This is a genomic window from Streptomyces sp. DSM 40868 (genome assembly GCF_011820545.1).
Classification (GTDB): Bacteria; Actinomycetota; Actinomycetes; order Streptomycetales; family Streptomycetaceae; genus Streptomyces; species Streptomyces eurythermus.
Map to the genome: position 1 here is coordinate 2217233 of NZ_CP050504.1, position 47768 is coordinate 2265000.

Here is a 47768-nt window from a genome sequence, read left to right on the forward strand (position 1 = left end):
TCTCCACCACCGACCACAAGAAGATCGGTCATCTGTATCTGATCACGGCGTTCGGCTTCTTCCTGGCCGGCGGGGTCATGGCGCTGCTGATGCGCGCCGAACTCGCCCGGCCGGGGCTCCAGCTGATGGACAACAACCAGTTCAACCAGCTGTTCACGCTGCACGGCACGATCATGCTGCTGCTGTTCGCGACCCCGAGCTTCGCGGGCTTCGCCAACGAGCTGATGCCGTTGCAGATCGGCGCCCCGGACGTGGCCTTCCCCCGGCTGAACATGCTGTCGTACTGGCTGTTCGCCTTCGGCGGGCTGATCGTGCTGGGCTCGCTGGTGGTGCCGGACGGGCCGGCCGCGTTCGGCTGGTTCGCCTACGCGCCGCTCAACGACGCCCACCACTCCCCCGGCGTCGGCCCGGACCTGTGGATCATGGGCCTGGCGCTGTCCGGTTTCGGGACGATCCTGGGCGCGGTCAACTTCGTCGCCACGATCATCGGGATGCGGGCGCCGGGCATGACGATGTTCCGGATGCCGATCTTCACGTGGAACACGCTGTTCACGTCGATCCTGATCCTGATGGCGTTCCCGGTGCTGGCGGCGGCGCTGCTGGTGCTGGAGTCGGACCGGCGGTTCGGCTCGCAGGTGTTCCAGGCGGCGAACGGCGGGTCGCTGCTGTGGCAGCACCTGTTCTGGTTCTTCGGGCATCCCGAGGTCTACATCATCGCGCTGCCGTTCTTCGGGATCATCACGGAGATCATCCCGGTGTTCAGCCGCAAGCCGGTCTTCGGCTATCTGACGCTGGTCGGTGCCACGATGGCGATCACCGGGCTGTCGATGGTGGTGTGGGCGCACCACATGTTCGCCACCGGGGCGGTGCTGCTGCCGTACTTCTCGCTGATGTCGTTCCTGATCGCGGTGCCGACGGGGGTGAAGTTCTTCAACTGGACCGGCACGATGATCAAGGGGTCGCTGTCCTTCGAGACGCCGATGCTGTGGGCGATGGGCTTTCTGGTGACGTTCCTGTTCGGCGGTCTGACGGGGGTGATCCTGGCCTCGCCGCCGCTGGACTTCCACGTCACGGACTCGTACTTCGTCGTCGCCCACTTCCACTACGTCGTCTTCGGCACGGTCGTCTTCGCGGTCTTCGGCGGCTTCTTCTTCTGGTGGCCGAAGTTCACCGGCAGGATGCTGGACGAGCGGCTGGGGAAGATCCAGTTCTGGACGCTCTTCACCGGCTTCCACACCACCTTCCTGGTGCAGCACTGGCTGGGTGCCGAGGGCATGCCCCGCCGCTACGCCGACTATCTGGCGTCCGACGGCTTCACCGCGCTGAACACGGTCTCGTCGATCGGCTCCTTCCTGCTCGGCCTGTCCACGCTGCCGTTCCTGTACAACGTCTGGAAGACCGCCACGCACGGCGAGAAGGTCGACACCGACGACCCCTGGGGCTACGGCCGCTCGCTGGAGTGGGCGACCTCCTGCCCGCCGCCCCGGCACAACTTCGTCACCCTGCCCCGCGTCCGCAGCGAGTCCCCCGCCTTCGATCTGCACCACCCGGAGTACGCGGGCCAGGCCCCGCAGCCCGAGCCGAAGGGGCATCAGGCGCGGTCCTCGTGAGGCCGGGCACCGGACACGGACGGCCGCCTGCCCCGGGCCGGGGCGGCGGCCGTACGTCTCACCGTGACCGGTGCTCAGAGCACGAGGCGCTGACCGGGCACGATCATGTCGGGGTCGTCGCCGATGACGGCCCGGTTGGCGGCGTGGATCCGCTGCCAGGTGGTCCCGTGCCGGGCGGCGATGGTGCTCAGGGTGTCGCCCTCGCGGACCGTGTAGTCACCGCGGGAGGCGCTGCGGCCGGTGCCGGCCGCCGAACGCTCCGGCGCCTTCGCCGGGGCGGACCGGGTGGGGGCGGACTCGGCGGGGGCGGACTTGGTCGCCGCGCCGCCGCTGTGCGCCGCCGTGCCCGTGGAGCCGCTGCGGGCGGCCGCCGGGGCGGTGCCGGAGGCTCCGGCCCGGGCGGAGCAGACCGGCCAGGCGCCCCAGCCCTGGGCCTGCTGGACCCGGGTGGCGACGGCGATCTGCGCGCTTCTGGAGGCCTGGTCGGCCGTCGGGGCGTAGGCGGTGCCGCCGTACGCGCGCCAGGTGCCGGCGGAGAACTGGAGCCCGCCGTAGTAGCCGTTGCCGGTGTTGATGTGCCAGTTGCCGCCGCTCTCGCACCGGGCGATGCGGTCCCACACACCGTTGTCCGCCGCGGCGGCGTTGCCGGTCGCGGCCAGCAGGCCCAGGGGGGCCAGCAGGGCGGCTCCCGCGAGAGTGGCCGCGGTGCGGCCCTTGCGGGTGCCCTCGGAACGGGCGGGGTGGCGGGTGGTATCGGCACACTCGGACATATGGTTCCCTCTCCACGAACCCGGGCTCCCCCGGGCGGAACGCGCCGGCACCCCGCACGACCGGGGTCCCTCGCGCCCGCCCCGTCCGCCGTGGCCGGTGTCGGCGATCGTGCTCTGCCTGACGCCGGCCGGCGGACGTACCCGAGCGGTGCTCGTTGCACACGGCGGAGGAATCTAGGGAGGACCGGCGGCCGGAATCAACCAACTCGCCGTCGTGCCAGGCCAGTTGCCGGTTACCGAAGGTAGCGGCGATTTCAGGCCACCCACTACATACGGAGATTTCCTGATATTCCCACCACCCTCCCTTACCGGCCTGTGAGCCACCTCACCCTTTCAAGTGCCTGTCGCATACAAGAAGTTGACGATGCGTACCGCATTCCGTACCCAAGGTGACCCCGTGCGGGGCAAGGCGCGAACCAGTCCTTCCCGGGGCGTGACTCCCACCACAGGACGCCCGTTGTCTTCTTCATGAGCCCGCAACCCCGGGGCTCATCGGCCGGGAGCCAACCGGCCGACACCAGCACCGCATCCCGAGGGAGCCACCCGTGCCGCGCATGCTCGACGTCAGTGACGCCGTACGCGCCGAGATCGGCGACGAAGAAGCCGAACGGCTGCTCGCCGGAGAGAACGCCCCGGGCAGTTACGACTGCACGTCCTGTCGCACCCCGGGCGACTCCGAGCAGGAGCGCACCAGCACCGTACTGTTCGTCGGCGACGAGACCGCCGTCCTCGCCTTCGCCCACGCCGGCTGTCTGCCCTCGCAGGTCGTGCAGGTCACGGAGGAACAGCTGCGGGGCGCCGTCCGGTCCATCGGCGTCGTCGACGACGCGCCGGCCGACGGCGAGCCGCAGCGGTCCGTGCCCGAGCAGGCGGTGCTCGGCGTGACCAGCGGACTGGTCCTGGTCGACGGCGAGTTGCACCCCGCGCTCGTGGTCGAACCGACCTCCGCGATCGTCCGGCCGGGCACGGACGGGCCCGACGACGAATTCCTCCAGCTGCTCATCGAGCAGGGCTTCGCGCCGGTGCCCGAACTGACCGGTGTACCCGAGGTGCTGCACGGCTGGTCCGTGCTGCTGGCCATGGGCCGGCTGCACGCGGTGCTCCAGCCGGGCGGCGACGGCGGCCGGCCGGTGGCCTGGTGGCAGGCGCATCAGCCGCTCCAGGTGACCGACGGCTGGCGGGCCGCCGCCAACAAGCACCAGCAGGTGCTGATGTTCGCCGCCCCGGTGGGGTCCATCGGGCGGCAGCCCCGGGAGGACCTGCTGCGGGAGGCCCTCGACAGGGCCGCCGCGCAAGGCAGGTTGGTCGCCGCGGCGCTGCCCCTCGCCGGTACCTGAGGTCCGCCCGCCGGACGGCCCGCGCCCCCTGGGGAGTTGTACGACCGCATCCCTTCGGGGCTCCGGTCGTTTGGACATACGTGCACGCATACGACACACCGCCCCGTCGGTCCTTCTCCTCCGTGCCGCCCGCCCGGGCGGCGCAGGAGCCTTCCGGTGGACCGTCGGCCACGCCGATCTACGACACGCTCTACGCGGAGTGGGTCAAGACCTTCCGCACGCTGCCCGGGGACCGCAGCGGTGAGGAGGAGCTGAGGTTCAGCGCCTTCGGGGACTTCCCGGACGGCAGGAGCAGATACGGCGGCCACCGGGCGGGGACGTTCAGCAGCTCCTACAGCGCCTACAGCGCGGGGGCCTACAGCGCCCGGCAGCAGTCGCAGTGGCAGCGGGTCGGCACGCTCGGCCGGCAGCAGGACTCCGGGGCGCCTTACGTCCCGGCCGCCGCCCTGCCACCGGGGCAGCGCCGCGGCGCGTGACCTCCTCCGCACACGACGGGCGGCCCCTGGAGAACCAGGGGCCGCCCGTCGTGTCGTACCGCTGTTACTTCTTCTTCGCGCCGCGCTTCTCGCGCACCCGCACCGAGATGTGGATCGGGGTGCCCTCGAAGCCGAACTCCTCGCGCAGCCGGCGCTCGATGAAGCGCCGGTAGCCCGCCTCGATGAAGCCGGAGGCGAACAGCACGAACCGCGGCGGCTTGGTGCCGGCCTGGGTGCCGAACAGGATGCGCGGCTGCTTGCCGCCCCGGATCGGGTGCGGGTGGGCCGAGACCAGCTCGCCGAGGAAGGCGTTCAGGCGGCCGGTGGGGACACGCGTCTCCCAGCCCGCGAGGGCCGTCTCGATCGCCGGGACCAGCTTCTCCATGTGCCGGCCGGTGCGCGCCGAGACGTTCACCCGGGGCGCCCAGGCGACCTGGCCCAGCTCGGTCTCGATCTCCCGCTCCAGGTAGTAGCGGCGCTCCTCGTCGAGGGTGTCCCACTTGTTGAAGGCCAGGACGATCGCGCGGCCCGCCTCGACGGCCATGGTGACGATCCGCTGGTCCTGGACCGAGATGTTCTCGGAGGCGTCGAGCAGGATGACCGCGACCTCCGCCTTCTCCACCGCGGCCGCCGTGCGCAGGGAGGCGTAGTAGTCGGCGCCCTGCTGGAGGTGGACCCGCTTGCGGATGCCGGCGGTGTCCACGAACTTCCAGGTCTTGCCGCCGAGTTCGATGATCTCGTCCACCGGGTCGCGGGTGGTGCCCGCCAGCTCGTTGACGACGACGCGCTCCTCGCCGGCGACCTTGTTCAGCAGCGAGGACTTGCCGACGTTCGGGCGGCCGATCAGGGCGATCCGGCGGGGGCCGCCGATCGCGGTGCCGAAGGACTGCTCGGGCGCGTCCGGCAGCACCTCCAGGACGGCGTCGAGCATGTCGCCGGTGCCGCGGCCGTGCAGCGCCGAGACCGGGTGCGGCTCGCCGAGGCCGAGGTTCCACAGATAGGCGGCGTCGGCCTCGCCGCTCGGGCCGTCGACCTTGTTGGCGCACAGCACGACCGGCTTGCCGGCCTTGCGCAGCAGCCGGACGACCGCCTCGTCGGTGTCGGTCGCGCCGACCTTGGCGTCCACGACGAAGACGACCGCGTCGGCCGCCTCGATCGCGTACTCGGCCTGGGCCGCCACGGAGGCGTCGATGCCGAGGACGTCCTGCTCCCAGCCGCCGGTGTCGACGACCTTGAAGCGGCGTCCGGCCCACTCGGCCTCGTAGGTGACGCGGTCGCGGGTGACGCCCGGCCGGTCCTCCACGACCGCCTCACGGCGGCCGATCATCCGGTTCACCAGAGTCGACTTGCCGACATTGGGGCGGCCGACGACGGCGAGCACGGGCAGCGGACCGTGGCCCGCCGCCTCGATGGCGCCCTCGACGTCCTCGATGTCGAAGCCCTCTTCCGCGGCGAGCTCCATGAACTCCGCGTACTCGGCGTCGCCGAGAGCCCCGTGCTCGTACTCGTGCTCGGCCGAGCCGTCGGGCTGGATGTCGTCGTTCATGAAGTCCGTACCTCGTCGTTCATTGGTGGTGATCGGTGGACCGGCCCGGTGGGGGCTGATCCACTACTCAAGTGTCGCCTAGCGCCCGGTCAGGCGCCTGGCGTTTTCCAGGTGGCTGGTGAGCTGTTTCCGGATCCGCCCGGTCGCCGCGTCCAGCGCCGCGCGCGTCCGCCGGCCGCTGCCGTCACCCGCGTCGAAGGGGTCTCCGAAGACCACGTCGACGCGGGAGCGCAGCGGGGGCAGTGCCTTTATCAACCGGCCGGGACGCTCGGCGCTTCCCAGGACGGCCACGGGGACGATCGGCGCCCCGCTGCGGACCGCGAAGTAGGCGAGCCCGGCGCGCAGCGCGGCGAAGTCGCCCTCGCCCCGGGTGCCCTCCGGGAAGATGCCGAGCACTCCCCCGTCCGCCAGCACGCCGAGCGCCTGGGAGATCGCGCCCCGGTCGGCCGTGGCGCGGTCCACCTTCAGCTGGCCGATGCCGGTCAGGAAGGGGTCCAGCGGGCCGACGAAGGCCTCCTTCTTGATCAGGAAGTGCGTGGGGCGGGGTGCCACGCCCATCACCATCGGTCCGTCGATGTTGTGGGAGTGGTTCACGGCGAGGATGACCGGGCCGGTGGCCGGCACCTTCCAGGCGCCGAGCACCCGTGGCCGCCACAGGCCGTACATCAGCCCGACGCCGATGCGGCGGCCGACCTCCGCGCCCCGCTCCGAGGGCACCGGCGCGAGCGTCACTTCCCGGCCCGCTTCTCCTCGACCAGGGTGACGACGCACTCGATGACCTGGGCGAGGGACAGCTCGGTGGTGTCCACCTCGACGGCGTCCTCGGCCTTGGCGAGCGGCGAGGTCTTGCGGCTGGAGTCGGCCGCGTCCCGCTTGATCAGGGCCTCGCGGGTGGCGTGGACGTCGGCGCCCTTCAGCTCGCCGCTGCGGCGGGCCGCGCGGGCCTCCGGGGAGGCGGTGAGGAAGATCTTCAGGTCGGCGTCCGGCAGGACGGTCGTCCCGATGTCGCGGCCCTCCACGACGATGCCGTGCTCCGCGGCGGCGGCCAGCGAGCGCTGGAGCTCGGTGATCCGGGTGCGCACCTCGGGCACCGCGCTGACCGCGCTGACCTTGGAGGTGACCTCCTGGGTGCGGATCGGGCCGGACACGTCGACGCCGTCGACCGTGATGGTCGGGGCGGCCGGGTCGGTGCCGGAGACGATCTCCGGCTTGCCGGCGACGGCGGCGATGGCGGTCGGGTCCTCCAGGTCGATGCCGTTGGTCACCATCCACCAGGTGATCGCCCGGTACTGGGCGCCGGTGTCCAGGTAGCTGAGGCCGAGCTGCGCGGCGACGGCCTTCGACGTGCTCGACTTGCCCGTGCCGGAGGGACCGTCGATCGCGACGATCACGGGCCTGGCGGTCGGGGCGGCGCCGTTTTCCACGGGGGGACACCTTCCTGGTGCGGTGCGGGCGGGGTGCGGGGAGCGAGAGCGCCCCGCACAAGGTTACTGGGTGCGGGTCACTCGTCCGGACGTACGCGGGCGGCGGACGGGCGTACCGACGGCGGGACCCTCGTACGGCGGACGGGCGTCCGGCCCGCGCGGCCCGCGTACGGCGGGCGGGCCGCGCCGCGCGGGCGCTACTGGCGCAGCGCCCAGCCCCGCTCCCGCAGTGCCTCCTTCAGCGCCTCCTGGGCCTGCGGCTCGACCAGGAGCTGCACCAGACCGGCCTGCTGTCCGGTGGCGTGCTCGATGCGCACGTCCTCGATGTTGACCCCGGCCCGGCCGGCGTCGGCGAAGATCCGGGCGAGCTGGCCGGGCTGGTCGTCGATGAGGACGACCACGGTCTCGTAGGCCCGCGGCGCGGACCCGTGCTTGCCGGGTACCCGCACCTGGCCGGCGTTCCCGCGGCGCAGCAGGTTCTCGATGCCCGCGCTGCCCTCGTCGCGCCGGGTCTCGTCGGCGGACTCCAGGTCGCGCAGCGCCCGGACCGTCTCCGTCAGGTCGGCGGCGACCTCGGAGAGCAGGTCGGCGACCGGGCCCGGGTTGGCGGACAGGATGTCGATCCACATGCGCGGGTCGGAGGCGGCGATCCGGGTCACGTCCCGGATGCCCTGCCCGCACAGCCGTACGGCGGACTCCTCGGCGTGCTCCAGGCGCGCGGCGACCATGCTGGAGACCAGGTGGGGCATGTGGGAGACGAGGGCCACGGCGCGGTCGTGGGCGTCGGCGTCCATGAGGACCGGGACGGCCCGGCAGTGCGAGACCAGTTCCAGGGCGAGGTTCAGCACCTCGGTGTCGGTGTCCCGGGTGGGGGTGAGCACCCAGGGGCGGCCCTCGAACAGGTCGGCGGTGGCGGCCAGCGGGCCGGACTTCTCCCGGCCGGACATCGGGTGGGTGCCGAGGTAGGAGGTCAGGTCCAGGCCGAGCGCCTCGAGTTCGCGGCGCGGGCCGCCCTTGACGCTGGCGACGTCCAGGTAGCCGCGGGCCAGGCCGCGGCGCATGGCGTCGGCGAGCACCTTGGCGACATGGGCGGGCGGGGCGGCGACGATCGCCAGGTCGACCGGGCCGTCGGGCGCATCGTCGGTGCCGGCGCCGAGCGCGGCGGCCGTGCGGGCCTGTCCGGGGTCGTGGTCGGCGAGGTGGACGGCGACGCCGCGCCGGGCCAGGGCCAGGGCGGCGGAGGTGCCGATCAGGCCGGTTCCGATGACGAGAGCGGTTCTCACTGGGCGATGTCCTTGCGCAGGGCCGCGGCGGCGCCGAGGTAGACGTGGGTGATGTCGGCGCGGGGCTGGTCCGACTCGATGTGCGCGAGGATCCGTACGACCCGGGGCATGGCGCCCTCGATGTCGAGTTCCTGGGCGCAGATCAGGGGGACGTCGACGAGGCCGAGCCGGCGGGCGGCGACGGCGGGGAAGTCGCTGTGCAGGTCGGGGGTGGCCGTGAACCAGATGCTGATCAGGTCGTCGGCGGTCAGCCCGTTGCGTTCGAGGACGGCGGTGAGCAGGGCGCCGACCTGCTCCGCCATGTGACCGGGGTCGTCCCGTTCCAGTTGGACGGCTCCCCGGACCGCTCGTACCGCCACGGCTGCTCCTCGCTGACGTGCGTGTTTCGTTCTTGGTCCGTCCAGCGTAGTCAGCCGCGCGGTACGGGCGTGCGCCGACCGCGCACTGAGACGATGCGGAACGTCCGGTATCCATGGATTTGCACGTCTGTACGGAGGTCTGACATGCCCCAGCCAGCGACACGGCGCACGGTTCTCGCCACGGGCGCCGGCGCGCTCGCCCTGGGCTGCGTGGGGTGCGGCGCCGACAGCGGCGCCGCCACGGCACCGCAACCGCCCACGGCTCCGGCGTCCCCGCCCTCCCCCGCCGCCGAGGGCGGCGCCGGGGAGACGTCCCCCGCCGCGCGGGAGGCCGCCCCGGCCGGGCGGCCGCTGGCCCGCACCGAGGACATCCCCGAGGGCGGCGGCAAGGTCTTCGAGGACCGGAAGATCGTGGTCACCCAGCCGGAGAAGGGCCGCTTCAAGGCGTTCTCGGCGGTCTGCACCCACCAGGGCTGCACGGTGAGCCAGGTCACGGACGGCACCATCCTGTGCCCGTGTCACAGCAGCCGGTTCCGCATCGCCGACGGCTCGGTGGCGGCCGGCCCGGCGAGCAGGCCGCTGGCCGAGGAGCCGGTGACGGTGCGCGGAAATTCGGTCTACCTGACCTGAGCCGCCCGCGTACGCTCCGGGGATGCAGCCGCAGGACCTGGTACGCGACCACACCGTCTACGCCTGTGTCATGGGCTCCCGCGCCTTCGGCCTGGCGACGGACGCCAGCGACACCGACCGGCGCGGGGTGTTCCTCGCCCCGACCCCGCTGTTCTGGCGGTTCGAGAAGCCGCCGACGCATGTGGAGGGGCCGGGCGAGGAGCGCTTCTCCTGGGAGCTGGAGCGGTTCTGCGAGCTGGCGCTGCGCGGCAACCCGAACATCCTGGAGTGCCTGCACTCCCCGCTGGTGGAGCACGTGGACGACACCGGCCGCGAGCTGCTGTCCCTGCGCGGCGCCTTCCTGTCCCGGCAGGTCCACGACACCTTCACCCGGTACGCCCTCGGCCAGCGCAAGCGGCTGGACGCCGACGTGCGCACCACGGGCGCCCCGCGCTGGAAGCACGCGATGCACCTGCTGCGCCTGCTGACGACCGCCCGGGACCTGCTGCGCACCGGCGAGCTGCGGATCGACGTGGGCGAGCTGCGCGAGCCCCTGCTGGCGGTCAGGCGCGGGGAGGTGCCGTGGGCGCGGGCGGAGGCGTGGATGGCCCGGCTGGCGGGCGAGGCGGAGGAGGCCCTGCGGGGCAGTCCGCTGCCGGCCGAGCCGGACCGGGCCCGCGTGGCCGCCTTCCTGTACCGGGTGCGCCGGGCCTCAGCCCTCCAGGCGGAGCCGGACCACGAGGTCCTGCAGGGCGTCGTGGGCGGTGGCGGTGTCGGGCAGCGCTGAGCCGGCCTGCGCCTCGTCCAGCGCGGTGTGCAGCCGTTCCACGTCCGCCGCCACGCGGTCCCGGTCGACGTCGGCGCGGGCGTTCTCCCGCTCCCGCTTGGCGGCGATCAGCTCGGGCAGATAGCCGGGCCCGCCCGCCAGCTCCAGGAGCGTGGGCAGGTGTGCCTGGACCTCGCCGCTGCGCATGAGGTGGATGCCGGTGAGCAGCACCCGGAAGGTGTAGAGCAGCGGCTTGAGTTCGCCGGTCTTCTCGAACAGCCGCCACTGGGTCGCGGCGAATCCGCGGTAGTGGTGGGCGTGGTGGCTGGTGAGGACGCCGGGGACGAGCGCGGTCAGCTCCCGGTGGGCCTCGCCGGTGTGCGCGACCAGCGGGGAGAGCAGCTGCTCCAGCACATAGCCGTTGCGGCGGAGCATCAGGCGGGCGAACTTGCGCAGGTCGTGGGTGACGAGGTCCAGCTCGACGCCGTAGCGGACCCAGGTGCGCGAGCGGGTCTCCTCCGGTTCGCGCAGGCCGACGAGGTCGGCGGCGGGGAGCAGGTGGACGCCCCTGAGGTCCACGTCGGAGTCCCGCGAGGGGAAGCCGTACAGGTGGGCTCCGGAGACGGTGGCGAACAGCAGGGGGTCGGGCTGTTCCGCGATCACCGGGGCCAGGTCTATGTCGAGATCGTCGAGCATGGGCCTAAGCGTCCCAGAGCGTGCCCAGGGCCGACAGGTCGTCTCGGTACTCGATCCGTTCCGTCCAGTCGGCGGGCCAGGCCCCGGCGCCCAGCCAGGCGCCCGCGAAGGCGCCGGTGAGGCAGGCGATGGAGTCGGAGTCGCCGGCGGTGCAGGCGGCCCGGCGCAGGGCGCTGACGGGCTCGTCGGGGAAGAGCAGGAAGCACAGCAGCCCGGTGGCGAGGGCCTCCTCGGCGATCCAGCCCTCGCCGGTGGCCAGGCAGGGGTCGGTCTCCGGGGAGGCGGTCCGCACGGCCTGCCGGAGCCGGTCGAGGATCGCCAGGCACTCGTCCCAGCCGCGCGCGATGAAGTGCTCGGGGCCGGGGTCCTGGGCGCGGGTCCACAGGTCGCCGAGCCAGGTGTGGTCGTAGAACGTGCGGCGTTCCAGGGCGTACGAACGCAGTCGCCCGACGAGTCCGGCGGGGTCGGTGCCCTGGGCGAGCAGGTGGACGGCGTGGGCGGTGAGGTCGGAGGCGGCCAGCGCGGTGGGGTGGCCGTGGGTGAGCGCGGCCTGCAACTGGGCGGCGCCGGCGCGCTGTTCACCGCTCAGACCGGGGGCGAGGCCGACCGGGGCGACCCGCATGTTGGCGCCGCAGCCCTTGGAGCCGGTCTGACTGGCGTCCTGCCAGGCCCGCTCCCGGTCGGTGAGCAGTTCGCAGGCCCGCAGGCAGGTGGCGCCGGGGGCGCGGTTGTTCTCCGGCGACCGGTACCAGTCCACGAACTCCTCGCGCAGGGGCTCCTCGAGCCCCTTCGGCGTCAGGTCGCCGAGATCCAGGGCGGTCCGCAGGGCGCGGCCGACGGCGAGGGTCATCTGCGTGTCGTCGGAGACGAGCGCGCGCCGCGGCAGCTCCAGCCCGCGCCAGGGCCCGAAGGCCGACTCGATCATCGGCACGGTCTTGAACTCGGTCGGGTAGCCGAGGGCGTCCCCGAGGGCGAGTCCGAGAAGTGCTCCGGTCGCCGGCTGCTTCGGCATGCGGTCATCCCCCTTTATCGTCACCATGACAATAAAGGGGGATGGCGATCAAGCGCAAGGCGCGCTCTAGAGATCGACTTCCTTCATCAGCATGCCGACCTCGGTGTTCGACAGGCGGCGCAGCCAGCCCGACTTCTGGTCGCCGAGGGTGATCGGGCCGAAGGCGGTGCGCACCAGCCGCTCGACCGGGAAACCGGCCTCCGCCAGCATGCGGCGCACGATGTGCTTGCGGCCCTCGTGCAGGGTCACCTCGACCAGGTAGTTCTTGCCGGTCTGCTCGACCACGCGGAAGTGGTCGGCGCGGGCGTAGCCGTCCTCCAGCTGGATGCCGTCCTTCAGCCGCTTGCCCAGGTCGCGCGGGATCGGGCCGACGATGGCCGCGAGGTAGGTCTTCTTCACGCCGTACCGCGGGTGGGTGAGGCGGTGCGCCAGCTCGCCGTGGTTGGTGAGCAGGATGACGCCCTCGGTCTCGGTGTCCAGCCGGCCGACGTGGAAGAGCCGGGTCTCGCGGTTGGTGACGTAGTCACCGAGGCACTGCCGGCCCTCGGGGTCCTCCATGGTGGAGACCACGCCCGCGGGCTTGTTCAGCGAGAAGAACTGGTACGACTGGGTCGCCACGGTCAGGCCGTCGACCTTGACCTCGTCCTTCTCCGGGTCGACCCGCTTGCCCTGCTCGGTGACGATCTCGCCGTTCACCTCGACCCGGGCCTGGTCGATCAGCTCCTCGCAGGCCCGCCGGGAGCCGTAGCCGGCGCGCGCGAGGACCTTCTGCAGCCGCTCGCCCTCCTGCTCGGCGCCCGGGAAGGTCTTGGGCAGCTTGATGTCCTTCTTGCCCGCGTACCGCTCCCGGTTGCGCTCCTCGACCCGCGTCTCGTACTCGCGCGAGCGCGCCGGGGCCGTACGGCCGCCCTGCTGGGTCCGCTTCGGGCCGCCCTTGGCGCCGCCTCGCGCGGCACCGCCACGACCCGCCTTGGGGCCGTCCTTGGTGGCCCCGGGGCCCACGTCGTAGCGGCGCTCCTCGGGGCGGGGCTTGCGGGGCCGGCCCTGCCCCTGCTTCTGGTCCCTGTCGTTGCCGGCACCGCGGTAGTTACCGCGCCCGCCGCTCTTGCCGCTGCCGCTGCTTCGCATCAAGGTTTCCGTCTTAGTCGTCTGCGTCCTGACCGCCGGGCGCGTCGGGCGCGTCCGGGTCGAACGACGGGACCCCCTCCTGGGTCTCGGCCTCGATCGCCTCCGCCTCGGGGAGGAAGGGCGCGAGCTCCGGAAGCTCGTCCAGGCCGCGCAGGCCCATCCGCTCCAGGAAGTAGTTCGTCGTCCTGTACAGGATCGCACCTGTTTCGGGTTCCGTGCCCGCCTCCTCGACCAGACCGCGCTGGAGCAGGGTGCGCATCACGCCGTCGCAGTTCACCCCGCGCACGGCGGAGACCCGGCTGCGGCTGACCGGCTGGCGGTAGGCGACCACCGCCAGGGTCTCCAGCGCCGCCTGGGTGAGCCGGGCGGTCTGGCCGTCCAGGACCAGCCGCTCGACGGCCGGCGCGTAGGCGGCGCGGGTGTAGAAGCGCCAGCCGCCCGCGACGAACCGCAGCTCGAAGCCGCGGCCCTGCGCGGTGTACTCGTCGGCCAGTTCGCGCAGGGCGTCCGCGACCTGCCGCCGGGGCCGCTCCAGCAGCCGCGCCAGGTGCTCCTCGGTCGCGGGCTCGTCCACGACCATGAGCATCGCCTCCAGGGCGGGCTTGAGGTCGAGACCGGCGGGCTCGCTCATGCCTTCCTCTCCTCCTCGGGCCGCCTCGGCGGGCGGTCGAACTCGTCGGTGACCAGCGGAGCCGGATCCGTCTCCCCGCCGGTCCAGCGCACGGTCAGCTCCCCCAGCGCGGTCTCCTGCTCCAGCGCGACGGCCTTCTCCCGGTACAGCTCCAGCAGCGCCAGGAACCGGGCCACGACGGTGAGGGTGTCCCCGGCGTCCTCGGTGAGCTCCCGGAAGCCGGCCTCGCCCAGCTCGCGCAGCCGCGCCACCACGATCCGGGCCTGCTCCCGCACGCTGACCAGCGGGGCGTGGATGTGGTCGACGTAGACCTGCGGCCTGGGCCTGGGCTGCATGGCCTTGACGGCGAGCTTCGCGAAGCCCTCCGGGCCGATGCTGATGACGACCTCGGGCAGCAGCTCGGCGTGCCCGGGCTCCAGGCCGACGGTACGGGGATACCGCCGGGCCTCCTCGTCGAGCCGCTCGTTGAAGATGTCGGCGATCCGCTTGTAGGCGCGGTACTGCAGCAGCCGCGCGAACAGCAGGTCCCGGGCCTCCAGCAGCGCCAGGTCGGCCTCGTCCTCCACCTCGGCGGCGGGCAGCAGCCGGGCGGCCTTGAGGTCGAGCAGCGTGGCCGCGACGACGAGGAACTCCGTGGTCTGGTCCAGGTCCCAGTCCGGCCCCATGGCCCGGATGTGTGCCATGAACTCGTCGGTGACCTTGGACAGGGCGACCTCGGTGACGTCCAGCTTGTGCCGGGAGATCAGCTGGAGCAGCAGGTCGAAGGGGCCCTCGAAGTTGGCGAGACGGACCTTGAAGACACCGTCGGAAGCGGACTCGGGCACAGCCGGCCCGGAATCCGGCTCGGCATGCCCGGGCTCCGGCTCGGACTCTCGCTCCGGCTCGGCACGCCCGTGCTCCGGCGGCTCCGCTTCGGCGGGCTCGGCGGGTACGGCGACCGGCTCGGCCGGCCCGGTACCCGGTCCCCGCCCCAGCGCGCGCCGACGGCCGGCCGGTGCGCCGGGGGCAGGGGCTTCGTTCCAGGTCATAGCCCCCGAAGGCTATCGTTACCGCCCGCGCAGCCGGCGTACGAGGATGCTCGCGTCCCCGCGGGACTCCAGGTCGGCCAGGACCACGGCCACCGCCTCGCGGACGATCCGCCCGCGGTCCACCGCGAGCCCGTGTTCGCCGCGGAGCACCAGACGGGCGTGCTCCAGGTCCATCAGTTCCTCGGCCGAGACATAGACGGTGATCTTCTCGTCGTGCCGCTCGCGCCCGCTGGGCCGCCGGGTCGCCGACCGGCCGCGCTTGCGGGGCTGCGCGGCGGCCGGACCCTCCTGCGCCGCCTGGCGGCGCACCGGGCGGCTGCGGGACTCGCCGGGCTCGGCGTCCGCCGCCATGTGCTCCGCGCCCTCTCCGTCGCCGCCCCGGACGGGTACCGACGGCGGTACGTCCTCCCCGGCGGCCGTCTCGTCGCTCTCCCCGGCGGGAGCCGGCACCCGGGCCTCACCGCCCGCCGCGCGCCGGGGAGTGGACGGCTGGAGCGCCATCCCTCCTGTCGTACGGAAGAGTTCGTCGGCCCCGGGCAGACTCACTCGGCGTGACACCGGGCGAGCACCTCCCTGGCGAGCTGGCGGTAGGCGGCGGCACCGACGGAGTTGGAGGCGTACGTGGTGATCGGCTCACCGGCGACCGTGGTCTCCGGGAAGCGGACCGTGCGGCCGATGACCGTGTGGTACACGTGGTCGTCGAAGGCCTCGACCACGCGGGCCAGCACCTCGCGGCTGTGGACGGTGCGCGAGTCGTACATCGTGGCGAGGATGCCGTCGAGCTCCAGCTCGGGGTTGAGCCGCTCCTGGACCTTCTCGATGGTCTCGGTCAGCAGGGCCACACCGCGCAGCGCGAAGAACTCGCACTCCAGCGGCACGATCACCTTGTGCGCGGCCGTCAGGGCGTTGACCGTGAGCAGGCCGAGCGAGGGCTGGCAGTCGATCACGATGTAGTCGTAGTCGGGCAGCAGCGGCTTCAGGGCCCGCTGGAGCGTCGACTCGCGCGCGACCTCGGAGACCAGCTGGACCTCGGCGGCCGACAGGTCGATGTTGGAGGGCAGCAGGTCCATGTTGGGGACCGCGGTCTTCAGCAGGACCTCGTCCGCGGACATGCCCCGCTCCATGAGCAGGTTGTAGACGGTGAGGTCGAGCTCCATCGGGTTCACCCCGAGACCCACCGACAGCGCGCCCTGCGGGTCGAAGTCCACGAGCAGCACGCGCCGGCCGTACTCCGCGAGCGCGGCGCCCAGGTTGATGGTCGACGTCGTCTTGCCGACGCCGCCCTTCTGGTTGCACATCGCGATGATCTTCGCGGGGCCGTGGTCGGTCAGCGGGCCCGGGATCGGGAAGTAGGGCAGCGGGCGTCCGGTCGGGCCGATGCGCTCACGGCGCTGACGGGCCGCGTCGGGCGCGAGCGTGGCCGCGTACTCCGGATCGGGCTCGTACTCGGCGTCGGGGTCGTAGAAGTGCCCCTCGGGCAGTTCGTCGTAGTCGGCGAAGTGGTTGTGGGGCGCGCCACTTCCGTCGCCGGCCATGGCGTTCACGTGATGGCCATCCATGCTCTGGTGTGCTGTCCCGGCCGTCCGAGGACCGGAACTCTGGTGGGCTGCGAAGGTGCGCACAGCTACGGAGCCGACAGCCTCGAATCCCGCGGGGCCCTGGCCCCGGACCGGCATTCCTGGTTGACCACCCCCGGGAGAAAATGTCGACTCATTCACAAGTCGTCTTACCTCCTTGGTGACCAGGAAACTTCTAGACAAGGTCAGCGTGGCACCATGCCGACGGTTGGCGACTCTATGGCGTGTCGGCGGTCCGCAGCAACACAATCCGCCGGACCCGGCAGGATGTGTCGGCAATGAAACATGTCGCTGTCAAGGGCGTACGGCCGTCGCACAGCAGGTTTCCCGGGTGTACGAATCGGTCGAAGCGTTACGTTCGAGGCGAGTTGACCGAGAGCCGCAAAGTGACCATACACACATCCGGCCGGACCTTGTCGGGCAAGGTCCGGCCGGGCGTGTGTGATTGACGAGTCGTGTTGACGAATCGCCTTTTGGCGGGTGGTGACTTGACGACTCACCCGGTCGCGACCTGCTGACGCAGGTCAGCCGAGCAGCGACTCCAGCTCGACGTGGGGCAGGCCGTGGGCCTCCGCGACCTCCTTGTAAACCACCTTGCCGTCATGGGTGTTGAGACCCTTGGCGAGCGCGGCGTCGCGGCGCAGCGCCTCCACCCAGCCGTTGTTGGCCAGCGAGACGATGTACGGCAGCGTCGCGTTGGTGAGCGCGTTGGTGGAGGTGTTGGGCACGCCGCCCGGCATGTTGGCGACGCAGTAGAAGACCGAGTTGTGCACCTTGAAGGTCGGCTCGGCGTGCGTGGTGGGGCGGGAGTCCTCGAAGCAGCCGCCCTGGTCGATCGCGATGTCGACAAGGACACTTCCGGGCTTCATCCGGGACACCATCTCGTTGGTGACCAGCTTCGGGGCCTTGGCGCCCGGGATGAGGACCGCGCCGATGACGAGGTCGGCGTCGAGGACGGCCTTCTCCAGCTCGAAGGAGTTGGACATGACGGCCTTGACCTTCGTGCCGAAGATCTTGTCGGCCTCGCGCAGCTTGTTGATGTCGCGGTCGAGCAGGGTCACGTCGAAGCCCATGCCGATGGCGATCTGGGCGGCGTTCCAGCCGGAGACACCGCCGCCGATGACGACGGCCTTGGCCGGGGTCACGCCCGGGACGCCGCCCGGCAGCACGCCGCGGCCGCCGGCCGCACGCATCAGGTGGTAGGCGCCGACCTGCGGGGCCAGCCGGCCCGCGACCTCGGACATCGGGGCGAGCAGCGGCAGCGCGCGGTTCGGCAGCTCGACGGTCTCGTAGGCGATGGCCGTGGTGCCGGAGGCCAGCAGCGCGTCGGTGCACTCCTTGGACGCGGCCAGGTGCAGGTAGGTGAAGAGGGTCTGGTCCTTGCGGAGGCGGTGGTACTCCTCCGCGATCGGCTCCTTGACCTTCAGCAGCAGGTCGGCGCTGGCCCAGACCTCGTCCGCGGTGTCCAGGATGGCGGCACCGGCGGAGACGTACTCCTCGTCCGTGATCGAGGAGCCGAGGCCGGCGCCCCGCTCGATGACGACCTGGTGGCCGTTGCGCACCAGCTCGTGCACACCGGCGGGGGTGATGGCCACCCGGAACTCGTTGTTCTTGACCTCGCGGGGGATGCCGACCTTCACGTCGATCACGGTCCTTGGCTCAGAGGGTATGGGGGTGCAATAAAGACGTACCCAGACATGCGGGGGCATACCGGGAGACACCGCAGGAGAGTGTGCGGCAGAGCCAGTCTAATGAAGGTGTTCCGGCTGTCTAGCCTTTCATTGCATCAATCTTCGCTGGATGCGGTACGGATTTCGCAGGCGTTAGCGTCGTGTTCCGGCCTTGCGTCGTCCTCCGGACGCTCCTCGGCCAGCATGCGCTCCGCCGCCGCCCGGTGCAGCCGGGCCGCCGCCGGGTCGCCGAGGCGGTCCAGGGTGTCGGCCAGCCGCAGCTGCACCGCGGCCTGGAGCCGGGTGTCCTCGGCCCGCCGGGCCCACTCCACGGCCTCCTGGCAGGTGCGCAGCGACTCCTCGGGCCGTCCCGCGTACTCCTGCACCCGGGCGATCTCGCTCAACGCCCGTGCGCTGGCGGCGATGTCGCCGCTCCTGCGGTAGCCGGCCAGGGCGGCCCGCCAGTTGCGCAGCGCCTCGCCGTAGCGGCCGGCGTAGGTGTGGGCGGTGGCGATCCTGCCGTACAGCCGGGCGGCCTCCGGGACCTCGCCGCGGGCCAGCCGCTCGGCCAGCGCCCGGCCGAACCAGTCGGCGGCCCGGTCGTGATCGCCCAGCTCCTGGTGGGCGCCGCCTACGGATTCCATCGCGCGGCCGGTGGCGTACGGGTCGTTCGCCTCCCGTCCGGCGTCCAGCGCGGCCCGGTAGCGGGCCAGCGCCTCCCGGGTGCGGCCGGTCTGCGCGTCCAGGTCGCCCAGGTTCAGCAGGGCCGCCGCCTTCTCCCGGGGCAGCCCGCGCCGCTCGGCGACGTCCAGCACCAGGCTGTGCACCCCGTACAGGTCGGCGGCGGCGGCCTGGGTGCCGACATGGGCCGCCAGGGCCCGCACCAGCTGGGACATCAGCCGGCGGGCGAGGGTGTCCAGCTCGCCGTCGGCCACCGCCAGGCGCACCGACGCCAGCAGCGCGGGCCGCCGGATGCGCAGCCAGTCGGCGGCGGCCCGCGGGTTCGGGAAGCGCAGCGCGGGCGGCATGCCGTTCAGCTTCTCCCGGGCCTGCGGGCTGTCCGTCTCGGTGATCGCCCGGCAGGACTGGAGCAGCCGTACCGTCCGCTCCAGCATCCGGGCCCGGGCCAGCTGGAGCTCGGCGGGCCGCTCCTGGGCCTCGGCCAGGGCGCGCAGCAGCGGGTGCAGCCGGCCGGGGACCTCGTACTGGGGCAGCGGGGAGTCCAGCGCGCGCAGCAGGCCGAGGGCGGTGAGGTCGTCCAGGGTGGCACGGGCGGCGTCGACCGAGCAGCCGGCCAGGGCGGAGGCGGTGTGCGGGTCGGCGAGGCCCGCCGGGGCGAGGCTGAGCAGCCGCAGCAGCCGGGCGGCCGGCCCGGGCAGCTGGTCGTGGACGAGCCGGAAGACCCGGGACAGCGGGCTGGTCTCGGCACCGTCCGTGCCCTCCTCGGTGGCCGCGTGCAGCCGCTTGGCCAGGTCGGAGACGGTGGCCTTGGGGCGGGCCGCGAGCCAGCCGCCGGCCAGCACCAGGGCGGCCGGGTGACCCTGGCAGGCCTCCACCAGGCTCTCCGCGGCACGCGGGTCGACGGTGACGCGGACGGCGCCCGCGTAGCCGGTGAGCAGGTCCACCGCGGACTTGGTGTCGAGGCCGCCCAGCGTGCAGGGGCGGACGTCGGCGATACCGGTGAGCGGGCCCCGGGAGACGGCGACCACCAGGCAGTCCGGGGCCTCGGGCAGGAGGGCGTCGACCTGGTCGGCGCCGGCCGCGTCGTCCAGCAGCAGCACCGCCCGCCGGCCGGCCAGGGCCCCCCGCAGGGCCGCCGCGAGGTCGTCCTCGGCGGCTCCGGCGGGGGCGGGCAGCTCCAGCGCCTCCAGCAGCGCGCGGGCCGCCCGCTCGACGGGCACCGGGGTGCCGTCGGGCTCGCTGAGCCGGGCCCGCAGGACCCCGCCCGGGTAACGGCCGGCGACCCGGCGGACGAGTTCCTCGGCGAGGCTGGTGCGGCCGGAGCCGGGGCGGCCGGCGATGAGCAGGACGCGCGCGCGGGGCGCCTTGCGCCCGGAGAGGGTGTCCAGGCCGGCCCGCTCGATGTCGGCGCGCAGTTCCTTCAGCTCACGGACCCGGCCCAGGAAACGGTCCTTCGGGGCCGGGTGCGCGGACAGCTCCGCACCGTCTGGGTCCACCGCCTGTTCCGTCACGGGCCACACTCCCGTCCCACCGCACGCGCAAGCCCGCCGGTGTCTTCCGGTACGGGCGTTTGCAGAGCCTAGTTCACGCTCTGCGACGTACCCGGAGGAGCGCGGCGAACGCATCGCCCGATCGGATCAGGCGATGGTCACACCAGTGGTCCGGACGGGTCCGGTCAGCTCTCGAAGGGGCGCGCGGGCCAGGGCGCGTCGGCCGGGCGCAGGGCGTCCAGCCCGTCCCCGCCGCGGGCGGCGACCAGGGCGAGCACGCCGACCACGAGGCAGTTGTTGTGCACGTCCCCGGCCAGGATCCGGCGCACGAGTTCATCGACCGGCACGCGCGCGTGCTCCATGTCGGTCTCCTCGTGCTCCGCCGCGAAGCGCTCCCCGTCGGCCTCGGACAGCTCGCGGGCGAGGAAGATCCGCACGGCCTCGTCGCAGCCGCCGGGGGTGGTGTACACGTCGGTCAGCACCCGCCAGTCCTCGGCCTTGACGTGCGCCTCCTCGTACAGCTCCCGCTGGGCGGCGTGCAGCGGGTTCTCGCCGGGCACGTCCAGCAGGCCGGCCGGGATCTCCCACAGCTTGTGCCGCACGGGGTGGCGGTACTGGTTGATCAGCAGGACCCGGTCCTCCTCGTCCAGGGCGAGGACGGCGACCGAGCCGGGGTGGACCTGGTAGTCCCGGCGGACCACCGAGCCGTCGGGCATGACCACCTCGTCGGTGCGCACGGAGGTCTTGTTGCCCGTGAAGGGGGTCTCCGTGGCCTGGATCTCCCACTCCTCGCGGGTGTCCTTGATCGTCATGCCCTGTCCTTCCGCCTACACACAGTGAAACCGGGGTGCCCACCTCCTGTGAAGGTACGCACCCCGGCCACCGTACAACCGGCGTGTTACTTGGAGTTCTTCCGCTCGACGGCCGCCTTCACCAGACCGGCGAACAGCGGGTGCGGACGGGTCGGCCGGGAGCGCAGCTCCGGGTGGGCCTGGGTGGCGACCAGGTACGGGTGGACGTCCCGCGGGTACTCCACGTACTCCACGAGCTTGCCGTCGGGGGAGGTGCCGGAGAAGACGATGCCGGCCTTCTTCTCCAGTTCCGCGCGGTAGGCGTTGTTGACCTCATAGCGGTGGCGGTGGCGCTCCTCGACGTACTCCTTGCCGTCGTAGACCTCGCGGACGATGGAGCCCTCGGCGAGCTTGGCCGGGTACATGCCGAGCCGCATCGTGCCGCCCATGTCGCCCTCGCCGGCGACGATGTCCATCTGCTCGGCCATGGTGGAGATCACCGGGTGGGCGGTGGCCGGGTCGAACTCGGTGGAGTTGGCGTCGGGGATGTCGGCCAGGTTGCGGGCGGCCTCGATCACGATGCACTGCAGGCCGAGGCACAGGCCGAGCAGCGGGATCTTGTTCTCCCGGGCGTAGCGGATCGCGCCGACCTTGCCCAGCACACCGCGGTCGCCGAAGCCGCCGGGGATGCAGATGCCGTCCACGCCCGCCAGCTGGGCCTTGGCCCCGGCCGGGGTCTTGCAGTCGTCGGAGGTGACCCACTTGATCTTCACCCGGGCGCGGTTGGCGAAGCCGCCCGCGCGCAGCGCCTCGGTGACCGACAGATAGGCGTCGGGCAGGTCGATGTACTTGCCGACCAGGGCGAGGGTGACCTCGTGCTCGGGGTTGTGGACGCGGTCGAGCAGGTCGTCCCAGGTCGTCCAGTCCACGTCCCGGAACGGCAGGTCGAGCTTGCGCACCACGTAGGCGTCCAGGCCCTCGGTGTGCACGACCTTGGGGATGTCGTAGATCGAGCGGGCGTCGGGGCAGGCGACCACGGCGGCCTCGTCCACGTCGCACATCAGGGAGATCTTCCGCTTGATCGCGGTGGGGACCTCCCGGTCGCAGCGCAGCACGATCGCGTCGGGCTGGATGCCGATGTTGCGCAGCGCGGCCACCGAGTGCTGGGTGGGCTTGGTCTTCAGCTCGCCGGAGGGGCCGATGTAGGGCAGCAGCGAGATGTGCACCACGAAGACGTTGTCCCGGCCGACCTCGTGGCGGACCTGGCGGACGGTCTCCAGGAACGGCAGCGACTCGATGTCGCCGACCGTGCCGCCGACCTCGGTGATGACCACGTCGACCTCGTCGGTGGCCATGCGCCGGATGCGGTGCTTGATCTCGTTGGTGATGTGCGGGATGACCTGCACGGTGTCGCCCAGGTACTCGCCGCGCCGCTCCTTGGCGATCACCGTGGAGTACACCTGGCCGGTGGTGACGTTGGCGCTGCCGTCCAGGTCGCGGTCGAGGAAGCGCTCGTAGTGGCCGATGTCCAGGTCGGTCTCGGCGCCGTCGTTCGTGACGAACACCTCACCGTGCTGGAAGGGGTTCATCGTGCCCGGGTCGACGTTCAGGTACGGGTCGAGCTTCTGCATCACGACACGCAGGCCGCGGGCCTTGAGCAGCATGCCCAGGCTGGAGGCGGTCAGACCCTTGCCGAGCGAGGAGGCGACACCCCCGGTGACGAAGATGTGCTTGGTCGTCGTGGATTTGGGCGGCATGGCCAAGAGGGGGCTCCCGTGGTCGCTGGCGGTGATGCGGTGCGGCTTCCGTCCCGGAGAGTTCCGGGGGTGCCGTCGCTGCGGTTCGGGGGGTTTTCTCCCACCGGTCCACGGGCTACCAGCGTATCAGCGCCTGAGCGAGATGGCTTCCGGCCACGCTCCGCGCTCGCCCGGGCACAGCAGGAGACGACCGGTGTCACTCGCGCAACTTTCGCACCGGTCCGGGCACACGGTTCTCACCCGGCGCTCACTCGTTCGGCCCATACAGGTTGCCCGGAGCGGCCCCCGGATCATCTGCATGCGTCGTATCCTGCTCGGACACTCACTGCCGAGCCCGCCCGGTAAACGACGGCACACCCCCGCCTGCACCGACCCGGAACAACGAGAGCGCGGCAGTTCGTTGAGCAAGGACTGTCGTGTTGCCTAAGGGCTCGGCGGGCTGCTTTGCTTCACCGCTCAACGACACACACCAACGACCCTTGACCGCACTAGCGACAGCCCCCTGCGCGGGGGTGTGACGTGGCCGTTCGACTGGAGTTGCACGTGGCCGGGCGCATCGAAGACTACGCACTCATCGGAGACATGCAGACCGCCGCACTGGTCTGCCGGGACGGCACGGTGGACTGGCTGTGCCTGCCCCGCTTCGACTCACATGCCGTCTTCGCCGGCCTGCTGGGCACCGAGGAGCACGGCTTCTGGCGGCTCGGCCCGGCGCACGCGGCCGACGCCAAGCCGCCCACGGCCGCCCGGCGCGGCTACCGCGGCGACTCGCTGATCCTGGAAACCGAGTGGGACACCCCGCGCGGCACCGTACGCGTGACCGATTTCATGCCCCCGCGTGACGGCGCCCCCCAGCTGATCCGGATCGTGGAGGGCGTCACCGGCCGGGTGCCGATGCGCTCCGCGCTGCGGATGCGGTTCTCCTACGGCCGGGTGGTGCCGTGGGTGCACAAGCAGGAGGGCCGCACGGTGGCCGTCGCCGGACCCGACTCGGTGTGGTTCGACACGGAGACCGAGACCTACGGCAAGGCGCTGACGACCTACGCCGACTTCACCGTCGCCCCGGGCGACCGCATCGCCTTCACCATCTCCTGGCAGCCCTCGCACAAGGAGCCGCCGCCGCTGCCGGAGCCGGAGGCGTCGCTGGAGGCCACGGAGGACTTCTGGCGCGAGTGGGTCGAGCACTGTACGTACCACGGGCCCTACCGCGAGGCGGTGATCCGTTCGCTGATCACCCTGAAGGCGCTGACGTACGCCCCCACCGGCGGCATCGTGGCCGCCCCCACGACCTCCCTGCCCGAGGACATCGGGGGCGTGCGCAACTGGGACTACCGCTACACCTGGCTGCGGGACGCGGCGATCACCCTGTCCTCGCTGCTGCGCACCGGCTACCGCGAGGAGGCCCGCGCCTGGCGCGAGTGGCTGCTGCGGGCGGTCGCCGGCGACCCGGAGAACCTCCAGATCATGTACGGCATCGCCGGCGAGCGGGAGCTGGGCGAGGCCGAGCTGGACTGGCTGCCGGGCTATGAGAAGTCCGCCCCGGTCCGGGTCGGCAACGGCGCCGCGCACCAGCTCCAGCTGGACGTGTACGGCGAGGTCACCGAGGCCCTGCACCTGGGCCACATGACCGGTCTGGCCCGCAACGACTACGCCTCCCTGCTCCAGCTGAAGCTGATCCGCTATCTGGAGGACCACTGGCAGGAGCCGGACGAGGGCATCTGGGAGGTGCGCGGCCCGCGCCGGCACTTCGTGCACTCCAAGGTGATGGCCTGGGTCGCGGTGGACCGCACCATCAAGCTGATCGAGTCCGGGGACGCGGACGGCCCGCTGGAGCGCTGGCGCGAGCTGCGCGACGACATCCACCGGGACGTGTGCGAGAAGGGCTACGACAAGGAGCGCAACACCTTCACCCAGTCCTACGGCTCCAAGGAGCTGGACGCCTCGCTGCTGCTGATCCCGCAGATGGGCTTCCTGCCGCCGGACGACAAGCGGGTGATCGGCACCATCGAGGCGATCCAGCGCGAACTGTCCACCCCGGACGGGTTCATCCTGCGCTACCCCACCGAGGGCGCGGACGCGGGCGTCGACGGCCTGCCCGGCGACGAGGGCGCCTTCCTGGCCTGCTCGTTCTGGATGGCGGACGACCTGGCGATGATCGGCCGGGTGGACGAGGCCCGCAAGCTGTTCGAGAAGCTCCTCGCGCTGCGCAACGACCTCGGTCTGCTCGCCGAGGAGTGGGACCCGCGGCTGAAGCGGCAGGTGGGGAACTTCCCGCAGGCGTTCAGCCACGTGCCGCTGATCGACACGGCGCTGCGGCTGACCGCGTCCGGCGCGTACGGGGGGTAGCGTCCGCCGGGGCGTCGTGGCTGGTCGCGCGGTTCCCCGCGCCCCCTTCGGGGGTGCGCGGGCCTAGGCTGACAGCGTGGCTTTCTCCACGGCGCACTCGGCGCTCGCCGCTCTCCGTGAGGATCTGGCCGGCGAGGTGTTCGCCCCCTGGGACCCCGGCTACGACGCGGCCCGCGCCGTCTTCGACGCGCGGGCCGACCTGCGTCCGGCGGTGATCGCCCGGTGCGCGGACGCGGCCGACGTGGTGCGGGCCGTCCGCTTCGGCCGGGACCTGGACCTGCGCGTCGCGGTGCGCGGCGGCGGCCACGGCGCGGCCGGTGCGGCGGCGGCCGACGGCGCGCTGCTGGTGGACCTGAGCCGGATGCGCCGGGTGACCGTCGACCCGGTGGCCGGGGCGGCCCGCGTCGAGGGCGGTGCCACGACGGGCGACCTGGACCGGGCGGCCCTGCCGTACGGGCTGGCGACCACCGGCGCGCGGGCCCGCACCACCGGTGTGGCCGGCTACGTCCTCGGTGGCGGCACCGGCTGGCTGGACCGCCTCTTCGGGCCGGCCGTCGACAGCCTCCTCGGCGTGGAGCTGGTGACCGCCGGCGCCGAGCGGGTGCGCGCGAGCGCCGACGAACACCCCGAGCTGTTCTGGGCGCTGCACGGCGGGGGCGGCAACTTCGGAGTCGCCACCGCGCTCACCCTGCGGCTGCACGAGCTGCCGCGGTTCTCCCTGGCCTTGCTCAGGTATCCGCCCGGGTACGGAGCGGAGGTGGTCCGCGCCTTCCGGGAGGTCTTCCGGGGCGCGCCGGACGAGCTGGGCGGCGCGGTGCTGTACCTGGCCGCGCCGGTGGGCGGGCCACGGTGCGCGGCCGTGCTGACCTACGCCGGCGGCGCGGACGGGCTGCGCGACCTCGCCGGGCCGCTGCGCGCGCTGCCGCACGAGGCGGGGCCGGCCGGCGACCTGCCGTACACGGCGGCACAGCGCCTGCTCGACACCCCGCCCGGGCTGCGCCACCACCGGTCGGCCCGGTGTCTGACCGGGCTGCCCCAGGAGGCGGTGGACGCCTTCCACGCGGGCGGGGCGGGCATGCCGGCGGCGACCGGCTCCCGGTATCTGCTGTTCCCGCAGGGCGGTGCCGTCGCCGCCGGGCCGCACGGCTACCCGGTGGCCTGGCGGGACGCCCCGTGGACCGCGCACCCGTGCGCCCTCTGGGCGGACCCGGCGGACGACGAGCGGGCGCCGCGCTGGGTCCGTCAGGCGTGCGCCGCCCTGACCCCGTGGAGCACCGGGGCCGTGTGCCTGAATCTGATCGGCGACGAGGGCCCGGAGCGGGTCCGGGCGGGGCTGGGCGCCGGGAACGTCCTGCGGCTGGGGAAGGTGAAGCGGCGCTACGACCCCGACAACGTCTTCCGCTGCAACCACAACATCCGGCCCGTGTGAGCCTTCCCGGTCAGCCCAGGGCGGCGAGCACCTCCCGCGCCGCCCGCTCGCCCTCCCGCGCGCCGCCCTCCATGAAGCCCTGGAAGTCGTAGGAGCAGTGCTCGCCGGCGAGGTGGATGCGGCCCTGGGCCGTGCCCTCGTAGCCCGCGTACCGGTGCAGGTACCCCACCGGCCAGTACGAATAGGCGCCCAGGGCATAGGGGTTGAGGTGCCAGGCCGACAGCTGGGCGCGTCCGGTCCAGGCGGCCGACGTGCCGGGGTAGAAGGCGTCGATGTCCTTCAGGTAGCGGGTGGCGAGGTCCTTGACGTAGGGGTCGCTCTCGTACGAGAAGGGTCCCGCCGGGGTCAGGGACCTGGCGCGGCTGCCGCCGCCGTACTGGATGAGGATGCCGCCGGTGCCGGGCTGGACCTTGGTGGTGTCCCAGGTCTGCTGCACGGCGAGGTCGGTGAAGCAGTCGCCCGCGGACACCCCGGGCCAGGGGCCGGTGCCGCGCCAGGGGCGGCTGGTGAACTGCATGTTGAGCTTGGTGCAGTAGCCCATGCGGGCATCGCGCAGCAGGCTGGTCATGCGCGGGTCGAAGCCGGCTCCGCTGAGGTCCAGCCGCTTCAGGACCGGCAGGGGCACGCACAGGACGGTGTGGTCGGCGGTGACCGTCCGGGTGCTGCCCGCCTCGGTGAAGGTGAGGGTCTGGGTGCCGTCGGCGCCGGCCCGCACGGCCTGCAGGGACCAGCCGTGGCGGATGGTTCCGTCGGGCAGGGAGTCGGCGATGGCCCGCGGGAGGCGGTCGTTGCCGCCGACGATGTGGTATCGCTCGTCGGACAGGCCCCAGATGTTGAAGTGGCCCGGATTGGGCTGGTAGCCCATGAGCAGGACGAGGGCGAGCGAGGACTGCTCGGTGGTGTCGGCGCCGTACTCGACGGCGTAGGCGACGTCGAAGAAGCGGCCGAGCGGGGAGGCGTGGCCGCCCGGCACCCGCGTCTCGATCCACTCGTACAGGGACAGGTTGTCCAGGGCGGTGCCGGCCGGGGTGGTCCGGTCCCAGGTGACCTCGCCGGCGGCCTGGAGATCCGCGCGCAGGGCCTGGTAGACGGCCTTGAAGTCCTCGTCGGCCCGGTCGCGCGGGTAGTACGCGCCGTCGAACCAGAGGACCTCTTCGGCGCCCCGGGGACCGCCGCCGAGGAAGTCCTCGACCGGCAGGGAGAAGCGGCGGCACAGTTCCAGCATCTTCTTGTGGCCGGTGTCGATCAGCTCGCCGCCGATCTCCGAGGTCTGCCCCCAGGCCCAGTGGTCGCGCTGGGTGTACATCCGGCCGCCGACGCGGGAGGGGTGGGCCTCGTAGAGGGTGCAGGCGTATCCCGCGTCACGCAGGGTGAGGGCCGCGGTCAGCCCGGCGATCCCCGCGCCGACGACGGCGACACGGGGCGCGGACGCGGCGGCGGCGGGCGTCGGGACGGTCGCGGCGGCCGTCGCGGCAGCCGTGACCGCGGCCGTGCCGGCGGCGCCCTTGAGGACGGAGCGCCGGCGCACGGCCCGTGCCTCGGCGACGGGCAGACCGAGCCGCTCGGCGGCGGCGTGGTCGGCGGTGAGGGTGCGAAGGACGTGCATGAGCCGTGTTCGGGGCACGGTGCCTCCTCAGGCGTTGGCGGGGGCTTGCTCGACGTCGTCGTCCGTGCGCTCGGCCGCGTCCTCCAGGACGATCCGGCCGATGACCTCGTACCTTTCCGGCCGGCGGGCCCGCAGATACAGGCCGAGCCCGAGGCCGCCGAAGAAGACCAGCCCGACGATCCACGGGATGGCCTCGAAGAAGAGCGAGCCGGCCGCCGTACCGGCCGCGGTGTCCATGTTGACCACCAGCAGCACCACGACGGCGGTCATGCCGAGGCCGCCGAGCAGCGGCGCGGTCAGGGTGCGGAACCAGTGCCGGTCCTCGGGGTGGTTGCGGCGGAAGTAGCCGATGACGGCGAAGGAGCACAGCGTCTGCACGATGAGGATCGCCATCGTGCCGAGGATCGCCAGCAGCGTGTACAGGTGGATGTACGGGTCCTGCCCGGTCGCCCAGAACGCGCCGACGATGACGACGGCGATGACGGACTGGGTGAAGGAGGCGAGGTACGGCGACCCGTGGCGCGGGTGGGTGCGGCCCAGCGCGGGGTGCAGGAAGCCCTCGCGGCCGATGGCGTACAGATAGCGGGCCGCGCACTGGTGGAAGGCCATGCCGCAGGCGAAGGAGCCGGTGATCAGCAGCCACTGGAAGGCGTCCACCGCCCAGGCGCCGATGAAGCCGCGCGCCGGGTCGAAGAACAGGTCGAGGGGGCTCGCGCCGGCGGAGACCCGTACCGCGCCGTCCAGGCCGTTGCCGGCGATGGTCATCCAGGAGACGTAGATGTAGAACAGGCCGACGCCGATGACCGAGATCAGTGTCGCGCGGGGGATGACGCGCTTGGGGTCGCGGGACTCCTCGCCGTACATCGCCGTCGACTCGAAGCCCACCCACGACCAGAACGCGAAGAACAGGCCGAGGCCGGCGGAGGCGCCGGTGAAGGCGTTCTTGGGGTTGACCGGCGCGACGGGGATGCCGTCCGGGCCGCCGCCGCGCAGCAGTACGGCGGTGGCGACCGCGAAGAGCACCGCGATCTCGGCGACGAGCAGCACGCCGAGCGCCTTGGCGGTCAGATTGATGTCGAAGTACGACAGCACGGCCGTCACCAGCAGCATCGCGGCCGCGTAGCCGGCCCACGGCAGGTCGGCGCCGAGCTGGTCGCGGACGGTGGTCTTCGCGAAGTAGGAGAAGACGCCGACGATGGACGCCTCGAAGACCACGTAGGCGAGCACGGCGAGCATGCCGGAGGCCATGCCCGCGATGCGCCCCAGGCCGTGTGAGATGTAGCCGTAGAAGGCGCCAGCCGCGGTGATGCGGCGGGCCATGGCGACATAGCCGACGGAGAAGACCGCCAGCACCAGCGTCGCGAAGAGATAGCCGGCCGGCGCCCCGGTGCCGTTGCCGAAGCCGACGGCGATCGGCAGGTTGCCGGTCATCGCGGTGATCGGTGCGGCGGTGGCCACCGCCATGAACACCACGCCCACCAGTCCTACGGAATCCGCCTTGAGGCGCTGTACCTCTCGCGTGGGTTTATCTGTCATTCCCGCCCCTCATGTGGTGCTCGCGCAACGAAATCCGAAGGTCAAACGGCGGTTCTTGTACGGTTGCGACAGTGTGCCGGGACAGTGACGCACACCACAACAGACAGGCGGTCGGGTAATCGCGGGCCGGGGGCGACGCAGTGTCGCTCGCGCGGGCCCGGTGACCGCCGCCGTGATCGCGCGGAGATGTCCCCGAAACGTGCGCACGGGTAGCGTCCGCTGCATGGACAGCCGTACGGACCACCGACTCGACACCCAGGGCGCCGGCATCACCGTGCAGCGGGCGCTGGAGCTGCCCGGACTGCGCAGCGGGCTGCCGGAGATCCTGGCGGGCGGCGACCGGCTCGGCCGCACCGTGCGCTGGGTGCACGCGGGCGAGGTCCCGAACATCGCCTCGCTGCTCAAGGGCGGCGAGCTGCTGCTCACCACGGGCTACGGCCTGGGCACCCGGCCGGCCGAGCAGCGGGCGTTCGTGCGGACCCTGGCCGAGCGGGGCATCGCCGCCCTGGTGGTGGAGCTGGGCCCGCGCTTCGGCCGGCTGCCGGCGGCGCTGGTGGACACGGCCCGGGCGGCCGGTCTGCCGCTGGTCCAGCTGCACCGCGAGGTGCCGTTCGTGACGGTGACCGAGGAGATCCACACCGAGATCGTCAACGGCCACTACGCGCTGCTCCAGCGCGCCGAGGAGGTGCACCGGCGCTGCACCGAGGCGCTGCTGGGCGGCGGCGGGGTGCCGCAGGTGCTGTGCATCCTGGCCGACTTCAGCGGCAACCCGGTGTTCCTGGAGACGGCGGACGGCCGGCTGCTGTACGCCGCCGGGGCCGGGCCGGAGGGCGCCGACCCGCTCCAGGTGTGGGAGGGGCTGCGCGGCCCGCACAAGGAGGTCCCGCCGCCGGCCGGCACGGTGCTGGTGGACGTGCCCGGCGGCGGCCCCGGCACGGCGGGCTCGGTGCGCGCCCGGCTGGTCCTGCTGCCGGTCCGCGCGACGCCGGCTCCCGTGCACCGGATCGCCGCCGAGCGGGCCGCGGGCATCCTGGCCGTGGTGCTGATGCAGGCCCGGCAGGAGGAGGAGCTGGCGGCGCGCGGGCGCGGGGACTTCCTCACCGATCTCGCCGAGGGCCGGATCGCGGCGGAGGACGCCCCGGCGCAGGCCCGGGTGCTCGGCTTCAAGCCGGGTGACAGCCCGCTGCTGCCGGTGGTGATGCGGATCGGGGACACCCTCTCGCCCGGTGGCGGCTGGGCGGTGCTGGCCCGGGCGGTCTCCGAGGAGCTGGCCGCGGTGGGGGTGCCGGTGCTGCTGGGCGTGCGGCCGGTGGAGGGCCGGGTCCTGGTGCTGCTGGGGCTGCGCGCGGAGGCGGAGCGGACGGCGGTCGCGGACCGGGTCGCGGCGGCGCTGCGGGCCGGGGTGGAACGGGCCGGGATGCGGCGGCCGGGCTCACCGCCGCCGGTGGTGGTGGCCGGGGTGGCCGGCGGCTGGGCGGCGGCCTCGGCGGGGCTGCGGCACGCGGCGGAGACGGCGACGGCGGCCCAGGGCCTGTCCGACCAGCCGTGGTACGACGCCCGGCGCCTGGACATCGACCTGCTGCTGTGGCGGCTGCGCGACCACCCGGACCTCGCGGCCTTCGTGGACCGGGCGATCGGCCCGCTGCGCGAGCACGACCGGCGCTCCCGGCCGCCGCTGCTGCCGACGCTGGAGACCTATCTCGCGCACGCGGGCCGCAAGGCGGAGACGGCCCGCGAGCTGCACCTCAACCGTCAGACGCTGTACAACCGCCTGGCCCGCATCGGCGAGTTGCTGGGCACCGACCTGGACGACCCGCAGACGGTACTGGCGTTGAGCCTGGCCCTGCGGGCCCGCCGGCACGTGCCGTAGGCCCGGCGCCGAGCGGAGGGCCGTGACTAGTCCCGCGGTCTGACCGGCGAGGGCCGCGTCATCCGTGCGGTGCCTCTCAGGATGCGACCACGGAGGGACGCCCGGAGCCGCGCGGTCGCCGAGGATCGGGCTACGTCACCGCAGTGCAGGAGGGGAGTCTCACCGTGCTGAAGAAGACCCTGCGTTCGTCCGCCGTCCTCGCGCTCGTCGCCGCGGTCGCCGCGCCCGCCGGAGCGGCGTCCGCGACCGCGCCCCCCGGCGTTGCGACCGGCACCGCCGCCACCGGCTTCGCCTCGTCCCTCAAGGGCGAGGCGCGGCTGGCCTACGAGGTGACCACCGAGCAGGTGCGGGTCACGGTGGACGCGCACTCCGTCTACCACCAGGGCAGCATCCCCGTCCGCTCCTGGGGCACCTTCCGCATCTCCCACGTCGTCGACGGGCGCGACTACTGGGGCGACCTCAAGGTCGACTGCCTCACCACCGGTGGCCCGACGGCGACCGTGACCGGCCGGCTCGTGCGCACCAGCCCCGGCCACCCCTGGATCGACACGCTGGGCCTGGGCACCCGCATGGGCGTGAGCTTCCTCGTCCCCGAGGACGGACCGGCCCGCGCCGGGCTGTCCGGTGGTACGGCCAAGGGCAAGCCCCTGCTGACCAAGTGCATGGCCCCGGCCGCCGACATGGCGGTCACCGAGGGCGGTTACACCCTGCACGACCGTGTCGCGCGGCAGCCGGCGGGCTAGGCCAGCGGTCTGGGCTGGGTCAGCTCGTCGTAGACGCTGAGGACCTGGGCGACGGTCTCGTCCTCGGTCGGCCAGGTCGCGCACTGCCGGGCCGCGCGCTCGCGCAGCCGGGCGCGCCGCCCGGGGTCGGCGAGCAGCGCGAGGACCGTCTCCGCGAGGGCCATCGGATCGCCGTACGGGACGAGTTCGGCCGCGTCGCCGACGAGATCGGGGATGCCGCCGACCCGGGTCGCGACGAGCGGCACGCGTGCGTGCAGCGCCTCCTGGGCGAGGACGGACCGCGATTCCCATCTGCTGGTCAGCAGGGCCAGGTCGGCGGCGGCGAGCAGCTCGGGGACGTCGTCACGGCGCCCGACGAGCCGCACCGGCAGCTCCTCGTCCTCGATCCGCCGCTGGAGCACCGGCCGCAGCGGCCCCTCCCCCGCGATCACCACCAGCGGCACCGGGTCCCGCTCCCGCCACCGGCGGGCCGCGTCGAGCAGGACGTCGTAGCCGCGGTGGCGGTCCAGGGAGCCGACCGCGAGGAGCAACGGGCGGTCGATCGCGCCGAGTTCGGCGCGGACCTTGGACCGCTGCCGGTCGGCGTCGTCGTGGTCCGCGGCCTCGTCGGGGCCGGCGGGCCGACGCCGTCCGGGCAGGGCGACCGGAGCGAGCCGGGCGTCCCGCGCGCCGGTCCGCCGGGCGCGGTCGACCAGGTCGGGGCTGGTGCCGAGGACGACGGCCGCGGTGCGCGTCACCCGCCGCTCCAGCATGCGCAGCAGCTGGGCCCGCGGGCCCTCCGCGTGGGCGCGGTCGTGCCAGGTCACCACCAGCGGGGTGGTGCGCCCGCCGAGCGCGAGCACGGACCGGAACGAGGCGTGCAGCCCGTGGGCGTGCACCAGGTCGGCGTGGGCGCAGGCGGTACGGAGGGCGGCCACGGAGACGGGGTCGCTGCTGCGCGGCACGTGGACGTGGGAGGCGCCGGTGCCGCTGAAGTCGTAGGCCCGGTCGGCCTCGGTGGGGGCGCACACCGTGACCCGTACGCCCCGCGCGACCAGGCCCTCGGCCAGGGAGCGCACATGCGCGCTGCTGGCGGCGTTGCCTCCGCCGAGCACCTGCACGGTGCGCAGCGGCGGCCGGCCGTGCGGTGCGTTGCTGCTCAGCGGGCTCACGGGGCCAGGGCTCCTGGGTCGTGGGGCGGTCACGAGAAGGCGCGTGGGGCGGTCACGGGAAAACGTACAGAAGGTTGGGGGCTCAGGGGGGCGGAAGAGCGCAGCCCGCGCGCCTCCCCCGCGGACCGTCCGGGCCCGCTGTCCGCCCGTGTTCCCCGCCAAGCATGCCAGGGCACACGGCCGTTCAGGGAAGATCCGGGAGGGCGCATCGTGCGGCGGGCCGGGGCAATGCGCCGGAGCACATCACCCACACGGGTGAGGGAGGGGCAGCCCTGAACGGGCCGTACGCGCGGGCATACGGCGAGGTCAGCCGGGCAGGGCACGCGCCAGGGCGCTCACCCGGTCCCCGCAGCAGGCCGCGGCGACCAGCGCGACGGCGTGCACGAGCAGTCCCGCGCGCCGGTTTCCCGCGACCACGGCCGCCCCCAGCGCGGCACCGAGCGCGTGCGCCCCCGTGTCCCCGAGCATCACCCGCTCCCCCGCGTCGTCGGGCAGCACGGCCGCGGCGGCGCCCATCGCCCCGGCGGCCAGCCGCGCCCCGGGCCCCTCGCGCAGCAGCCCGGGCGCCCCGAGCGCGAGCACGGCGCCGGCGGCCCGGCCCGGCCGTACGTCGAGCAGGTTCACGAGATGGGCGCTCCCGGCGATGACGACCCCGGCGAGCAGCTTGTCGGCCGGCCGCTCCTTCAGCACGGCGCCCGCGGCCAGCCCCGCCGCCGCGATCCCGAACAGTTTCACGGCCCCGCTGGTGATCTCCCCGTGCCGCAGCGCCCGCAGATGGGCCCGGAACCCGCGCCGGTGGTCCCCGGCGACATCGTCGTACGCCCCGCACGCCCCGGCGGCCAGCACCGCGGCCCCGGCCGCGGGATGCACCCGGGCGGCGGCGATCCCGGCCCCCACCGCCACGGCGGGCCCGGCGTACAGCCCGACGGCCCTCCCGGCGTGGTTGGTCCGCTCCCAGCGCGCACGTCCGCCGGGCGGCGCGGCGCGCAGCACGGCCTGGCCGGCCCGGGTGAGCGCGGCGGCGAGGAGCAGGGGGCGGCACGTCCGCTTGTCGATCATGCCGCCCACCTTAGGAAACGACTCGGAACCGGGCCGCACCCGACCGCCCCCCCCGCCAGACGCCCGGTGCCGCCCCCGCTACACCTCCGCCCGCGCCGTAGCCAGCAGTTCCTCCGCGTGGGCGCGGGCCGCTTCCGAGTTTTCCTGGCCCGCCAGCATGCGGGACAGCTCGCGGACGCGTTCCTCGCCCTCCAGGACCTTGACGCCGGAGCGGGTCACGGAGCCGTCGTTGGTCTTCTCCACCAGCAGCTGACGGTCGGCGAACGCGGCGACCTGGGGCAGGTGGGTGACCACGACGACCTGCGCGGTCTTGGCGAGCTTCGCCAGGCGCCGGCCGATCTCGACCGCGGCCTTGCCGCCGACCCCGGCGTCCACCTCGTCGAACAGGTACGTCGGGACCGGATCGGTGCCCGCGAAGACGACCTCGACCGCGAGCATCACCCGGGACAGCTCACCGCCGGAGGCGCCCTTGGCGATGGGCCGCGCCGGGGCGCCCGGGTGCGGGGCGAGCAGCAGTTCGACCTCGTCGACGCCCGACGGGCCGTAGGCGACCGTCCGCCCGCCGACCTCGACGCCCTCGGGGTCGTCGGTCTGCCGGATGTCGAAGGACACGCGCGCGTGGGGCATGGCCAGCGAGGCCAGTTCGGCGGTGACGGCCGCGGCGAACCGTTCGGCGGCCTCGGTCCGCGCGTCGGTCAGCCGCTGCGCGAGGACGCCCAGTTCGCTCCGGAGCGCGTCGCGCTCGGCGGTCAGCTCGGTGATCCGCTCGTCGTCGCCGTCCAGCTCGGTGAGCCGGGCGGCGCCGTGCTCGGCCCAGGCGAGGACCGCGTCGATGTCCTCGCCGTACTTGCGGGTCAGCGCGGTCAGCGCGGCCCGGCGTTCCTCCACGGCGGCCAGCCGCAGCGGGTCGGCGTCGAGATCGTCGGCGTATCCGGCCAGCTCACCGGCCACGTCGGTGAGCAGGATGCCGATCTCCCCGATCCGGTCGGCGAGCGCGGCCAGCGCCGGGTCGTGCGCCCGTACGGCCTCCAGGGCGCGGTGTGCGCCCGCGACCAGGGTCGAGGCGTCGATCCCCTCGGGGTCCTCCGGGTTGCCCGCCAGGGCGGCGTGCGCGGCCGTCGCGGCGGACGACAGCGCCTCGGCATGCCCGAGCCGTCCGGCCTCCTCGGCCAGCTCGGCGTCCTCGCCGGGCCGGGGCTCCACGGCGGCGATCTCGTCGAGGCCGTAGCGCAGCATGTCGGCTTCCTGCGCCCGCTCCCGCGCGCGCGTGGTGATCTCCTCCAGCTCGGCGGAGACGGCCCGCAGCCGCCGGTAGGCCCCGGTGTACTCGGCGAGCGGCACGGCGACGGCGTCGCCCGCGTACCGGTCGAGCGCCTGCCGCTGCCGGGACAGCTTCAGCAGCCCCTGCTGGTCGGTCTGGCCGTGCACGGCCACCAGGTCGTCGGCCAGCTCGGCGAGCAGCCCGACGGGCACGCTGCGCCCGCCCAGATGCGCCCGGGAGCGGCCCTCGGCGGAGACGGTACGGCTGATCAGCAGGGCGCCGTCGTCCAGCTCGGCCCCGGCCTCCTCGGCGCGTACGACGGCGGCGGCCGACGGGGGTACGGCGATCCGCCCCTCCACCACCGCCTTCTCCGCCCCGATCCGCACGAGCGCCGGGTCCGCCCGGCCGCCGAGCAGCAGCCCCAGGCTGGTGACCACCATGGTCTTGCCCGCACCCGTCTCACCGGTGACCGCGGTGAACCCCGGTGACAGCTCGACGACGGCATCGTCGATGACCCCGAGCGACCGTATCCGCATCTCCTCCAACACGGAACAGACCATACGAGGTCCGGGGCGGGCAGCGCACATGGCCCGCCTGTGTCACTCCGAGGAGTGGTGCGGCGCCCCCCGCCACCCGGTGGTCGGCAGGGCGAACTTCGCCACGAGCCGGTCGGTGAACGACGAGTGGTGCAACCGGGCCAGCCGCACCGGCACCGCCCCCCGGCGCACCTCCACCCGCGCCCCGGGCGGCAGCTCGACCGTGCGCCGGCCGTCGCACCACAGCACGCCCGGCGGGATGTGCGGCAGCACCTCCACCGCGAGCACCGAGTCCGGGGAGGTGACCAGCGGCTTGGCGAACAGCGCGTGCGCGCTGATCGGCACCATCAGCAGGGCCTCCACCTCCGGCCAGACCACCGGGCCGCCGGCGGAGAAGGCGTAGGCGGTGGATCCGGTGGGCGTGGACAGGATCACCCCGTCGCAGCCGAACTCCGACACCGGCCGCCCGTCGATCTCCAGCACGACCTCGAGCAGCTTCTCCGCGCCGGCCTTCTGCACGGCCGCCTCGTTCAGCGCCCAGTCGGTGTGCACGATGTCGCCGTTGCGGTGCACGACGACGTCGACGGTCATCCGCTCCTCGACCTCGTAGGAGCGGGCCACCACCCGGTCCACCACCCGGTCCAGGTCGTCCCGCTCGGCCTCCGCGAGGAATCCGACGCGCCCCAGGTTGACGCCGAGCATCGGCACCCCGGAGGCCCGCGCGAACTCGGCCCCGCGCAGCAGCGTGCCGTCACCGCCCAGCACGATCAGCAGCTCACAGCCGTCCAGGCACTGCGCGGTGGCCTCCTTGACGAGGTGCACCTCGTCCGGGAGCGGCAGGTCGCACGCCTCCTCCTCCAGCACCCGCACCCCGATGCCGTGCCGCAGCAGGCCCTTGACGACGAGTTCCGCGCTGCGGATCGCCGCGGGCCGCCCGGTGTGGGCGAGCAGGAAAACAGTACGCGCACGGTTCTGTGTCAACGCGGCCCCTCCGCCACTGCACGGTCGACGTCGGCCGGGTCCACCCGGGGTGCCCCCGCCCGCAGCCAGAGAAAGTATTCGACGTTCCCCGAGGGCCCGGGCAGCGGGCTGGCGGTGACCGACCGCACGCCGAGGCCCAGCTCCCACGCCTGCTCGGCCACTTTCCGCACGGTCTCCGCCCGCAGCTCGGGACTGCGTACGACACCACCGCTGCCGAGCCGGTCCTTGCCGACCTCGAACTGCGGCTTGACCATCATCACCAGGTCGGCGTCCGGCGTCACGCACCGCTTCAGGGCGGGCAGCACCAGTCCGAGCGGGATGAAGGACAGATCACCCACCACCAGCTCCACCGGCTCCCCGTCGATCGCCTCCAGCGTCAACTCGCGTACGTTCGTACGGTCCTTGACGGTGACGCGTTCATCCTGCTGCAGGGACCAGGCGAGCTGTCCGTAGCCTACGTCCACGGCGACGACATGCGCGGCGCCCGCACGCAGCAGGACATCGGTGAAGCCGCCGGTGGACGCGCCGGCGTCGAGCGCGCGCCGGCCCTCGACCACGAGCCCCTGCGGCACGAAGGCCTCCAGCGCGCCGGCCAGTTTGTGCCCGCCCCGGGAGACGTAGTCGGGATCGCTGTCGTCGGCCTGGACGACGATGGCGGCGGCGGTCTCCACCTGCGTGGCCGGCTTGGTCGCCACGGTCTTGCCGACGGTGACCCGCCCGGCGGCGATCAGCTGGCTGGCGTGCTCGCGCGAACGGGCGAGCTTCCGGCGGACCAGCTCCGCGTCGAGACGGCGGCGTGCGACTCCTGCCACGTTCGGTTCAGCTCCTGCTCTGGTTACGGTCTGCTGGGGTACGGCGTCGGGGGCGCCGGAGGTTCCGGGCGGGCGTCGAGCGCGGTGAGCGCGTCGCGCAGCCCCCGGAGTACATCCTCGTACACCTCGGCGTGTCCGTCGGTGGCGAGGTGGCCGGCGTCGGCCAGCCGCTCCAGACACGCGTCGACGCCCGCGTCGCCGGTCGGCGTGCGCGGGATGTTCAGGGGGGCCGGGGCGGCGGGCTCGGACGCCCGATCGGGCTCGGCCGGCGCCGCCGTACCGGCCTCGGACACGGACTCGCTCATGCCCCGACGCTACCCCGAACCGCTGCGGTACCGTCGGGGGCGATGGCCACGATCGAGGAGTGCCGCGCCGCGCTGGGGAAGCTTTCGGACAACATGCTGGGGGCCGAGGGCGAGGTCCGCGCGGCCGCCGCGCTGGAGCGCTCGGTGAGCTGCCACATCACCGACCTGGACGTCACCTTCGCCGGCCGGATGACGGGCGGACGGATCGAGGTGGACGCCACCCGTCCCGGCCCGCCATGGGAGAAGGCGCAGATCAGGCTCGCCCTGGCCGGGGACGACCTGGTGGCCCTGGTGGACGGCGAGCTGAACTTCGCGACCGCCTGGGGCAAGGGCCGGGTCCGGCTGGAGGCGAGCCTGCTGGATCTGTTCCGGCTCAGGAAGCTGCTGTGAGCCGTGCCTTGCGGGCGGCGGGCACGACCAGCGGGGTGCCCGTCTCCGGGTCGTCGATCACCTGACAGCGCAGTCCGAACACCTCTTCCACCAGGTCGGCGGTGACGATGTCGCCCGGCGCGCCCTCGGCGATCACCTTCCCGCCGCGCAGGGCGATGAGATGGGTGGCGTAGCGGGCGGCGTGGTTGAGGTCGTGCAGCACCGCCACCAGCGTCCGGCCCTGCTCCTCGTGCAGCTCGGCGCACAGGTCGAGGACGTCGATCTGGTGCTGGATGTCCAGGTAGGTGGTCGGCTCGTCCAGGAGCAGCAGCGGGGTCTGCTGGGCGAGCGCCATGGCGATCCACACCCGCTGCCGCTGCCCGCCGGACAGCTCGTCCACGTACCGGTCGGCCAGCTCGGCCACGCCGGTCTGCCGCATCGACTCCTGGACGACCCGCTCGTCCTCGGCCGACCACTGGCGCAGCAGGCCCTGGTGCGGGTAGCGGCCCCGGCCGACGAGGTCGGCGACCGTGATGCCGTCGGGCGCGACGGCCGTCTGGGGCAGCAGGCCGAGGGTGCGGGCGACCTTCTTCGCGGGCATCGACTGGATGGCCTGTCCGTCCAGCAGCACTCGGCCCTCGCTGGGCTTGAGCATCCGCGACAGCGCCCGCAGCAGCGTCGACTTGCCGCAGGCGTTCGGGCCGACGATCACCGTGAAGGAGTGGTCGGGGATCTCCACCGACAGCTGCTCGGCGATGACTCGCTGGTCGTAGGCGAGGGTGACGTTCTCGGCGGACAGGCGGTTCACAGTGCTCCTCGGATTGTTCGTCGGGCCGGCCGGGGTCATATCCGGCCCGCCCGGCGCTCGGTGACCAGCAGCCACAGCAGGTAGACGCCGCCGAGCACGCCGGTGACCACGCCGACGGGCAGCTGGTCGGCGCCGAAGGCGCGCTGGGAGGCCCAGTCGGCGGCGACCAGCAGGGTCGCGCCCATGCACAGGGACGGCACGAGGTTGGGCCCCGGCGAGCGGGTCAGCCGGCGGGCGAGCTGCGGCGCGGTCAGCGCGACGAAGCTGACGGGGCCGGCGGCGGCCGTGGCGGCGGCGGTGAGCAGGACGGCGCTGACCATGAGCAGCAGCCGCACCCACTGGACGCGCACGCCGAGCGCGTTGGAGATGTCGTCGCCCATCTCCATCATCCGCAGACCGCGGGCGTTGACGAGGACCAGCGGGACGAGGACGGCGCACAGCGCGAGCAGCGGCCACACCTGCTCCCAGTCCCGGCCGTTGAGGGAACCCGTCATCCACACCACCGCGCGGGCGGCGTCGACCAGGTCGGCCTTGGTGAGCAGATAGCCGTTGACGGCCGTCATGACCGCGTTGACGCCGATGCCGACCAGCACCATCCGGTAGCCGTGCACGCCCTGCTTCCAGGCGAGCAGATAGACGGCCAGACCGGTCGCGAGGCCGCCGGCCAGCGCGCCGACGGTCACCTGGGAGGCGCTGCCGGACAGCAGCACGATCACGACCAGCGCGCCGGCCGTGGAGCCCTGCGACAGGCCGAGCACGTCCGGGCTGCCCAGCGGGTTGCGGGAGATCGACTGGAACAGGGCGCCGCCGAGGCCGAGACAGGCGCCGACCAGCAGACCGACGAGGACCCGGGGCAGGCGCAGTTCGTTGACGATGAAGTCCTGGTAGGCGGTGCCGTTCCCGGCGAGCGTCCGCAGTACGTCGGCCGCCGGGATCTTCGCGTCGCCGGTCCCGATCAGGGCGACCCCGGCGGCGCCGGCGGCGACCAGCAGCAGCACGACGACGGTCAGGGCACGCGGGTCCAGGCGCACGGAGAGCCCGCCGGGGGTGCGTACGGCACGGCTCCTGGAGTGGGTCTTCACAGCTGGGCCGTCCTCCGCCGTCGTACGAGAAAGATGAAGACCGGGCCGCCGATGACCGCGGTGACGATGCCGACCTGGAGCTCGGCGGGCCGGGCCACGACCCGGCCGAGGACATCGGAGCCGAGCAGCAGCACGGGCGCGAGGACGGTGGCGTACGGCAGGATCCAGCGCAGGTCGGGGCCGGTGAAGGAGCGCACGACGTGCGGCACCATCAGGCCGACGAACATGATCGGGCCGCAGGCGGCGGTCGCGGCACCGCACAGCACCACGGCGGACAGCATGGCCAGCGCGCGGGTGCGGTCGAGGTTGGCGCCGAGGGCGCGGGCGGTGTCGTCACCCATCTCCACCGCGTTCAGCGGCCGGGCCAGCGCCAGCGCCAGCACCGTGCCGACCGCGAGGAACGGCAGCACCTGCACGATGGTCGAGTCGCTGGCCGAGACCAGCGAACCCACCGTCCAGAAGCGCATCTTGCCCAGGGCCGCGCCGTCCGTGATCATCACGGCCTGGAGATAGCCGTACAGGGCCGCGGTGATCGCCGTACCGGCGAGCGCGAGCCGCACCGGGGTGGCGCCCCGGCTGCCGCCGAGGAACCACACCAGCCCGCCGACCGCCGCCGCGCCCAGGAACGCGAACCACACATAGCCCGTCAGGCTGGTGACGCCGAGATAGGTCATGGCCGTGACGACGGCGGCGGAGGCGCCCGCGTTGATGCCGAGCAGCCCGGGGTCGGCCAGCGGGTTGCGGGTCAGCGCCTGGAGCACCGCGCCGGACAGCCCGAGCGCGGCACCGACCAGCAGGCCGAGCACCGTGCGCGAGAGCCGCTCGCCCACGACCACGTCGCCGTACGTGCCCGTGTCGTGGAACAGGCCGTGCCAGACCTGGTCCGGTGACAGCCCTTTCGCCCCGACCGCGATGCTCGCCAGGGCGACGAGCACCAGGAGCACGGCCGAGAGCAGGAGCCCAAGGGCCCTGGCCACATGGCGGGTTGGGGGCGCGGGGGCGTGCTCCGCGCGCTGTTCCGGAGGACTGTCGACCAACACGAGGTTAGGTTAGCCTACCCTGCTCTGCTTCTCGATCCCCGGCCGCGACAATCCCGGCCGGGGCCGCGACAATCCCGGCCGGGGAACTGCCCGCAGCCGGGACGGCCGGAGAGCGGCGCCCCGGGCCGGACGGTCGAAACAGCCCTGGGGTGACTACCCCGGCCGGGCCCGTCAAAGCCCCAGCCGGGCCAGCGCCTTGCCGCCGTCCAGCGCGCAGGAGCCCTCGCCGGCCGCCGTCCAGGCCGCCGCGCACAGCGCCCGCAGCCCGTCCTGTGCCTCGCCGTCGCCCGTCAGTTCCAGCCGGTCGGCCCCGGCCGTCGCCGTCCAGCCGCCGCAGCGGAACCCGGCCCCGTCCCCGGTGACCTCCGGCTGCCCGGTGAGCAGCCCGCGCAGATCCGCGTCCACATAGGTCGGCCGGTGCTGCGGCGGCGCGGCGAGCAGCTGCGCCCCGTCGGTGACACCGGTCAGCACCAGCAGCGAGTCGACCCCGCCGTTGAACGCGCCCTCGATGTCGGTGTCCAGCCGGTCCCCGACCACCAGCGGGCGCTCGGCACCGGTCCGGATGATCGTCTCCCGGTGCATCGGGGGCAGCGGCTTGCCCGCGACCTGCGGCTCGGCGCCGGTCGCGATCCGTACGACCTCCACGGCCGCCCCGTTGCCCGGCGCGATGCCCCGCCCGCTGGGAATCGTCAGGTCGGTGTTGGACGCGAACCACGGCACGCCCCGGCGGACGGCGTACGACGCCTCCGCGAACCGGCCCCACGGCAGGTCCGGCCCGCCGTAGCCCTGGACGACCGCCGCCGGGTCGTCGTCCGCCGACTCCACCGGCACCAGGCCGCGCTCGCGCAGCGCCACCCTGAGCCCCTCGCCGCCGATCACCAGCACCCGCGCCCCGGCCGGCACCTGCTCGCTGATCAGCCGGGCGACGGCCTGCGCGGAGGTGATGACGTCGTCCGCGCCGGTCGGTATGCCCAGCTCCGTCAGGTGCGCGGCCACCGTGTCCGGGGTGCGCAGCGCGTTGTTGGTGACGTATGCCAGCCGCATGCCGCCCGAGCGGGCCACCGCCAGCGAGTCGACCGCGTGCGCGATCGCGCTGCCACCCGCGTAGACCACCCCGTCCAGGTCGAGCAGCGCCGTGTCGTACGCCTCGCTCAGGGGCTGCCCACTGCCCTCGGGCCTGGTCCTGACGCCTTGGCTCATGTCCGTATCGCTCCTCGTAGACTCGCCTTTCCCCCGATCATCCCGCATGCCGCCGACACACGTACGATGCCGGGATGAAGACAGCAGGTCACTCGGAGGCAACGACGCGCCGCGGCCTGGAACTCACCCCGTTCCGTGGCCTGCGTTACGACCCCGACCGGGTCGGCAGCCTCGCCTCCGTCACCTCCCCTCCCTACGACGTCGTCGTACGGCCCGACGGCCTGCACCACCTCGAGTCGGCCGATCCGCACAACATCGTCCGGCTGATCCTGCCGCAGGCCGGCACCCCCAGCGCCCGCACCGAGCAGGCCGCCGACACCCTGCGCCGCTGGCTGGCCGAGGGCATCCTCGTCGCCGACCCGGATCCGGGCCTGTACGTGTACGAGCAGCAAGACGGCGACGGCATGCTCCAGCGCGGGATCATCGGCACGCTCCGGGTGACGGAGCCCGCCGAGGGCGTGGTGCTGCCGCACGAGGACGTCATGCCGCCCGTGGTCGCCGACCGCGCCGCCCTGATGCGCGCCACCCGCGCGAACCTGGAACCACTGCTGCTGACCTACCGGGGCGACGGCGTAATGGCCTCCGGTACGACGGCGGGGGTGGGCATCGGTACGCCGGCCGGCCCTGGCGCGGGTACGACGGCCGGGGTGGGCGTGGGTACTGCGGCCGAGGCGGGCACCGGTACGGCGGCCGAGGTGATCGAGCGTACGGCGAGCCGTCCGCCGCTGCTGGCCACCACCACCGAGGACGGCTTCCGGCACCGCCTGTGGTCCATCACCGACCCCGTCGACCTGGCCCGCGTCCAGAGCGACCTGGCCGGCCGCCAGGCACTGATCGCCGACGGCCACCACCGCTGGGCCACCTACCGGCGGCTGCGCCTGGAACACCCCTCGCCCAGCCCCTGGGACTACGGCCTGGTCCTGCTGGTCGACACCGTCCGCTATCCGCTGCGGGTCCGCGCCATCCACCGGCTGCTGCACGGCCTGCCGGTCGCGGACGCGCTGCGGGCGGTGGACGGCCTGTTCCGGGTACGGCGGCTCGACGCGCCCCTGCCGGAGGCCCTGGCGGCCCTTGCGGACGCGTCCTGCGCGGGCAACGCGTTCCTGCTGGCCGGTGACGGCGCCTTCCACCTCCTCGACCGCCCGGATCAGCAGCTGCTGGCCCGGACCGTCCCGGCGGACCGGCCGGCCGCCTGGCGCTCGCTGGACGCCACGGTGCTGCACGCCACGCTGCTGGAGCACGTGTGGCGCATCCCCGAGGACTCCCCGGCGCACATCGCGTACATCCACGACACGGCGGCGACGGTCGAGAAGGCGGAACGCGACGGCGGTACGGCCGTACTGATGCACCCGGTCCGCGAGGAGGTCGTACGCGACCTGGCCCGGCAGGGGGTGACGATGCCCCGCAAGTCGACGTCGTTCGGCCCGAAGCCGGCGTCGGGGCTGGTGCTGCGCGCACTGGAGATCTGAGCCGGGGCACGACCTGAAAACGAAAAGGGGGGCGGGCTCCCATGGAGCCCGCCCCCCTTTCAGGTGACTGCCGGCGTCAGTGCTTGTCGCCGTCCTCCGGAGAGGCGTCCGTGGATCCGGCCTCTTCCCCGGCCTCTTCCCCGGCCGCTTCACCGGGCTCGTCCGAGGCGTCCTCGGACAGGGCGTCGACGAACTCCACGCCGTCCAGCTCGGCGAGCCGGTCGGAGGCGTCCGTGCTGCCGTCCCGGTCGGCCTCGACGGCCTTCGCGAACCACTCCCGCGCCTCGCGCTCCCGGCCGGCGGCCAGCAGGGCGTCGGCGTAGGCGTAGCGCAGGCGCGCGGTCCAGGGCTGCACCGAGTTGGAGGCCAGCTCCGGGCTCTGGAGCGTCACGATGGCCGCGTCCAGCTGGCCCATGTCACGCCGGGCGCCGGCGGCGACGAGCCGCATCTCGACCTGCCCGGCCTTGTCCAGCTTGTGCACCTCCGGGGCGCCGGCCATGTCGAGTGCCTTCTCCGGCCGGCCGAGCCCGCGCTCGCAGTCGGCCATCAGCGGCCACAGCTCGACGGTGCCGGTCATCCGCCGGGCGGCCCGGAACTCGGCGAGGGCCTCGCTGTACTTCTGGGTCGCGTACGCGGCGAACCCGGCGGCCTCACGCACGGCGGCCACGCGGGACGCCAGGCGCAGGGCGACCTTGGAGTAGCCGTAGGCGCCCTCGGGGTCCTCGTCGATGAGCCGCGCGACCATCACCAGGTTCTTGGCGACGTCCTCCGCGAGCGTCTTGGGCAGGCTCTGCAGTTCCTGCCGGACGTCCTTGTCGATCTCGTCGCCGGTGACGTCCTCCGGGATCGGCAGCCGCTTGATCGGCTCCCGGTCGCGGTCCCGGTCCCGCTCGTCGCGGAACCGGCCACCGCCACGGCGGTCGTCCCGGCCGTCACGTCCCCGGAAGCCGCCGCCCGGCCGGCCACCGCGGTCGTCCCTGCGGGGCCCACGGCCGCCACGGTCGTCCCGTCCCCGGAAGCCGCCGCGCTCCCCACGGCTGTCGTCCCGCCGGAAGCCACCACGGTCGTCACGGCGGTCGTCACGGCGGTCGTCCCGGTTGTCGTCCCGACGGAAGCCGCCACGGTCATCGCGCCGGTCATCCCTGCGGAAGCCACCGCGGTCGTCGTCGCGGCGGTACGAGGGACGGTCGCCCCGGTCGTCGCGGCGGTCGTCCCGTCGGTCGTCGCGGCGGAAACCGCCACGGTCGTCACGCCGGTCGTCCCTGCGGTCATCACGCCGGTCGTCACGGCGGAAGCCACCACGGTCGTCACGCCGGTCATCGCGGCGGTCGTCCCGCTGGAATCCCGGACGCGCGCCCCGGTCGCCCTCACGGCGGAACCCACCACCACGGCTGTCGTCCCGACGGAAACCACCGCGATCGTCACGCCGGTCATCGCGGCGATCGTCACGGCGGAAGCCGCCGCGGTCGCCACGGTCGCGGTCGTCCCGTCGGTCGTCGCGACGGTCGTCACGGCGCCCGAAACCACCGCGGTGGTCGTCACGCCGTCCGTAGCCACCGCGGTCGTCGTCGCGGCGGTACGAGGGACGGTCGCCCCGGTCGTCGCGGCGGTCGTCCCGTCGGTCGTCGCGGCGGAAACCACCACGGTCGTCACGCCGGTCGTCCCTGCGGTCATCGCGCCGGTCGTCACGGCGGAAACCGCCACGGTCGTCACGCCGGTCATCGCGGCGGTCGTCCCGCTGGAATCCCGGACGCGCGCCCCGGTCGCCCTCACGGCGGAACCCACCACCACGGCTGTCGTCCCGACGGAAACCACCGCGATCGTCACGCCGGTCATCGCGGCGGTCACCACGGTCGCGATCGTCCCGCCGGCCGTAGCCGCCACGGTCGCTGCCGCGACGCTCGTTGTCACGGCGGTCGTTGTCGCGGTCCCGGCGGTCGTTGTCGCGCCGGAAGCCGCCTCGGTCACCCCGGTCACCACTGTCCCGTCGCCGCTGGTCGCGCTCCGGACGGTCGCCGGGAGAGTTGGTGGACATGGTGACTCCTGTCTGTGGTACCTCAAGCATTGTAAAAACAAAAGGACCCCTGGTCCCAGCTGAACGCTGGTGACCAGGGGTCCTCCAAAGATTGTTCGGCGGCGTCCTACTCTCCCACAGGGTCCCCCCTGCAGTACCATCGGCGCTGTGAGGCTTAGCTTCCGGGTTCGGAATGTAACCGGGCGTTTCCCTCACGCTATGACCACCGAAACCCTAATGGTTTCGAGCGAACAAGCACACTCTTTACTTGTGTCTCGGTTCAGCTCTGAGCCGGCAACCGTTCGTTGCCTCAGAACATACACAGTGGACGCGAGCATCAATGGACAAGCCCTCGGCCTATTAGTACCGGTCACCTCCACACGTTACCGTGCTTCCAGATCCGGCCTATCAACCCAGTCGTCTACTGGGAGCCTTACCCCATCAAGTGGGTGGGAGTCCTCATCTCGAAGCAGGCTTCCCGCTTAGATGCTTTCAGCGGTTATCCCTCCCGAACGTAGCCAACCAGCCATGCCCTTGGCAGAACAACTGGCACACCAGAGGTTCGTCCGTCCCGGTCCTCTCGTACTAGGGACAGCCCTTCTCAAGACTCCTACGCGCACAGCGGATAGGGACCGAACTGTCTCACGACGTTCTAAACCCAGCTCGCGTACCGCTTTAATGGGCGAACAGCCCAACCCTTGGGACCGACTCCAGCCCCAGGATGCGACGAGCCGACATCGAGGTGCCAAACCATCCCGTCGATATGGACTCTTGGGGAAGATCAGCCTGTTATCCCCGGGGTACCTTTTATCCGTTGAGCGACGGCGCTTCCACAAGCCACCGCCGGATCACTAGTCCCGACTTTCGTCCCTGCTCGACCCGTCGGTCTCACAGTCAAGCTCCCTTGTGCACTTACACTCAACACCTGATTGCCAACCAGGCTGAGGGAACCTTTGGGCGCCTCCGTTACCCTTTAGGAGGCAACCGCCCCAGTTAAACTACCCATCAGACACTGTCCCTGATCCGGATCACGGACCCAGGTTAGACATCCAGCACGACCAGACTGGTATTTCAACGACGACTCCACCCACACTGGCGTGCGAGCTTCACAGTCTCCCAGCTATCCTACACAAGCCGAACCGAACACCAATATCAAACTGTAGTAAAGGTCCCGGGGTCTTTCCGTCCTGCTGCGCGAAACGAGCATCTTTACTCGTAGTGCAATTTCACCGGGCCTATGGTTGAGACAGTCGAGAAGTCGTTACGCCATTCGTGCAGGTCGGAACTTACCCGACAAGGAATTTCGCTACCTTAGGATGGTTATAGTTACCACCGCCGTTTACTGGCGCTTAAGTTCTCAGCTTCGCCCACCCGAAAGTGAGCTAACCGGTCCCCTTAACGTTCCAGCACCGGGCAGGCGTCAGTCCGTATACATCGCCTTACGGCTTCGCACGGACCTGTGTTTTTAGTAAACAGTCGCTTCTCGCTGGTCTCTGCGGCCACCCCCAGC

The 47768-nt window shown here is 72.8% G+C and carries 42 protein-coding genes and 2 rRNA genes (2 of these 44 running past the window's edge); 11 read left to right on the plus strand and 33 right to left on the minus strand.

Features of this window, described 5'->3' with window-relative positions; all coding sequences use genetic code 11:
* Positions 1-1610, plus strand: the 3' portion of a protein-coding gene (ctaD, locus tag HB370_RS09980; protein WP_030790552.1) for a cytochrome c oxidase subunit I. Its footprint begins 76 nt before the window's first position; the window shows 1610 of its 1686 coding nt (coding positions 77-1686); the start codon falls outside the window, past its left edge; it ends in the stop codon at positions 1608-1610.
* A 74-nt stretch (positions 1611-1684) separates the two neighbouring features.
* Here the strand turns inward: ctaD and HB370_RS09985 are convergent, their stop codons facing one another.
* A complete protein-coding gene (locus HB370_RS09985; RefSeq protein WP_030790555.1) occupies positions 1685-2380 on the minus strand; it encodes a transglycosylase family protein in 696 nt (231 codons plus the stop codon).
* Positions 2381-2925: 545 nt separating this feature from the next.
* Between HB370_RS09985 and HB370_RS09990 the strand changes: the two genes are divergently transcribed.
* Together HB370_RS09990 and HB370_RS09995 are read left to right on the plus strand one after the other, a co-directional pair.
* Positions 2926-3717, plus strand: coding sequence for a hypothetical protein (locus tag HB370_RS09990; protein WP_030790557.1), 792 nt, complete (start codon positions 2926-2928; stop codon positions 3715-3717).
* Positions 3718-3797: 80 nt separating this feature from the next.
* Complete coding sequence (locus tag HB370_RS09995; protein WP_030790560.1) at positions 3798-4193, plus strand: hypothetical protein; 396 nt, start codon at positions 3798-3800, stop codon at positions 4191-4193.
* A gap of 64 nt (positions 4194-4257) precedes the next feature.
* Here HB370_RS09995 and der read toward each other — a convergent pair whose 3' ends face one another.
* The 5 genes from der to aroH form a co-directional block, all read right to left on the minus strand.
* The gene (gene der, locus HB370_RS10000; protein WP_030790563.1) at positions 4258-5739 is read right to left on the minus strand and encodes a ribosome biogenesis GTPase Der; all 1482 of its coding nucleotides are present in this window, start codon (positions 5737-5739) and stop codon (positions 4258-4260) included.
* A gap of 78 nt (positions 5740-5817) precedes the next feature.
* On the minus strand, positions 5818-6405 hold the full coding sequence (locus tag HB370_RS10005) for a lysophospholipid acyltransferase family protein (protein ID WP_244406019.1): 588 nt from the start codon (positions 6403-6405) through the stop codon (positions 5818-5820).
* Between the two features lie 62 nt (positions 6406-6467).
* Complete coding sequence (gene cmk, locus HB370_RS10010; protein ID WP_030790568.1) at positions 6468-7163, minus strand: (d)CMP kinase; 696 nt, start codon at positions 7161-7163, stop codon at positions 6468-6470.
* Between the two features lie 197 nt (positions 7164-7360).
* Positions 7361-8446, minus strand: a complete 1086-nt coding sequence (locus HB370_RS10015) for a prephenate dehydrogenase (RefSeq protein WP_030790571.1) — start codon at positions 8444-8446, stop codon at positions 7361-7363.
* Positions 8443-8805: a chorismate mutase gene (aroH, locus tag HB370_RS10020; RefSeq protein ID WP_030790574.1), complete on the minus strand. Its 363-nt coding sequence runs from the start codon at positions 8803-8805 to the stop codon at positions 8443-8445. Before aroH ends, HB370_RS10015 begins: the two co-directional genes overlap by 4 nt.
* A 144-nt stretch (positions 8806-8949) precedes the next feature.
* Between aroH and HB370_RS10025 the strand changes: the two genes are divergently transcribed.
* Both HB370_RS10025 and HB370_RS10030 read left to right on the plus strand, forming a co-directional pair.
* Positions 8950-9435, plus strand: coding sequence for a Rieske (2Fe-2S) protein (locus HB370_RS10025; protein WP_030790577.1), 486 nt, complete (start codon positions 8950-8952; stop codon positions 9433-9435).
* Positions 9436-9457: 22 nt separating this feature from the next.
* Positions 9458-10201, plus strand: a complete 744-nt coding sequence (locus HB370_RS10030; protein WP_030790580.1) for a nucleotidyltransferase domain-containing protein — start codon at positions 9458-9460, stop codon at positions 10199-10201.
* Here the strand turns inward: HB370_RS10030 and HB370_RS10035 are convergent.
* The 11 genes from HB370_RS10035 to HB370_RS10085 form a co-directional block, all read right to left on the minus strand.
* A complete protein-coding gene (locus HB370_RS10035; protein WP_030790582.1) occupies positions 10127-10876 on the minus strand; it encodes a nucleotidyltransferase domain-containing protein in 750 nt (249 codons plus the stop codon). The genes HB370_RS10030 and HB370_RS10035 overlap by 75 nt on opposite strands.
* Before the next feature lie 4 nt (positions 10877-10880).
* Positions 10881-11888, minus strand: coding sequence for an ADP-ribosylglycohydrolase family protein (locus HB370_RS10040; protein WP_030790585.1), 1008 nt, complete (start codon positions 11886-11888; stop codon positions 10881-10883).
* A gap of 66 nt (positions 11889-11954) precedes the next feature.
* Positions 11955-13016, minus strand: coding sequence for a pseudouridine synthase (locus HB370_RS10045; protein WP_030790588.1), 1062 nt, complete (start codon positions 13014-13016; stop codon positions 11955-11957).
* Positions 13017-13029: 13 nt separating this feature from the next.
* Positions 13030-13647 carry an SMC-Scp complex subunit ScpB gene (gene scpB / locus HB370_RS10050; RefSeq protein WP_030790591.1) on the minus strand — a complete coding sequence of 206 codons (618 nt, stop codon included), beginning with the start codon at positions 13645-13647 and terminating at the stop codon, positions 13030-13032.
* A complete protein-coding gene (locus HB370_RS10055) occupies positions 13644-14675 on the minus strand; it encodes a segregation/condensation protein A (protein WP_051816086.1) in 1032 nt (343 codons plus the stop codon). Before HB370_RS10055 ends, scpB begins: the two co-directional genes overlap by 4 nt.
* Before the next feature lie 18 nt (positions 14676-14693).
* A complete protein-coding gene (locus HB370_RS10060) occupies positions 14694-15233 on the minus strand; it encodes a hypothetical protein (protein ID WP_078637733.1) in 540 nt (179 codons plus the stop codon).
* Positions 15218-16351 carry a ParA family protein gene (locus HB370_RS10065; protein ID WP_078637734.1) on the minus strand — a complete coding sequence of 378 codons (1134 nt, stop codon included), beginning with the start codon at positions 16349-16351 and terminating at the stop codon, positions 15218-15220. The genes HB370_RS10060 and HB370_RS10065 overlap by 16 nt, the downstream gene beginning before the upstream one ends.
* 425 nt (positions 16352-16776) lie before the next feature.
* Positions 16777-17901 carry an alanine dehydrogenase gene (gene ald, locus HB370_RS10070; RefSeq protein WP_030790600.1) on the minus strand — a complete coding sequence of 375 codons (1125 nt, stop codon included), beginning with the start codon at positions 17899-17901 and terminating at the stop codon, positions 16777-16779.
* A 137-nt stretch (positions 17902-18038) separates the two neighbouring features.
* The gene (locus tag HB370_RS10075) at positions 18039-20114 is read right to left on the minus strand and encodes a tetratricopeptide repeat protein (RefSeq protein ID WP_030790603.1); all 2076 of its coding nucleotides are present in this window, start codon (positions 20112-20114) and stop codon (positions 18039-18041) included.
* Positions 20115-20278: 164 nt separating this feature from the next.
* Positions 20279-20905: an NUDIX hydrolase gene (locus tag HB370_RS10080; protein ID WP_030790605.1), complete on the minus strand. Its 627-nt coding sequence runs from the start codon at positions 20903-20905 to the stop codon at positions 20279-20281.
* An 86-nt stretch (positions 20906-20991) separates the two neighbouring features.
* The gene (locus tag HB370_RS10085) at positions 20992-22641 is read right to left on the minus strand and encodes a CTP synthase (protein ID WP_030790608.1); all 1650 of its coding nucleotides are present in this window, start codon (positions 22639-22641) and stop codon (positions 20992-20994) included.
* A gap of 543 nt (positions 22642-23184) precedes the next feature.
* Between HB370_RS10085 and HB370_RS10090 the strand changes: the two genes are divergently transcribed.
* On the plus strand, positions 23185-24987 hold the full coding sequence (locus HB370_RS10090) for a glycoside hydrolase family 15 protein (protein ID WP_030790611.1): 1803 nt from the start codon (positions 23185-23187) through the stop codon (positions 24985-24987).
* A gap of 76 nt (positions 24988-25063) precedes the next feature.
* Positions 25064-26416, plus strand: coding sequence for an FAD-binding oxidoreductase (locus tag HB370_RS10095; protein ID WP_030790614.1), 1353 nt, complete (start codon positions 25064-25066; stop codon positions 26414-26416).
* Positions 26417-26426: 10 nt separating this feature from the next.
* Here the strand turns inward: HB370_RS10095 and HB370_RS10100 are convergent, their stop codons facing one another.
* Both HB370_RS10100 and HB370_RS10105 read right to left on the minus strand, forming a co-directional pair.
* Positions 26427-28040, minus strand: a complete 1614-nt coding sequence (locus HB370_RS10100) for an NAD(P)/FAD-dependent oxidoreductase (RefSeq protein ID WP_030790617.1) — start codon at positions 28038-28040, stop codon at positions 26427-26429.
* Between the two features lie 9 nt (positions 28041-28049).
* Positions 28050-29558, minus strand: coding sequence for an APC family permease (locus HB370_RS10105; protein ID WP_030790621.1), 1509 nt, complete (start codon positions 29556-29558; stop codon positions 28050-28052).
* 223 nt (positions 29559-29781) lie between these two features.
* On the opposite strand from HB370_RS10105, the gene HB370_RS10110 reads away from it, so the two are divergent.
* On the plus strand, positions 29782-31428 hold the full coding sequence (locus HB370_RS10110) for a PucR family transcriptional regulator (RefSeq protein ID WP_030790624.1): 1647 nt from the start codon (positions 29782-29784) through the stop codon (positions 31426-31428).
* Positions 31429-31592: 164 nt separating this feature from the next.
* The gene (locus HB370_RS10115; protein ID WP_051816087.1) at positions 31593-32171 is read left to right on the plus strand and encodes a hypothetical protein; all 579 of its coding nucleotides are present in this window, start codon (positions 31593-31595) and stop codon (positions 32169-32171) included.
* Here HB370_RS10115 and HB370_RS10120 read toward each other — a convergent pair.
* The 6 genes from HB370_RS10120 to HB370_RS10145 all read right to left on the minus strand — a co-directional run bounded on the left by HB370_RS10120 (position 32168) and on the right by HB370_RS10145 (position 38276).
* Positions 32168-33322, minus strand: coding sequence for a glycosyltransferase family 4 protein (locus tag HB370_RS10120; protein ID WP_030790630.1), 1155 nt, complete (start codon positions 33320-33322; stop codon positions 32168-32170). The genes HB370_RS10115 and HB370_RS10120 overlap by 4 nt on opposite strands.
* Before the next feature lie 306 nt (positions 33323-33628).
* Positions 33629-34381, minus strand: coding sequence for a hypothetical protein (locus HB370_RS10125; RefSeq protein WP_030790633.1), 753 nt, complete (start codon positions 34379-34381; stop codon positions 33629-33631).
* A gap of 78 nt (positions 34382-34459) precedes the next feature.
* A complete protein-coding gene (gene recN / locus HB370_RS10130; RefSeq protein ID WP_030790636.1) occupies positions 34460-36202 on the minus strand; it encodes a DNA repair protein RecN in 1743 nt (580 codons plus the stop codon).
* 39 nt (positions 36203-36241) lie between these two features.
* Positions 36242-37159 (minus strand): NAD kinase, encoded by a 918-nt coding sequence (locus tag HB370_RS10135; RefSeq protein ID WP_030790638.1) that lies wholly within the window; start codon positions 37157-37159, stop codon positions 36242-36244.
* Positions 37156-37971 (minus strand): TlyA family RNA methyltransferase, encoded by an 816-nt coding sequence (locus tag HB370_RS10140; RefSeq protein ID WP_030790641.1) that lies wholly within the window; start codon positions 37969-37971, stop codon positions 37156-37158. The genes HB370_RS10135 and HB370_RS10140 overlap by 4 nt, the downstream gene beginning before the upstream one ends.
* A 23-nt stretch (positions 37972-37994) precedes the next feature.
* Positions 37995-38276 (minus strand): hypothetical protein, encoded by a 282-nt coding sequence (locus HB370_RS10145; RefSeq protein WP_030790643.1) that lies wholly within the window; start codon positions 38274-38276, stop codon positions 37995-37997.
* Between the two features lie 42 nt (positions 38277-38318).
* Between HB370_RS10145 and HB370_RS10150 the strand changes: the two genes are divergently transcribed.
* A complete protein-coding gene (locus tag HB370_RS10150; protein ID WP_030790645.1) occupies positions 38319-38666 on the plus strand; it encodes a sterol-binding protein in 348 nt (115 codons plus the stop codon).
* Here HB370_RS10150 and HB370_RS10155 read toward each other — a convergent pair.
* The 4 genes from HB370_RS10155 to HB370_RS10170 form a co-directional block, all read right to left on the minus strand.
* Positions 38650-39492, minus strand: a complete 843-nt coding sequence (locus HB370_RS10155; protein ID WP_106980769.1) for an ABC transporter ATP-binding protein — start codon at positions 39490-39492, stop codon at positions 38650-38652. The two genes, HB370_RS10150 and HB370_RS10155, sit on opposite strands and share 17 nt — an antisense overlap.
* On the minus strand, positions 39489-40535 hold the full coding sequence (locus HB370_RS10160; RefSeq protein WP_030790648.1) for an iron chelate uptake ABC transporter family permease subunit: 1047 nt from the start codon (positions 40533-40535) through the stop codon (positions 39489-39491). The genes HB370_RS10155 and HB370_RS10160 overlap by 4 nt, the downstream gene beginning before the upstream one ends.
* Complete coding sequence (locus HB370_RS10165; protein WP_030790649.1) at positions 40532-41575, minus strand: iron ABC transporter permease; 1044 nt, start codon at positions 41573-41575, stop codon at positions 40532-40534. The genes HB370_RS10160 and HB370_RS10165 overlap by 4 nt, the downstream gene beginning before the upstream one ends.
* A gap of 171 nt (positions 41576-41746) precedes the next feature.
* Positions 41747-42775 carry an HAD hydrolase-like protein gene (locus HB370_RS10170; RefSeq protein ID WP_030790651.1) on the minus strand — a complete coding sequence of 343 codons (1029 nt, stop codon included), beginning with the start codon at positions 42773-42775 and terminating at the stop codon, positions 41747-41749.
* A 74-nt stretch (positions 42776-42849) separates the two neighbouring features.
* Between HB370_RS10170 and HB370_RS10175 the strand changes: the two genes are divergently transcribed.
* Entirely contained in the window at positions 42850-44244 is a 1395-nt protein-coding gene (locus tag HB370_RS10175; RefSeq protein ID WP_030790653.1) for a DUF1015 domain-containing protein, read from the plus strand.
* Positions 44245-44320: 76 nt separating this feature from the next.
* On the opposite strand, the gene HB370_RS41340 is transcribed toward HB370_RS10175, so the two are convergent.
* The 4 genes from HB370_RS41340 to HB370_RS10190 all read right to left on the minus strand — a co-directional run.
* On the minus strand, positions 44321-45097 hold the full coding sequence (locus HB370_RS41340) for a tetratricopeptide repeat protein (RefSeq protein WP_208974513.1): 777 nt from the start codon (positions 45095-45097) through the stop codon (positions 44321-44323).
* Positions 44989-46212, minus strand: a complete 1224-nt coding sequence (locus HB370_RS41345) for a hypothetical protein (RefSeq protein ID WP_244406020.1) — start codon at positions 46210-46212, stop codon at positions 44989-44991. The genes HB370_RS41340 and HB370_RS41345 overlap by 109 nt, the downstream gene beginning before the upstream one ends.
* Before the next feature lie 160 nt (positions 46213-46372).
* A 5S ribosomal RNA gene (gene rrf, locus HB370_RS10185) occupies positions 46373-46489 on the minus strand.
* Between the two features lie 109 nt (positions 46490-46598).
* Positions 46599-47768 (minus strand): 23S ribosomal RNA (locus HB370_RS10190) (it continues 1953 nt past the right edge of the window).

What these genes read in the sequence shown, in the direction of transcription:
- HB370_RS09985 (WP_030790555.1), bottom strand. Translation starts at nt 2,380, where the DNA reads ATGTCCGAGTGTGCCGATACCACCCGCCACCCCGCCCGTTCCGAGGGC.
- der (WP_030790563.1), bottom strand. Translation starts at nt 5,739, where the DNA reads ATGAACGACGACATCCAGCCCGACGGCTCGGCCGAGCACGAGTACGAG.
- HB370_RS10005 (WP_244406019.1), bottom strand. Translation starts at nt 6,405, where the DNA reads ATGTACGGCCTGTGGCGGCCACGGGTGCTCGGCGCCTGGAAGGTGCCG.
- HB370_RS10025 (WP_030790577.1), top strand. Translation starts at nt 8,950, where the DNA reads ATGCCCCAGCCAGCGACACGGCGCACGGTTCTCGCCACGGGCGCCGGC.
- HB370_RS10030 (WP_030790580.1), top strand. Translation starts at nt 9,458, where the DNA reads ATGCAGCCGCAGGACCTGGTACGCGACCACACCGTCTACGCCTGTGTC.
- HB370_RS10035 (WP_030790582.1), bottom strand. Translation starts at nt 10,876, where the DNA reads ATGCTCGACGATCTCGACATAGACCTGGCCCCGGTGATCGCGGAACAG.
- HB370_RS10040 (WP_030790585.1), bottom strand. Translation starts at nt 11,888, where the DNA reads ATGCCGAAGCAGCCGGCGACCGGAGCACTTCTCGGACTCGCCCTCGGG.
- HB370_RS10045 (WP_030790588.1), bottom strand. Translation starts at nt 13,016, where the DNA reads ATGCGAAGCAGCGGCAGCGGCAAGAGCGGCGGGCGCGGTAACTACCGC.
- scpB (WP_030790591.1), bottom strand. Translation starts at nt 13,647, where the DNA reads ATGAGCGAGCCCGCCGGTCTCGACCTCAAGCCCGCCCTGGAGGCGATG.
- HB370_RS10055 (WP_051816086.1), bottom strand. Translation starts at nt 14,675, where the DNA reads ATGACCTGGAACGAAGCCCCTGCCCCCGGCGCACCGGCCGGCCGTCGG.
- HB370_RS10065 (WP_078637734.1), bottom strand. Translation starts at nt 16,351, where the DNA reads ATGCCGGTCCGGGGCCAGGGCCCCGCGGGATTCGAGGCTGTCGGCTCC.
- HB370_RS10080 (WP_030790605.1), bottom strand. Translation starts at nt 20,905, where the DNA reads ATGACGATCAAGGACACCCGCGAGGAGTGGGAGATCCAGGCCACGGAG.
- HB370_RS10085 (WP_030790608.1), bottom strand. Translation starts at nt 22,641, where the DNA reads ATGCCGCCCAAATCCACGACGACCAAGCACATCTTCGTCACCGGGGGT.
- HB370_RS10105 (WP_030790621.1), bottom strand. Translation starts at nt 29,558, where the DNA reads ATGACAGATAAACCCACGCGAGAGGTACAGCGCCTCAAGGCGGATTCC.
- HB370_RS10110 (WP_030790624.1), top strand. Translation starts at nt 29,782, where the DNA reads ATGGACAGCCGTACGGACCACCGACTCGACACCCAGGGCGCCGGCATC.
- HB370_RS10125 (WP_030790633.1), bottom strand. Translation starts at nt 34,381, where the DNA reads ATGATCGACAAGCGGACGTGCCGCCCCCTGCTCCTCGCCGCCGCGCTC.
- recN (WP_030790636.1), bottom strand. Translation starts at nt 36,202, where the DNA reads ATGGTCTGTTCCGTGTTGGAGGAGATGCGGATACGGTCGCTCGGGGTC.
- HB370_RS10145 (WP_030790643.1), bottom strand. Translation starts at nt 38,276, where the DNA reads ATGAGCGAGTCCGTGTCCGAGGCCGGTACGGCGGCGCCGGCCGAGCCC.
- HB370_RS10150 (WP_030790645.1), top strand. Translation starts at nt 38,319, where the DNA reads ATGGCCACGATCGAGGAGTGCCGCGCCGCGCTGGGGAAGCTTTCGGAC.
- HB370_RS10155 (WP_106980769.1), bottom strand. Translation starts at nt 39,492, where the DNA reads ATGACCCCGGCCGGCCCGACGAACAATCCGAGGAGCACTGTGAACCGC.
- HB370_RS10170 (WP_030790651.1), bottom strand. Translation starts at nt 42,775, where the DNA reads ATGAGCCAAGGCGTCAGGACCAGGCCCGAGGGCAGTGGGCAGCCCCTG.
- HB370_RS10175 (WP_030790653.1), top strand. Translation starts at nt 42,850, where the DNA reads ATGAAGACAGCAGGTCACTCGGAGGCAACGACGCGCCGCGGCCTGGAA.